This is a genomic window from Micromonospora sp. WMMA1976 (genome assembly GCF_027497335.1).
GTDB lineage: Bacteria > Actinomycetota > Actinomycetes > Mycobacteriales > Micromonosporaceae > Micromonospora > Micromonospora aurantiaca.
The window spans coordinates 6,565,195-6,610,348 of sequence record NZ_CP114912.1; the positions used below are offsets into that span (position 1 = coordinate 6,565,195).

The window sequence follows — 45,154 nt, forward strand, 5'->3', positions numbered from 1 at the left end:
CACGCTCTCCGGTAACCCGCTGGCCTGCGCGGCCGGGCTCGCCACGCTGCGGCTGGCCGACGACGCGCTCTACCGGCGGCTCGACGAGACCGCCGCCGCGCTCGGCAAGCTCACCACCGAGGCGCTGTCCGCGGCCGGCGTGCCGCACCGCCTCTCCACCGCGGGCAACATGTTCTCGGTCTTCTTCACCGACGCGGACGTGCACGACTACGACAGCGCCCGCACCCAGGTGGTGCCGGCGTTCAAGGCGTTCTTCCACGCGATGCTCGCCGGCGGCGTCTACCTGCCGCCGAGCGCGTTCGAGTCGTGGTTCGTCTCGACCGCGATCGACGACGCCGCGTGGGAGCAGATCGCCGCCGCCCTGCCGGTGGCGGCGCGGGCGGCAGCGGCGGCGGGAAGCGGGGGATAACAATGGCGGAGACCGTGGTGCACGTGCTGCGGCACGGTGAGGTGCACAACCCGGACGGCATCCTCTACGGCCGCCTGCCCGGGTTCCGCCTCTCCGAGCTGGGCGTGCAGATGGCCAAGGCGGCGGCGCAGGCGCTCGCCGACCGGACCGTCGTGCACGTGGTGGCCAGCCCGCTGGAGCGCGCCCAGCAGACCGCCGAGCCGATCGCGGCGCAGTTCGGCCTCTCCGTCGGCGTCGACGAGCGCCTGATCGAGAGCGCGAACTGGTTCGAGGGCAAGAAGGTCTCGCCCGGTGACGGTTCGTTCCGCGACCCGCGTAACTGGTGGGTGCTGCGCGACCCGGTGACCCCGTCGTGGGGCGAGGCGTACCGGGCCATCGCCGAGCGTATGTTCGCCGCGCTGCACGCCGCCCGGGTCGCCGCCGAGGGGCGGGAGGCGGTGCTCGTGTCGCACCAGCTCCCGATCTGGACGCTGCGCCGGCACGTCGAGCGCAAGCGCCTCTGGCACGACCCGCGCCGCCGCCAGTGCGGCCTGGCCAGCCTCACCTCGTTCCACTTCGACGGCGCCAAGATCGTCGGCATCGGGTACTCCGAGCCGGCCGCCCACCTCGTGTCGATCTCGCCGACCGCCCGGACGGCCAAGGGGGCCTGATGCTCACCCGGAGGCTCGCCGCCGCCCTGCTCGCCGCCGTCACCGCCGGTACGGCGCTGGTCGGCTGCTCCTCCGGCAGCCAGGAGAGCCGGTGCGCGGCCGACGGCTCGACCGTCACCTGCGCCCCCGACCAGCGCTCCAAGACGCCGAAGGTGAGCGGTGAGCTGCTCACCGGCGGCAGCTACGACATCTCCCGCGACCGCGGCCAGGTCGTCGTGGTCAACTTCTGGGGCTCCTGGTGCGCGCCCTGCCGCGCCGAGGCGGACGACCTGGAGGCCACGTACCAGGCCACAAAGGGCTCCGGCGTGACGTTCCTCGGCATCAACGTGCAGGACAGCAAGGACAAGGCGATCGCCTTCGAGGAGGGCCGGGTCACGTACCCGAGCATCTTCGACCCGGCCAGCCGGCAGGCGTTGAACTTCGACATCCCGCCGAACACCACCCCGGCCACCGTCGTGCTCGACCGCGAGGGCCGGATCGCCGTGGTGATCCGCCGGGCCGTCACCCGTGACGAACTGCGGCCGATCGTCGAGGACATCGCGGCCGAGTCGCCGCCGCCGAACGGCGCCCGCTGATGGGCGAGACGTTCCGGCAGCTCGCCGAGTCCGGCCCGCTGCTGCTCGCGGTCGGCGCGGCGGCGCTGGCCGGCCTGGTCAGTTTCCTGTCGCCGTGCGTGCTCCCGCTGATGCCCGGCTACCTGTCGTACGTGACGGGTCTGGCCGGCTCCGACCTGGAGGGCCGCCGCCCGGGCGCGCCGCAGCCACCGGACCCACCGTCGACCGGGGGCGGCGTCGCGGTGGCGGAACGGACGCAGGCCCGGACCACCGCCGCCGTCAAGGGCCGGGTGCTCGCCGGCACGCTGCTGTTCATCGCGGGCTTCACCGTCGTGTTCGTCGCTACCGCGATCCTCTTCTCCGGCGTCGGCAAGCTCTTCTTCCGGTACGAGCGCACGCTGGAGATCGTCATCGGCGCGCTCGTGGTGGTGCTCGGCCTCGGCTACCTCGGGGTGATCCCCGGCATGCAGCGGGAGTTCCGCATCCGCTGGCTGCCCTCCGCCGGGCTGCTCGGCGCACCGGTGCTCGGCGCGGTCTTCGCGCTCAGCTGGCTGCCCTGCACCGGCCCGACGCTCGGAGCGGTGCTCGGCATGGCGGCCACCGAGGGCGGGACCGACCGGGCCGTGGTGCTCGCCGTGGCGTACTGCCTCGGGTTGGGGATACCGTTCGTCGTCTTCGGGCTGGGCTTCCAGCGCCTGCTCGGGGTCTTCCGCGCCGTCCGGCGCAACAGCCGCTGGGTCACCCGGATCGGTGGCGCGCTGCTGATCGCTATCGGCCTGGCGCTGATCACCGGTGGCTGGGTGAACGTGGTGATCTGGTTGCAGACGAACGTGGGCGTGGGCGAGGTGAGCATCTGATGACGACCGTCGACGACAGGCCGTCGACCCCACCCGCGCAGGCGCCCCGGCGGCGGGTCAACCCGGTGCTGGCCCTGCTGCGCAACTCGTGGCGGCAGCTCACCAGCATGCGTACGGCGCTGATCCTGCTGTTCCTGCTCGCCATCGCGGCCATCCCCGGCTCGGTGCTGCCCCAGCGCGGCGTCAACCCGGAACGCGTCAACCAGTGGTTCGTCGACCACCCCGACCTCGCGCCCCGGCTGAACCAGATCGGCGCGTTCGAGGTCTTCGGCTCGGTCTGGTTCTCCGCGATCTACCTGCTGCTGTTCACCTCGCTGATCGGCTGCATCCTGCCCCGCGCCCGCGACCACGTCCGCGCGCTGCGGATGAGGCCACCGGCCGCGCCGAGACGGTTCGACCGGCTGCCGCAGCACGCGGTGCTGGAGGCCCCGGCCGCCGCCGATCCCGAGGCGATCGCGGCGGTGCTGCGCCGCCGCCGGTGGCGGGTCACCGTGCGCGGCAACGAGGTCTCCGCCGAGAAGGGCTACCTCAAGGAGACCGGCAACCTGCTCTTCCACGTGTCGCTGGTCGCCGTCCTGCTCGGGGTGGCGCTCGGTTCCTGGTACGGATGGCACGGCAACCGCATCCTGGTGGCCGGCGAGGACAACGCGTTCTGCAACACCCGCCAGCAGTACGCCGAGGCGTCGCTCGGCCCGCGCGTGGACAGCTCCGACCTGCCGCCGTTCTGCCTGACGCTGGAGAAGTTCGAGGCCGACTACCTGCCGTCCGGGCTGGCGTCCCGCTACTGGGCCACGGTGACAGTGGACGAGCCGGGCGGCACGGAACGGACCGCCGGGTTCTCGGTCAACTCGCCGCTGCGGCTCGGCTCGGCGAACGTCTACCTGCTCGGCAACGGCTACGCGCCGCTGCTGAAGTACACCGACAAGTACGGCCGCAGCCAGACCAGCGAGGCGCCGTTCCTGCGCACCGGCGACTCCAACGCGACCGAGGAGGGCGTGGCGATCTTCCCGGACGCCAACGTCGACCCGAAGACCGGCGCGCGTGCCCCGGACCAGCAGATCGCCTTCGACGGGCTCTACCTGCCGACCGCGCCGGAGAGCGCGCCGTACGTCTCGTCGCAGTACCCGGCCGAGCGGAACCCGGCGGTGAACCTGACCGCGTACCGGGGCAACCTCGGGCTGGACGCGGGCATCCCCGGCTCGGTGTACGCGCTGGACCGGCGGCAGATCGACGACGGCAAGCTCAAGGAGATCGGCACCAAGCTGCTGCGGCCGGGGGAGAAGTGGACCCTCGACGACGGCAGCACGCTGGAGTTCGTCGGCACCAAGCCGTACATCACGCTCGCGGTCCGGCACGCGCCCGGGCAGGCGTTGCTGCTGGTGGCGAGCGGCACGCTGCTGCTGGGCCTGATGGGCTCGCTGTTCGCCCGGCGGCGCCGGGTCTGGTTCCGGGTTTCGCCCCCCGAGGGTGGATCTCCGACGAGCGGTAGTAGTTTGGTGGAGGCCGGTGGGCTGCCGCGCACCGAACACCCTGGGTTCGCCGACGAGTTCGCGCAGCTCGTCGCCGCGGTGAGCGGTGACGCGCCGGACGTACGGCGGGCGCGAGAAGGAGACGACTGATGTCCGCACTCTCCGACCAGCTGGTCGCGTTCGCGATCCTGGCGTACCTGATCGCGATGATCAGCCACGCCGTGGAGTTCGCGCTGGGCAACGCGCGGAAGGTGCCCGCGGCCGCGCCGGCGCGGGAGCTGGTCGGCGCGGGCGTCGGCGGCGCCGGCGGCACGATCGACGAGCCGGCCGTCGCGGCGACGCCGCCGCGCCCGGACCGCACCGGCGCGCGGGCCGTGCTCGCCGGCCGGATCGCCGCCTGGCTCACCGTGCTGGCTGCCGCCGTGCACCTGGGCGCCGTGGTCACCCGGGGCCTCGCCGCCGACCGGATGCCCTGGGGCAACATGTACGAGTTCGTGCTGACCGGCACCTGGATCGGGGTGGCGGCCTGGCTCGTGGTGCTCTGGAAGCAGCCGTGGCTGCGCCGGCTCGGGCTGTTCCTGACGCTGGTCATGGTGCTGCTGCTGGCGTTCGCCGAGCTGAAGCTCTACGTGCCGATCGAGCCGCTGATGCCGGCGCTTCAGTCGTGGTGGTTCATCATCCACGTCTCGACGATCATCTTCGCCTCGGGCATCTTCCTGCTGGGCGTGGTGCCCGCCGCCGCGTACCTGATGCGGTCCGGCTGGGAGCAGGGGCGGCGCAGCTTCCCGTACACCCTGGCCCGCCGCCTCCCGGAGGCGGCCGGGCTGGAGCGGCTGACCTTCATGCTGCACGCCTTCTCGTTCCCGATCTTCACCTTCGCGGTGATCGCTGGGGCGATCTGGGCCGAGGCGGCCTGGGGTCGCGCCTGGGGCTGGGACCCCAAGGAGACCTGGGCGTTCATCTCCTGGGTGGTGTACGCGGGCTACCTGCACGCCCGGGCCACGCCGAGCGTGAAGCGCAACGTGGCGACCTGGATCTCCATCGTGGGCTTCCTGACCGTGATGATGAACCTGTTCGGCGTGAACTTCTTCTTCACCGGTCTGCACTCGTACGCCGGGGTGTAGTGCCGCTCAGCACCTCGTCCACCCGGCGCGTGACCTGGTAGGCCACCTCCGGCAGGTCGGCCAGTTCGAGGCGGTCCGCCCGCAGCGCGAACTGGGCGTGCAGCTCGCGGGCCACCGCGTCGCGGATCTCGGCCTGGAGCGGGCTGAGGCCGTCGGGGTCACCCACCACGTATGCGTCGTCCATCCGTCGATGATGAACCGCCGACGGCGAAGCTGTCAGTGACGCAGAATGTAGGACTTCACTTCTTAGAACTGTAGTTATAAGAAGTGTGGTGTAGGTATGCCGCTGCTCGGAAAGCCCGCGGAGATCTTCGACCGGGACGTCGAGTGGGCCGAACTGGCCCGGTTCGTGGCCGACGACCGGCCCGGCGCGACGCTCGGGGTGGTCAGCGGCCGCCGGAGGCAGGGCAAGACCCTGCTGCTGTACCAACTGGCGCAGGCGAGCGGCGGCTTCTACTTCGGCGCGACCGAGGCGACGTCGACGGAATCGCTGCGCCGGTTGGGTGAGGCGCTGGACGCGTACTCCGGGTCACCAGGCCCCGTCCACCTGCCGGACTGGGGTGCTGCGGCTACATCGGGCGGAAGGCCACCGACCTCCAGCACCCGCTGACCGTGCTGGAGGACGCCGGACTGCTGGTGCGTGAGCCCGACCCGCTGCGCAGCGGTCGCAGCAGCTACCGGATCACCGAACCGCTGATCACCTTCTACCAGGCAGTGATGCGCCCGGCGTGGACGGCTCTGGAGCAGCGGCACGGAGCCGACGTCTGGCGTCGTTCACAGCGCCGCTACGCAAGCGCGGTTCTCGGGCCCCGGTTCGAGGAGATCGTGCGGCAGTGGTCGCTGCGCTTCGCCGAACCCGAGCTCCTCGGCGGGCACGTCGCCGAGGTGAGCGCGGCGACGCTGACCGACCCGGACACCCGGACGCGTCACGAACTCGACCTGGTCGCGGTGGGCGAGCCGCCACCGGGCGACGGCCCCCGCCCTCTGCTGGCGATCGGTGAGGTCAAGTGGGGTCGCCGGCTGGGCCGGGCCGACCTCCAGCGGCTGGAACGGATCCGGGCCCTGCTGGTGCGGCAGCGACCCGGCTTCGACGCGGGCGGAGCGCGGCTGCTGCTGGCGGGCGGCCACGGCTTCGAGGACGACCTCGTCGACGCCGCGGCCGGTCGGGCGGATGTGGTCCTGGTCGACCCGGCACTTCTCTACGGGCGCTGAGCGGGCGCCTCACGCGCCGAACCAGCCGGGTACGTCGAGGCGGAACACGTCGGCGGGGACCATCCGGCGCAGGTCGTCCTCGATGGCGGCGACCCGGTCCGCGCCGAGCGTGGCCGCCCAGCGGTCGCGTAACTCGTCGAAGATCACAGCCGAGCGGTGCAGCCCGTCGCGGCCCTTCGCTGTCATCCGGACCAGCTTGCGGCGGGCGTCGGCGGGGTCGTCCACGCGTTCCAGGTAGCCGAGCGCGACCAGCCGGTCCACCGTCTTGCCCGCGGCCTGCTTGGAGACGCCGAGGCGTTGCCCGAGGTCGGAGGCGGTAGTGCCGGCCGGGCCGACGGCCTGGAGGACGAAGCCGTGTGCCGGGCGCAGCTCGGGGTGCCCCTGGCGGGCCAGTTCGGCGTGCAGGTCGTCGACGAGCGTGCGGAAACCGGCGAGCAGGAGCAGCGGCAGCGCGAAGCCGGGGCGGTCAGGCGTTGCCATGTTCGTCAACCACGTTTACTATTTCGTCAACCACGTTGACTATCTTACGAGAGGGGCCCTGTCATGTCCCGCTTCACCGCGTACGAGCCGGACACCGCGCCCGCCGCCGCCCGCCCGGTCATGGCCGGAGTACGTCGCTCGCTGGGGCACCTACCGGCCGCCGTGAGCCTGATGGCCGGCTCGCCCGAACTGCTGAAGGGCTTCCTCGCCGCCAACGCCGCGTTCGAGGCCACCGACCTGGACCCGGCCGCCCGGGAGGTGGTCGTGCTGACCGTCGCCACCCGCAACGGCTGCCACCTCTGCGTGGCCATGCACACCGCGACGCTGGTCCGGCACGGCGCCACGCCCGAGCTGATCGAGGCGCTGCGGACCGGCGCGACGCTGCCCGACCCCCGGCTGGAGGCGCTGCGTCGGTTCACCGTCGCCGTGCTCGACCACCGGGGCGCGGTCCCCGACGCCGATCTGGACGCGCTGCTCGCCTCCGGATGGCAGCGCCGGCACGCGCTGGACGTGGTGCTCGGCGTCGGCACGTACACGATCTCCACGTTCGCCAACCGGCTCACCGAGGCGCCGCTCGACGAGCCGCTGGCCGCGTACGCCTGGCAGCCCGCCCCCTGTTGACCGGGGGCGCGCCCGGCCCGAGGAAGCGAGTGCGGGAGGATGGGGGCATGGCGGCTCGCTTCCCGTACACCGATCTGAAGGACTTCCTCGCGGCGCTGGAGCGTGCGGGCGAGCTGCGGCGGGTGAGCGCGCCGGTCGACCCCACGCTGGAGATCAGCGAGATCGTCACCCGTACCGTCCGGGCCGGCGGGCCCGCGCTGCTGTTCGAGCGCCCCACCCGGGGCGAGATGCCGGTGGCGATCAACCTGTTCGGCACCGAGAAGCGGATGGCGATGGCGCTCGGGGTGGAGCACCTCGACGAGATCGGCGAGCGGATCGGCGACATGCTCAAGCCGGAACTGCCGCAGGGCTTCTCCGGGATGATGGGCGGCCTGGGCAAGGTCATGCAGCTCAAGTCGATGCCGCCGAAGAAGGTCAAGACCGCCCCCTGCCAGCAGGTGGTCTACCGGGGCGACGACGTCGACCTGAACCGGCTGCCCGGGTTGCAGGTGTGGCCCGGCGACGGCGGGATCTTCCACAACTTCGGGCTGACCCACACCAAGCACCCGGAGACCGGCAAGCGCAACCTCGGGCTCTACCGGCTCCAGCAGCACTCGCACAACACCATCGGCATGCACTGGCAGATCCACAAGAACTCGACCGCCCACCACGCGGTCGCCGAGCGGCTCGGCCAGCGGCTGCCGGTGGCGATCGCGATCGGCGCGGACCCGGTGGTGGCGTACTCGGCCAGCGCGCCGCTGCCCGCCGACATCGACGAGTACCTGTTCGCCGGGTTCCTCGCCGGTGAGCGGGTCGAGATGGTGGACTGCCTGACCGTCCCGTTGCAGGTTCCGGCGCACGCGCAGATCGTGCTGGAGGGCTACATCGAGCCGGGCGAGCGCCTGCCCGAGGGGCCGTTCGGCGACCACACCGGCTTCTACACGCCGGTCGAGCCGTTCCCGGTCATGCACATCGAGTGCATGACCATGCAGCGCGACCCGGTCTACCACTCGATCGTCACGTCCCAGCCGCCGCAGGAGGACCACGGCCTGGGTAAGGCCACCGAGCGGATCTTCGCGCCGTTGCTGCGCTTCCTGATCCCGGACATCGTCGACTACGACCTGCCCGCCGCCGGTGTCTTCCACAACTGCGCGATCGTGTCGATCCGCAAGCGCTACCCGAAGCACGCGCAGAAGGTCATGAACGCGATCTGGGGCGCGCACATGATGTCGCTGACCAAGCTGATCGTGATCGTGGACGAGGACTGCGACGTGCACGACTACAACGAGGTCGCGTTCCGCGCCTTCGGCAACGTCGACTACGCCCGCGACCTGATGGTCACCGAGGGGCCGGTGGACCACCTCGACCATGCGTCGTACCAGCAGTTCTGGGGTGGCAAGGCGGGCATCGACGCGACCCGCAAACTGCCCGAGGAGGGCTACAGCCGGGGCTGGCCGGAGGAGATGCGCATGTCGCCCGAGGTGGTCTCGCTCGTCGACAAGCGCTGGAAGGAATACGGGATCCGATGACGGCGGCAGTACAGGAACGACCCGGCCGGGTCTCGTCCTTCCTCAAGCTCGTCGCCATCGAGCACTCGGTCTTCGCGCTTCCGTTCGCGTACCTGTCGGCGCTGACCGCCATGCAGCTCAACGGCGGGCGGGTGCGCTGGGGAGACCTGCTGCTGATCACCGTGGCGATGGTCGGCGCGCGGACGTTCGCGATGGCCGCGAACCGCATCCTGGACCGGCGCATCGACGCGCGGAACCCGCGTACGGCGAACCGGGAACTGGTCACCGGCGCGGTGAGCGTGCGGACGGCCTGGACCGGCGCGGCGGTCGCGCTCGTGGTGTTCCTGGCCGCAGCCGCCCTGCTCAACCCGCTCTGCCTGGTGCTCGCGCCGCTCGCCGTGGTGCCGCTCGTGGTCTACCCGTACGGCAAGCGGTTCACCAACTGGCCGCACGCCATCCTCGGGGTGGCGCAGGCGGTCGGCCCGGTCGGCGCCTGGCTGGCGGTCACCGGCACGCTCGACGGCTCCGGCCCGGCCTGGCTGCTCGGCGCCGCCGTCGGCCTGTGGATCGGCGGCTTCGACCTGATCTACGCCTGCCAGGACTCGGAGATCGACCGGGAGATCGGCGTGCACAGCGTCCCCGCCCGGTACGGCCGGCGCTTCGCGCTGCACGCCTCCACCGTCGCGCACGTGGTGACGTTCGCGCTGTTCATCTGGTTCGGCGCCTGGGTCGGCTTCGGCTGGCTGTGGTGGATCGGGCTGGCGCTCACCGCTGTCGCCTTCGCCTACCAGCACATGGTGGTCAGCCCCACCGACCTGAGCAAGGTCAACCGGGCGTTCTTCACCGCGAACGGCTTCGTCGGCATCGCGTTGTTCCTCCTCGCGCTGCTCGACCTGGTGATCCGGCTCGGCCTGCGGCCGTAACGGCGACGCCGGGCGCCGGGTCAGGACGCCGCGGCGAGCGGGTAGCGGGCGCTCTCCAGCGTCCAGTCGACGGTGCCGCGCACGGCGGCGGCCAGCCCGTCGAGGTGGATCGCGACGGCCTCGTCGAGCGTCGGGCCGAACGACGGCGCCGCCGCCAGGAGCGCCGCGAACCGGTCCATCTCGGCCCGCCAGTGCCCGGCCACCAGGTCGACCGCCGCCGGCAGCGGCACGCCCCGCTCGGCGGCCGTCGCCAGCACCAGGTTGTGCCCGCCGCCGGTGGCCCGGTCGCGCTCCAGCGAGGCGATGTCGTTGAACCAGGAGAGCAGGTCGTTGGCGAGGTCGGCGAGCCGCCGCAGCGCCGGATGGTGGTAGACCGCGTCGGGCAGCGGACGCCCGGATGCGAACTCGATCAGCGGGTACGACACGTACGCCGCCGACGTGGCCCGGCGCAGCCGCACGTACTCGGCGACGCCCGGTGGACGGCCGGACGTGGTGGCGGTGGCCTCCCGGTGGACCCCGTCGAGGTGGTCGGCGACCGCGTCGGCGAAGCGCAGCCGCCACCGGGCCGGCATCCGGCGGCGGGGTTCCCGCCACGCCTGCACCAGCAGCCGCCGCAGTGGGCCGGAGAAGCCCGGGTGGCGGGCGCGCGGACCCTCGCGCAGCAGGGCGAGTGCGCCGTCGCGCAGCGCGCGGATCTGCGGCGGGGTCAGGCCGTCCCGCCCGTCGCAGGCGTCGTCGACGAGGAAGAACCAGGTGAACAACGCGGTCAGCACCCGCAGGTCGGGCTCGGTGGCGTCCGGGTAGAGGCGGCCCGCGTACCGGGCGAAGCCGGCCCGCACCAGCCGTCGCCGGGTCACCGGGTCAGCCGGCAGGCCGAGCCGGTCGACCTGCTCCACCAGCCAGCCCTGCACGTCGTCGGCGTACGGGGAGAGGCGGGGCGGGATGGGGCAGTCGGAGCGCAGAGCCCGCAGCACCGCAGCCGTCATCACCGGCCCTTCCCACGGAAGTGGACTTGCCGATCGAAGAATTCCACGTCGCGGGAACTTCCGTGAACCCTCTGGACATCCCGGACGGGCCGACCGAACGGGGGTCGCCGCCCGCCGTCGGCGGCGACCAGGCACGCTTGAGGGCATGCGCGAATCATGGGTGGTGGGTGTCTCCGGCGCGTCCGGGACGCCGTACGCGGCGGCTGTCGTCCGGGGACTGCTCGACGCCGGTCAGGCGGTGGACCTGATCGTCTCCCGGGCGGCCCGGCTGACGGTGCTGGACGAGACCGGCCGGCCCTTCCGGGACGCGCACTGGACCGAAGACCTGGCCGCCTGGCTCGACCGCGACCTCACCGGCGCGGACCTGCGGCACTGGCCCGCCGGCGACCTGGCCGCCGGCCCGAGCAGCGGCTCCTACCCGGTACGCGGCATGGCGGTGGTGCCGGCCAGCACCGCCGCGTGCGCGGGTATCGCGATCGGGTTGTCGAAGGATCTGCTCCAGCGCGCCGCCGAGGTCAACCTCAAGGAGCGCCGCCCGGTCGTCGTGGTGCCCCGGGAGACGCCGGTGACCCGCAGTCACCTGGAACATCTCATCGCGCTGCACGACGCGGGCGCGGTGGTGCTGCCGGCCAGTCCGGGCTTCTACGGCGCCGGGGCGTCGGCGTCCGCCGGGCAGCTCGTGGACTTCGTGGCCGGGAAGGTGCTCGACGCGCTCGGTGTCGAGCACACGCTGTTCCGGCGGTGGTCCGGCGAGCTGGCCGCCGGTCGCCGGGAGGCGGATCCGCACTGACGGAACCGGTGGGCGACGTTCGGGGCGCGGCCCTCGGCCGGACCGCGCCCCGCACGTTCAGTACATGCCGGCGTTCGCCGGTCCGGGGCCGGTGGAAGCGGTCGGGCCCATGTTGCGGGCCTTGCCCATGTCCTCCGCCTCGTCCAGCATGCCCTCCCCCTCGAGCAGGGCCCGCACCTCGGATTCCCGAAACCGGCGGTGCCCTCCTGGAGTCCGGATACTGCCGATCCGGCCGGCCGCTGCCCATCTGGTCACGGTCTTCGGGTCCACCCGAAACAGCGCAGCGACCTCACCCGGTGTCAGCAGGCGATCTCCAGTGTCCACAGCCCCCTCCTCGCGTCGACGAAGCCCCCGGCTGAACACACTGCCCCCGGCCGGTGCGAGCCCAGAGCCGTCATGAGGGACGTATGGCAATTACAGCACCGGCTACCGGACGTGTCCGCCAAACGCGAAAAACGCACACACTGGGAAGGATAGGAAATGGTACCGGTGGAGAACCCCCTCATCGTACGTTTGTGAAGGGTTGATCCACCGGTACCGAGAGTGTTCCGTGGTCGCCGAACGGATAGGGTCACTCTCCGTGGACACGATCGACCTGAGCCTCGTGGAGTTGTTGCGGGGCAACGCCCGTCTGTCGTACGCCGAGCTGGCCCGTCAGGTCGGCCTCTCCGCCCCGGCCGTGCACGAGCGGGTCGGCAAGCTGGAGTCCAGCGGCGTGATCCGGGCGTACCGGGCCGAGGTCGAGCCGGAGTCGATCGGGCTCGGCGTGACAGCGCTCATCGGCATCATCGAGGACTCCGACGCGGACACCGACGACGTGCTGGAGTCGTTCCGCCGCATCCCCGAGATCGAGTCCTGCTACTTCATGGCCGGCGTCGAGTCCTTCCTGCTCAAGGCGCGCGTCGGCACGATCGCCGAGCTGGAGCAGCTGATCGTCCGGCTGAACCGGACGGCCGGGGTGGCGTCCACCCGTACCAGCATCGCCCTGTCGACCAAGTGGGAGAACCGCCCGCAGCCGCTGGAACCCCCCACCGCCTGACGCCTCTGGCCCCGGGGCGGGGGTTGCGGTTACCGTGCGCCGATGACGAGCTCGGAGCGCGGCGCCGCAGTGGTGACAGGAGCGGCCGGCGGGCTGGGGCGGGCGATCGCCGCCGCGCTGCACGCCGACGGGTGGAACGTGCTGCTCACCGACGTCGACGCCGGGGCCGCGTCGGCCGCCGCCGCGCCGCTGGGTGGCTGGTCCCGCCCGCTCGACGTACGCGACGAATCCGCCTGCACGGACGTGGCCGCCGAGGCGGCGGCCGCGCCCGGCGGCCTCGGGCTCTGGGTGAACAACGCGGGCATCCTGGTCACCGGGCCGTCGTGGGCGCACGACGCCCCGGCCCGGAGCGCGGTGGTCGAGGTCAACGCGCTCGGCGCGATGAACGGCACGCTCGCCGCCGTCGCGGTGATGCGCGAGCAGGGTCGCGGCCACGTGCTGAACGTCGTCTCGCTGGCCGGGCTGATCGCCGCGCCGGGCGAGACGGTGTACGCGGCCAGCAAGCACGCCCTGCTCGCGTTCAGCCTCGGCACCCTGAGCGACCTGCGGATGGCCGGCGTCCGGGGCGTACACGTGTCGTGCCTGTGCCCGGACGGGATCTGGACGCCGATGCTGCACGACAAGCTGGACGACCCGGGAGCGCTGGCGTCCTTCACCGGCTCGCTGCTCACGCCGGAGCGGGTGGCCGCGCGGGCCGTCCGGCTGGCCCGGCGGCCCCGGCCGGTGGTCAGCCTGCCGCGCTGGCGCGGCGCCCAGGTACGGCTGTTGGACGCCTTCCCCCGGCTCGCCCTGGCCCTCACGCCGGTGATCCGGGCCACCGGACGAGCCGGTCAGCGGCGGCAGGCCCGCCGGGTCCGGGAGAACCCGAGCTGACCTCGCTTGTAACGTTGCCGGCGTGACTCACTTCGACAGGTGCGACGAGGCCAGCCGGCGCTGGGTGACCGAGGCGATCGCCACTGTCGAGGCGGACGCCAACCGCTCCGCCGACACCCACCTGCTGCCGTTCCCGCTGCCCCGCGAGTGGGGGATCGACCTCTACCTCAAGGACGAGTCGGTGCACCCCACCGGCTCGCTGAAGCACCGGCTCGCCCGGTCGCTGTTCCTCTACGGCCTCTGCAACGGCTGGATCGGCCCGGACACCACGATCGTCGAGGCGTCGTCCGGCTCGACGGCGGTCTCCGAGGCGTACTTCGCCCGGATGCTCGGGCTGCCGTTCATCGCCGTCATGCCCGCCTCCACGTCGCCGGAGAAGATCGCCCAGATCGAGTTCCAGGGCGGACGCTGCCACCTGGTGGACGACCCGTCGAAGGTCGTGGTGGAGGCGCGCTGGCTCGCCGAGGACAGCGGTGGCCGGTTCATGGACCAGTTCACCTACGCCGAGCGGGCCACCGACTGGCGGGGCAACAACAACATCGCCGAGTCGATCTACGCCCAGCTCGCGCTGGAACGGCACCCGGTGCCCGCCTGGATCGTGGTCGGCGCCGGCACCGGCGGCACCAGCGCCACCATCGGCCGGTACGCCCGGTATCGGCGGCTGCCCACCAAGCTCTGCGTGGTGGACCCGGAGAACTCCGCCTTCTACCCCGCCTGGCAGGCCGGCGACTGGTCGGTGCGCACCGACCGCGGCTCCCGGATCGAGGGCATCGGGCGGCCCACCGTCGAGGCGTCGTTCCTGCCCAGCGTGGTGGACCGGATGGTGCAGGTGCCGGACGCCGCGTCGCTCGCCGCCATGCGGGCCGGTTCGGCGGTGCTCGGCCGCCGCGTGGGCGGCTCCACCGGCACCAACCTGTGGGGCGCGTTCGGGCTGATCGCGCAGATGCGCGCGGCCGGGCGTACCGGCTCGGTGGTCACGCTGATCTGCGATCCGGGCGACAGGTACGGCGACACCTACTACTCCGACGAGTGGGTGGCCGCCCAGGGCCTCGACCTCGCCCCGCACCTCGCCATCATCGACCGGTTCCTGACCGACGGCACCTGGCCGGCGGCCTGAGCCGGACCGCGGACGGTCAGCGCGGGTCGACCCGCTCGGCAAGCCCCGGATAGCGCACCACGAAACCGTCCGGGTCGACCTCCAGGTCGGCGGCGAACGTGTCACTGGAATACCGGACCCGGCCCGGGCCCAGCGAGGTGTAGACCTGCTCGGCGGGCACCACGGCCAGGCCGGGCAGCAGCACCCAGGCCACAGTCACGGCGGTGGCCAGGTCGGCGGGCAGCCGGCCCAGCCCGATCCGGCGGATCGGCAGCGTGTTCGTCAGCGGGGAACCGCCCAGGTCCACGTCGAGCGCCTCGACCAGCCGGCCCGGGTCGTCGGTACCAGGCAGGCCCGCCGGTGGGTGGCCCGCCGCGCTCAGCGCCGCGTCCAGGTCACCCTCCTCGCCGGTACGCACGCGCCACCCGTCCCGGCCCCGCTCCAGGCGTACGCTCCGCGACCAGCCGGCGCCCTCGGACTCGACCTCCAGCCGGTTCGTCGACCAGTCCGGCCCGACGGTCAGGCGATACCGGCACGTGTACGGGATCGGATCCACGGCGAGCGCCACACCCTGCGCGGTCAGCCCCTGACCGTCGTCGAGCACGACGTGCTCGGAGCCGGCGGTGTCGGTCCGGGCCCAGAAGAGCGACTTCGGCATGGTCCGGACGTTACGCGACCCGGCCGTCCGCGGCAGCGGATGCGCGAACGCCGCCGCGAGCCGGGGCGTTACCGACTACCCCTGCTCGTCGCCCTCGGTGGGGCGGGGCGGCCGGTTGTGGCGGGCCCACTCGTCGACCTCATCGGCGTCCCAGACGTTCATGCCGATCAGTCGGGCGAGCGGCTCGGGAAACCCGGGGCGACGGGTGATCTGGAGGACCCGCTGACGCGACACGCCGAACAGGGCGGCCAGCTCGCCGGGCCCGTACAGCCGCGGTGTGTTCATACGTTGCCGGGCTACTCGTCGTCGTCCGCCGGCCGGGGCGGCCGGTGCTCTCGGATGTACCGCTCGACGTCCCGCTTCAACCAGACCGCGCCGACCGACAGCTCTTGATACGGCGCGGGGAATGCGGGATGCCGCCGGATCTCGCGGAATCTCGATCTGCCCACGCCGAGCATCTTCAAGATCTCACCGGCCGCGACAAGTTCGCCCGGTCCCGTCTCCTTGGTCACGACTTCAAAGGTAGGAGCGGGCGCAAGTGAGCGATCTGATGGATCAGGCCCTCCGCCCGGTGGCGAGTTCACGACGCCACCGCGCAGCTAGAACGGGAGCCGACATCGCCCCAGACGCACCGCCGCCGCCGAGCGGATGCTCGGCGGCGGCAGTGGGTGCGCTCAGATCAGTGGGTACGTGCCGGCGGGCGCCCGCCGAAGCCGCGCCTGTCGTCCCGGCCCCGCCCTTCGGCCCGGAAACCGCCGGCCCGGCGCTCGGCCGGACGCGCGTCGCCCCGGTCACCGAAACGCCGCTCGGCGTGCGGGCGGTCGTCCTGGCGCCGGTCACCGAAGCCGCGCGAGCCGCCCGGCCGGTCGTCGTACCGCCGCTCGTCCCGGTCGTACCCGCGTCCGGCCGCCGGCTGCTGCCGGTCGCCGTACGGCCGGTCGGCCCGCTCGCCGAAGCGCCGGTCGTCGCCGCGCTGGCCGCCGAAGCGCTGGCCGCGGTCGTCGGACCGCTGCTCGCCGAAGCTCCGGCCGTCGGACCGCCGGTCGCCGAAGCGCTCGCCCCGGTCTCCGAAGCCCCGGTCGTCGCGACGCTCCGGCCGCCCGAAGCGGCGCTCGCCGCCGCCGGACCGCTCGCCCGAGTAGCGCTCACCGGCCGGCCGGTCGCCGAACCGGCGGTCACCGCCACGATCAGCGAACCGGTCACCGGACCGCTCGCCCGCGGGCCGGTCGCCGAAGCGGCGCTCGCCCCGGCCGTCACGGTCGCCGAACCGGCGCTCGCCACGGTCGGAGAAGCCGCCCCGCCCGCCCCGGTCGAAGCCCCGGCCGTCGCGGTCGCCGAAGCGGCGCGAGCCGCCGCCGCGTCGCGGCTCCGGCTCGTCCCGCACCGGCACGCCGCTGGGCTCGCGCGCGCCGGTCAGCTCGGCCAGCGCCTCGTCGCCCGCCCGGACCCGGGTCTCGGCCGGCTCGACGCCCGCCTTCTCCATCATGGCCAGCGTGGTGCGGCGCTGCTTGGGCAGCACCAGCGTCGCCACCGCGCCCGACTCGCCGGCCCGAGCGGTACGGCCGGCCCGGTGCAGGTAGTCCTTGGGGTCCTTCGGCGGGTCCACGTGCAGCACCAGCGAGACGCCGTCGACGTGGATGCCCCGGGCCGCCACGTCGGTCGCGACCAGCACGGGCGTCCGGCCCTCGCGGAACTCGGCGAGCGTCTTGGTGCGCATGCGCTGGGTCTTGCCGCCGTGCAGCCCACCGGCCCGTACGCCGACGGCCGCGAGCTGCTCGACGAGCCGGTCCACGCCGAGCTGCGTACGGGCGAACAGCATGGTGCGGCCCTCGCGGGCGGCGATGGACGCGGCGACCGCGAACTTGTCGTGCGGCGGGATCAGCAGCAGGTGGTGATCCATCGTGGACACGGCGGCGGTGGCCGGCGCGGTCGAGTGGGTGACCGGGTCGGTCATGAACCGCTTGACGAGCGTGTCGACGTCGTTGTCCAGAGTGGCCGAGAACAGCAGCCGCTGCGCGTCCGCCGGAGTCTTCGCCAGCAGCCGGGTGACCTCGGGCAGGAAGCCCATGTCGGCCATCTGGTCGGCCTCGTCCAGCACGGTGATCTCGACGTCGTCGAGCCGGCACACGCCGCGCTCGATCAGGTCGCCGAGCCGTCCCGGGGTGGCCACGACGATCTCCACGCCGCGGCGCAGCGCGTCGATCTGCCTGTCGTACGGCACGCCGCCGACGGCGGTCTTCAGGAACACGCCCACCGCCTTGCCGAGCGGCACGAGGGCGTCGTTGACCTGCATGGCAAGTTCACGGGTGGGGACCAGGACCAGGGCGCGCGGGTGCAGCGGCCGGGCCCGGTTGCGGTCGGCGACCCGGGCGATCACCGGCAGGCCGAAGGCGAGCGTCTTGCCGGAGCCGGTCTGGCCCCGGCCGAGGACGTCGCGGCCCGCCAGCGAGTCGGGCAGCGTGGCCCGCTGGATCTCGAACGGGGTGGTGATGCCCTGCCGGGCGAGCGTCTCGACGACCTGCCGGGGCAGGCCGAGCGAGGCGAAATCGACGGTGTCGGGCGTCGGGTCGACGGACGGGGACGTGCTGGGTTCAGCGAACGTGGTCAAGAAATACCTCTCGAGCGGGGCGCATCTTCGCGATGGCCCGCCGCGGCCTGTCACGCCGCCGAATCGCCCGCAAGATCGCCCATGGGCGCGCGCAGTCGGGCGCGCCAGGTCAGTGATCGCAGACAAGTGTACGGCGCATCGCCCGCTCCGCCACGGCGACGCGAGAACGTAGTGGGCGGGCTCACCCCCGTCACTCGATGAGCATGGTCCCGGTCAGCCCGCTCAACGCGTCGTTGGCCAGGAAGACCACGAGCAGACTGATCGCGATCAACATGGTCAGCGCGACGGCCAGCACGATGAACACCTTCGTGTTGCCGCCCCGGGCCGCCGGGCCCTCCTCGGACCAGCCCTGGGCCAGGATGTGCCCGGTCAGCGATCCGGAGTTCTCCAGCGGGTTGCCCTGCGGGAACGACACGGTGGCGAACCCGGGCCCGTCGGTTCCGCCGTACGCGGTGGTGGCGAGATCCGGCTCGGCGGGCTGTGGGCGTACCGGGCGGGTGGTGTCGGCGTCGCGGGCGGGCGTGGCCGGCGGCGGCCAGGTCGGCAGCGCCGGGGCCGGCACCACGGGCGGCGGCGGGTCCGACACGGGTGCGGCGGCCCACGACGGCGGCGCGGCGGCCGGCGGCGCGACGAGCGGCGCCGGCGGGGTCGGGACGGCGGCCCGCGCGGGCGGGAACGCCGGCGTGGCGGGAGGCGCCGGGAACAGCGGCGCGGGCAGCGGGTCCGCCGCGCCGGTCATCGCCGGTGGCGGCGGGAACGGCGGCGCGGGCATCGGACCCGGTGGCGGCGGGGGCGGGGGTACGGGCGGACCCGGCGGCGGTACCGGCGGCCCGGGGACCGGCGGCACCGGGCCGGGCGTCGGCGTCGGCGGGGTGGGCGCGGGCGGCACGGGCAGGGGCGGCGTGGGCCGTAGCGGCGGCTCCGGCTCGGGTACCGGCGGCGCCGGTGACGGCGGCGTCGGACCGGGCACCGGGGTCGGCGCCGGCTCGGGCTCCGGTCCGTTCGGCGCCGGGGGTTGCGCGGGCTCCGGCGGCTGGACCGGCTCCGGCGGTTCCGGGTTCACCGGCCCGGCCCGGTAGACGGTGGCGGCGGCGGGCGGCGCGGCCACCACGGAGGCGGCGACCTCCTCGGCCGAGACGCGGCTCAGGCCGGGCACCGATGCGCTGGCCCGGGCGGGCGCGGATCCGGCCTGCTCGGCGGCCGTGGACGCGCCGGTGAGCGGGGCCGGGCGGTCGGCGGCGGAGGCCGGTGCCGCGTTCGGCGGCGGGTCGACCGAACCGGCTGCCGGGGACGGGGAGTCGTCGGTCCCGTCCGCCTGCTCGGCCGGTGCGCTGTCGCGCTCCGGTGCGGCGTCGGCCGGCGCTGCCGCGTCCGCGGTTGCGGCGGCCGGAGCGGGCACGCGTGCAGACCCGGAGACGCGGGGTGCCGGGATGGCGGCCGGAGCACTGCCGGGCGTACCCGGGGAGGCGTCGCCGTCGGCCTCCGCGGCGGCGGGCGTGGGCGCCGTGCCGGCGGCGGGCTGGGGTGTCGCCTGGCGTTCGCCCACGGCGAAGGCGGACCAACTGGACGGCGGCACGGTGGCGCCGGGCAGACGCCGGTCCAGCGGTGGTGGGGTCTCCGCCTGGGTGCCTGCCCGGTACGTCGTCGGGCCGGCCTGCGGAATCGGCTGCGCGTCACCGGCGGGCGGCGGTACGGCCGCGCCGGCGACGGACACCCGCGCCCGCGCGACGGCCACCGGTGGACCCGAACCGCTGTCGTCGTCGCCGGCCGGGTCGGCGGGGCCGGGCGTCGGTCCCGGGTGGACCTTCTCCGCCGGAACGTCCTGCTCGCCCATCTCGCCCCTCCGCACCCACGCTCGCCTCCGGCCGTGGCGCCGACCGGAAGTGCCTGGATCTCACCGTGCCACATTCCGGCCCGGGAGCACAGCCGGAGTGGCGGTTGGGTCAGTCGGCGCTGCTGCTGGGGCTGGCGGAGCCGCTGCCGGACGTGCTGCTCGACGGGGCGACGCTGCTTCTCGACGGGGCGACACTGCTGCTGCTCGGCGCGGCGCTGGTGGTGTCCGGCTCCGCGCTCTCGCTCTGGCTCGGCGTCGGGTCGGGCGAGTCGGTCGGGCTCGGCGGCGGCGTGGTCGGCGCCGGGCTGGACGTCGTCGGCTTCGGCGTCGGCGTGGTGGGCTTCGGCGTGGTCGGCGTCGGCTTGGGTGTGGTCGACGGCTTCGGGGTGGTGGGCGTCGGCTTGGGCGTGGTCGACGGCTTCGGCGTGGCCGGCACGGTGGGCGGCGGGACGGGCGTGGCCGGGGCGGGAACCGCTCCGATCACCCGGGTGGCGGCGTAGAGGCGGGACCAGCGGACCACCGAGATCTTGACGACGTCGCCGGTCCGCGGCGCCTCCACCATCTTGCCGTTGCCGATGTACATGGCGACGTGGTGGACGCTGGTCCAGCTGCTGCTGGAGGCGAAGAACAGCAGGTCACCGGGGAGCAGGGCGGTCGGCGAGACGGTGCGGGACCGGGTGGCGAAGTACTGGTCCTTGGCGACGCGGGGCAGGCCCCGGTAGCCGGCCGCCTGGTAGGAGGCGAGCATCAGGCCGGAACAGTCGAACCGGTCCGGGCCCTCCGCAGCCCACAGGTAGGGGTCGCCGAGCTGGGCGAGGGCGTAGCGCACGGCGGCGAGCGCCTTCGGGTCCGCCACCAGGCCGTCGATGCTCTGGTCGACCACGTACGAGGTGCCGAGCCGTTGCTCGGCGGCGTCCGCAAGGCGCTCGATCTCCAGCAGCTTGGCCGCGTTCTCCTTGCGCAACGCGACGAGCGCGGTCTCCTGCTTGCGCAGGTCGGTCTCGGCGCGGGTGAACTCGGCGGCCTTCTCGCCGGCCCGGCGCTGGGCCGACTCGTGTGCCTTTCGGGCGGCCTCCTCGGCGCTTGTGGCACGCAGGAGTTCGCCGGTCACCGACGTGGTGGCGCCCTCGGCCTTGTCGCCGCGGGTGATGCGCTGGAGGTTGGCGAAGTCGCGCAGGCTGGCGCCGAACTCGCCGGGCGGCAGCGCCGCGTCGGCCTTCACGGCGTCGGCGGCGGCGCTCTTGGCGTTGTCCTGGGCGCGGCGGAGCGCTTCCTGGGCCTCCTTGAGCCGGGTGGCGGACTGGGCCAGCTCGGTCTGCGCGGCGTCCCGCTCGGTCTTGATCCCGAGCAGCGCCTCGCCGAGCTGGGTCACCCGGGCGTCGAGCTGGTTGATCTGCGCGATCAGCGGGCCGTCGGCCGGGTTGGTGACGCCGGGCAGACCCGGGACGGTGCCGGGGAGGCCGGGAACGGTGCCCGGCACGCCGGGAACGGTGCCGGGTACGCCGCGGACGGTGCCGGACGCGCCGGGCAGCTGCAGCGGGCCGGTGACCTGGGGCCGGGAACCGGTGTCGGGCACGACGTCGGGCAGCGGGTCGGCCCAGGCGGGTGTGGCGAGCGCCGCGGCCGCGACCGCCCCCAGGAGGGCGGACCAGAGCGCCGGGCGCAGGATCGGTGAGATCACCGGCTGCCGTCCTCGTCGCCGTCGGGCCTTGGTGCTGTGAGCCATACCGCTCCCCGTCCGGTCTGGGGTCCGTCACGCGTGGTTGGGGCGTGTCGGGACAGGACGGCCCTGGTGTGTGTTCCGCCCCACCCTGTCTTACCTCACGGTTGCGACGATGTCGATGTGCGGAGCGTGACCACGGGTGAACCGGCACGCCCAGGTCGGCGGCCGGTCGGACCCGCGACGTACGCTCGATCGGGAACCCAGGTGGAAGGACGTGGCTTTCGGATGGACGCCGGACTCAAGCGCGAACTCGAGGCGAAGGTGTACGCGGGGGAGCGGCTGACCCGCGAGGACGGCATCGCCCTCTACGACAGCGACGACCTGACCTGGCTGGGCCGGCTGGCTCACCACAGGCGTACCGAGCTCAACGGCGACCGGGTGATGTTCAACGTCAACCGGCACCTGAACCTGACGAACGTCTGCTCCGCGTCGTGCGCGTACTGCTCGTTCCAGCGCAAGCCGGGCGAGAAGGACGCCTACACGATGCGCATCGACGAGGCGGTCCGCAAGGCCAAGGAGATGGAGGACGAGCAGCTCACCGAGCTGCACATCGTCAACGGCCTGCACCCGACGCTGCCCTGGCGCTACTACCCGAAGGTGCTGCGCGAGCTGAAGGCCGCGCTGCCGAAGGTCAACCTCAAGGCGTTCACCGCGACCGAGGTGCAGTGGTTCGAGAAGATCAGCGGGCTCACCGCCGACGCGATCCTCGACGAGCTGATGGACGCCGGCCTGGAGTCGCTCACCGGCGGTGGCGCGGAGATCTTCGACTGGGAGGTCCGGCAGCACATCGTCGACCACAACTGCCACTGGGAGGACTGGTCGCGCATCCACCGGCTGGCCCACTCGAAGGGCATGAAGACGCCGTCGACGATGCTCTACGGCCACATCGAGGAGCCCCGGCACCGGGTCGACCACGTGCTGCGGCTGCGTGAGCTGCAGGACGAGACCGGCGGTTTCCAGGTCTTCATCCCGCTGCGCTACCAGCACGACTTCGTCGACTCGGCGGACGGCAAGATCCGTAACCGGATCCAGGCCCGGACCACGATGGCCTCGCCGGCCGAGTCGCTCAAGACGTTCGCGGTCTCCCGGCTGCTGTTCGACAACGTGCCGCACGTGAAGTGCTTCTGGGTCATGCACGGGCTGTCTGTCGCGCAGCTCTCGCTGAACTTCGGCGTCGACGACCTGGACGGCTCGGTCGTGGAATACAAGATCACCCACGACGCCGACTCGTACGGCACGCCGAACACCATGCACCGCGACGACCTGCTGCACATGATCTGGGACGCGGGCTTCCGTCCCGTCGAGCGGAACACCCGCTACGAGATCGTCCGCGAGTACGACGGGCCGCCGTCGCTGGCGGAGCGCCGGTCCGAGCCGCAGCAGGTCTGGGCCTGACCTGGCGATGAGCGACGAGGAACAGCAGCGCGGCTTCCCCCGGCGCGACGCCGAGGGCCGCATCCTCACCCTCGGTGACCTGCTCGGGGTGAGCCTGGCCGGCCTGGTCATCGGGGTGCTGGCGCTGCTGGTCTTCGAGTGGGCGTTCGCCACAGTGGGCGACAGCGGCTTCGGGGGTACGAACGGCTGGCTCGCGGTGATCCTGCCGCTCTGGTTGTTCTGGGACGAGTTCCGGGCCTGGGAGTTCGGCGCCGCCCGGGTGGTGGCCGCGCTGGCCGGTCTCGGGCTCGGCATCGTCGCCGGTCTGCTGGCCGCGGGCCTGGCCTCCGGGCTGCCCGCGCTGTTCACCGGCGCGCTGGCCGCGGCGGTGTTCACCGTGGTCTACGCCGTCATCTGGTTTCATGGCGTGCACTGGCTGGCCCGGCGTACGGGCTGAGGCACGGAGAGAGTGGGAATGCGGGAATGAGCGCGGCGGTCAAGTACACGCTGGGCCGGGTCGGGCTGTTCGTCGCCGTGCTGGCAGCCCTCTGGTTCGTCGAGATGAACATGTTCCTGCGGCTGATGGTGGCGCTGATCTCCTCCGCCGCGCTGTCGTTCTTCCTGCTGCGCAACTGGCGGGACGAGATGGCCGGCGAGATGGCGGAGGCGTCGGAGCGGCGTCGCGCGGAGAAGGACCGGCTGCGCTCGGCGCTCGCCGGTGACGACGAGCCGGGCACCGCGCCGGCCACCGAGCCGGACGCCGAACGCCGCGACGGCTGAGCGGACGAACGAGGGGCCCGGCGCCGGACACGGCACCGGGCCCCTCGTCGTCATCGGCCGGCCGAACCGTTCACCGGCCGGCCGGGCGATTCACCAGTTGGTCGAGCCCGGGACGACCGGCCACGGCCGGTCGGCCGGCTTGATCAGGTACGCGATGCCGCCGGAGCCGGAGGCCACGGTGCCGTTGGCCCGGTAGCGCTTGGTGCGCAGCCAGATCTGCTCGAACTGCTCCCGCTTGTAGACGTTGCGGACCGCGTCGTTGGACGAGGACGCCGGGTCGTTGACGATCACGTCGCCGTCGGCGGTGAAGCCGACGATCACGAACAGGTGCCCGGAGGTGCCGTAGTTGGCCCCGTCCAGTTCGCTGGCGAGGAACGACTGCGAGGTGACCACCGGGATGCCCGCCTTGATGAACCGTTCCGCCTCGTCCAGCGAGTGCAGCCGGGTGACCCGCGCCTCCAGGCCGGGGAAGCTCGCCGCGTACGCGGTGTTGAACGGCCAGTTGCCGGCGCCCTCGTATTCGTAGTCGTAGGTCATCCGGGCGGCGTGGTCGACGGTCGGGTCGGGGTAGGAGGGGTCGACCCAGGAGGTGTCCTCGGCCGAGGGCTTGCGACCCCAGTACTCGACCACCATCTCCGTCGAGGTGGGTGAGCACCACGCCTCACCGCCGCCGTCGTACTCGGGGTACTCGCCGATGTGGATGTTCTGCGAGTAGCGCGGCACGGCCAGTTCGGTGCCCCAGGCGATACCGCCCCGGCTCGGCGTGACGGTGAACCGGTCCGGCACGTTCGACGCCATCGCGCCGAGCATCCGGACCTGCGGCGCGGCTGCCTGGCCGGGCGCGCGGTAGAGCGTCAGCCGCAACTGGTACGAGCGCAGCAGCACCCCGGCGTCGGCGTCGTCGACCGAGAACGTGTCGGTCCAGATGCTCGACCACGGGTCGCCCTGGCCGTCCAGCGTGGAGCGCTTGATGTCCTGGTCGCCGGAGGCCCAGCGGCCCATGACGTACCAGGGGGTCTGTGCCCCGGTGTTGTACGTGCCGTGCAGTTCGACCTGGATCCAGGTGCCGGCCGGGGTGGCGGCGTTCCACGACGCGACCATCTCGGTGGCGTCGAAGCCGATCCGCCGCTCCGGCGAGGTCCAGGTGGCGTACTCCCAGGTGCGTGTCGTGCCGGTGTGCTCGTCGGTGAACTCGGTGGTGCCCGCCGGGCGGTCGATGGTCAGCGCCGGGTGGCGCCCCGGTACGGCGCGGGTGCCCTGGTGGGTGCCGGTACGCCAGTCGGGGAAGCGGGAGAACTCCTGGAAGGTGATCTGTTCGTCGTGCGTGACGCCCGGTCGCGGCGCTTGTGCCTGGACCGGAGTGCTGGTGCCGAGGAGGGTGAGCGCGGTGAGGCCGGCGAGGGCGGCCGCGCGCATGGGTCGTCCGAACATGGCAGCTCCACAGGGAGACGGCATCGTTGCCGTTCACTGTCGCGCTTGGCGGGAAGTTTCGCCAGATGTTCAGGCATAGAAAATCATTGCCGAAGTGACGATCAGGTCGGGATGGCCGAAGGCAAAGACAGATATTGATATGACCATGTGTCTCCTGGTGGAGTGTGCGGACAACGGGATCTCCCGTACCCCCAGGAGGTTGTCCATGGCCTTCCGCGCCTCTCCGCTCCGCCGCCGGCTGGCGCTCGCCGCCGCCGTCGGCCTCACCATCGTCGCCGCGGCCGCAGCCCCCGCCGTCGCCCGACCCGCACCGGAAGGCTCCGGCGAGCCGACCACAGTCGCCTACCGGGTCCTCGGCCCGCGTACGGCGGCCGACCGCACCGCGGTCGCCTCCACCGGTGCCGCGATCGACTACTCCGAGCACGGCGTGCTGCACGTCACGGCGACCAAGGCCGAGGCCAACGCGATCACCCGGCTCGGATTCCGGCTCGAGAAGGACGCCGTGCCGGAGCACGACCACGCCGACGGGGGCATGACCGCCAACGCGTTCCCGCCCGCCGACTCGAACTACCACGACTACGCCGAGTTGACAGCGGTGGTGAACAAGGTGGTCGCCGACCACCCGACCATCGCCCGCAAGCTGAGCATCGGCACGTCGTACCAGGGCCGGGACCTGATGGCGGTGAAGATCTCCGACAACGTCGCCACCGACGAGGCCGAGCCGGAGATCCTGTTCAACGCCCAGCAGCACGCCCGGGAGCACCTGACCGTCGAGATGGCGATCTACCTGCTCAACCTCTTCACCGACAACTACGGCAGCGACTCCCGGATCACAAGCATCGTCAACTCCCGGGAGATCTGGATCGTCCCCACCGTCAACCCGGACGGCAGCGAGTACGACATCGCCACCGGCTCGTACCGCTCCTGGCGCAAGAACCGGCAGCCCAACAGCGGTTCCACAGCCATCGGCACCGACCTGAACCGCAACTGGGCCTACCAGTGGGGCTGCTGCGGCGGCTCGTCCGGCACCAAGTCGTCGGACACCTACCGGGGCCCGTCCGCCTTCTCCGCCCCGGAGACCGCGGCGCTGCGCAACTTCGTCAACAGCCGGGTCGTCGGCGGCGTGCAGCAGATCAAGGCGAACATCGACTTCCACACCTATTCGCAGCTGGTGCTCTGGCCGTACGGATACACGTACAACAACACCGCCACCGGGATGAACACCGACCAGTACAACACCTTCGCCACCATCGGACGGCAGATGGCGGCGACGAACAACTACACCCCGGAACAGTCGAGTGACCTCTACATCGCCGACGGCACCAGCATCGACTGGATGTGGGGCGCTCACAAGATCTGGGCGTACACCTTCGAGATGTACCCCGGCTCGGCCTCCGGCGGCGGCTTCTACCCGCCGGACGAGGTGATCCCGGCGCAGACCTCACGCAACCGGGAGGCCGTGCTGATCCTGTCCGAGTACGCCGACTGCCCGTACCGGGCGATCGGCAAGCAGAGCCAGTACTGCTGACCTCACCACCGGGCGGGAACCCCGGTTCCACCCCCGCCGGGGTTCCCGCCCACCCCGCCCGTCCGGACGATCTCCGCTGGTCGTGCGCTACCGTGGCACCGACCGTGCCACAGCGAAGCCGGTGCGAAACCGGCGCTGTCCCGCAACTGTGATGCCCCGTACGCGCGGCGCCGGCCTTCCGCCGGCGCCGACGGACGTGGGACGAGCCAGGTCGCCTGCGGCCCGGTCGCGACACGCGCTCTCGAGGAAGGGCGCCTCGCGGACGGGCCTTTCTTCCTGTCGGCGAAGCACCACACTCCTCGACCGACAGGAGGTTCCATGTCCAGACGTACCCCCCGGCTCTTCGCCACCGCGCTCGCGGCCGGCGTGCTGCTCCTCGGCGGCTGCGCCGAGAAGACCTCGACCGACACCCCCGCCGCCGGCGGCTCCGGCGGCGCGTTCCCGGCCACCGTCGGCAAGCTGACGCTGGAGAAGCGGCCCGAGAAGATCGTCTCGCTCTCGCCGACCTCCACCGAGATGCTCTTCGCCATCGGCGCCGGGAAGCAGGTCACCGCCGTCGACGACCAGTCGAACTACCCGGCCGAGGCGCCCCGCACCGACCTGTCCGGCTACCAGCCGAACGCCGAGGCGGTCGCCTCCCGCAACCCCGACCTCGTGGTGATCTCGGACAACCTCAACAAGATCGCCGACCAGCTCGTCGCTCTGAAGATCCCGGTCCTGCAGATCCCCGCCGCGGCCACGCTCGACGACACGTACCGGCAGCTCACCGACCTGGGCACGCTCACCGGCCACCGGGCCGAGGCGGACGCCGTGGTGCAGAAGATGAAGGACGACATCACCGCGCTGACCAAGGACCTGCCGAAGCGTACGGAGAAGCCGACCTACTTCCACGAGCTGGGCCCGGAGCTGTACAGCGCGACCAGCAAGACCTTCATCGGCACCATCTACGCGCTCGCCGGCCTGGAGAACATCGCCGACGCGTCCGACGCCGACGGGAAGAACGGCGGCTACCCGCAGCTCTCCCAGGAGGTCATCGTCAAGGCGAACCCCGACTTCGTCTTCCTCTCCGACACCAAGTGCTGCAAGCAGAACGCCGACACGGTGAAGGCGCGCAGCGGCTGGTCCGGCATCACCGCCGTGAAGAACAACCAGATCGTGGAGCTGGACGACGACATCGCCTCGCGCTGGGGCCCGCGCGTGGTCGACCTGCTCAGGGTGATCGTCGACGCCACCGCCAAGGTCCCGGCCTGACCGTGGCCCTTCGACAGGCGGACTCCGCCCCGAACCCGGCCGGGACGCCTCGGGCGCCCCGGCCGGGTGACCGGCTACCCCGGCCCCTGCGGCGCGGCGCGGCCGGCACCCCGATCCGCCCGGCCGGGCTGCGTAAGCGCTGGCTGTTCGCCGGAGTCGTGGCGGTGCTCGTCGCGCTGGTGGCGGGCGTCTCCCTCGGCCCGGTCAGCCTGCCGCCCGGCAGCGTCGCGGCCGAACTGCTCAACCTGCTGCCCGGCGTGCACCTGGACAGCGGGCTCACCGAGCGGGAAGTCGCGATCATCACCGAGCTGCGGCTGCCCCGGGTCGTGCTCGGCCTGCTCGTCGGCGCGCTCCTCGCCCTGGCCGGCGGCTGCTACCAGGGCGTCTTCCGTAACCCGCTGGCCGACCCGTACCTGCTCGGCGTGGCGGCCGGCGCCGGATTCGCGGTCACCGCGGCGATCGTGCTCGGCGCCGGTGCGGGCGGCGCGCTGACCGGGCTGCCGATCACCATTCCGCTCGCCGCGTTCGTCGGATCGCTCGGCGCGGTCGTGCTGACGTACCTCCTCGGCGCGGCCGGCGGCCGGGACCGGTCCCCGGCCACGCTGATCCTGGCCGGCGTGGCGGTGTCCGCGTTCTTCGCCGCCGGGCAGACGTACCTGCTGCAACAGCACTCCGACAACATCCAGCAGGTCTACTCCTGGCTGCTCGGGCGGCTCGCCACCGCCGGCTGGCACGACGTGTGGCTGGTCCTGCCGTACTTCGTGCTCACCTCCGTGGTGGTGCTGCTGCACCGGCGTGAGCTGGACGTGCTCTCCGTCGGCGACGACGAGGCCGCCGGTCTCGGCCTGCACCCGCAGCGCTCCCGCTACCTGCTGATCGCCGCCGCGTCGCTCGGCACCGCCGCCGCCGTCTCCGCGTCCGGGCTGATCGGCTTCGTCGGCATCATCGTGCCGCACACCATGCGGCTGCTCGCCGGTTCCAGCCACCGGGTGATCCTGCCGCTGTCGATGCTGTTCGGCGGCGCGTTCCTCGCGCTCACCGACGTGGTCGCCCGTACCGCCGCCGCACCCGCCGAGATCCCGATCGGCGTGGTCACCGCGCTGCTCGGCGGCCCGTTCTTCGTCCTCGTCCTGCGTACCGCCCGCCGGGTGGCGATGTGAACGCCCCCGCCGTGCGCGTCCACGACCTGCGGGTCGACCTCGGCGGCAACCCGATCCTGACCGGCGTCGACCTGACCGTCGCCGCGGGCGAGTGGGTCACCGTGATCGGCCCCAACGGCGCCGGCAAGTCGACCCTGTTGCGCGCCGTCGGCGGCCTGCTGACCGGCCCGGGCGAGGTCGCACTCTTCGGTACGCCGATCGGCGCGCTCCGGCGCCGCGAACGAGCCCGGGTGGTGGCCACCGTGGCCCAGTCCCCGGTGGTGCCGGCCGGCATGTCGGTCTTCGACTACGCGCTGCTCGGGCGCACCCCGTACATCCCGGCGCTGGGCCGCGAGTCGGCCGCCGACCTGGCCGCCGTGCACGAGGTGCTGGACCGGCTCGACCTGGGCCCGTTCGCCCACCGCGAGCTGGCCACGCTCTCCGGCGGCGAGCGGCAGCGCGTCTTCCTGGCCCGGGCGCTGGCCCAGGGCGCCACCCTGCTGCTGCTCGACGAGCCGACCAGCGCGCTGGACATCGGGCACCAGCAGGAGGTGCTGGAACTGGTCGACCAGCTCCGCCGCGAGCACGGCCTGACCGTGCTCGCCACCATGCACGACCTCTCCATCGCCGGCGAGTACGCCGACCGCCTGGTCCTGCTCGCCGACGGCCGGGTGGCAGCCGCCGGCCCGCCGGAGGAGGTGCTCACCGAGGACCTGTTGGCCCGCCACTACCGAGCCCACATTCGGGTGATCCCCGGCGACCACGGCCCCTTGGTGGTCCCCGTCCGCCCCACCTGACCCCCTGCTGCCCTTCCCACGCCGTTGATCTGTGAGTGGGGTTGTCAAGTGGTGCGGTGGTGGTTGGTGATGGTGCGGTAGATCTGTCGGGCGATGTAGCGCTTGAGGCAGCGGGTGATTTCTTTGGTGGTGCGGCCTTCGGTGCGGCGGCGGGTGATGTAGTCGCGGGTTTCGGGGTGGATGCGGCGGCGGGTGAGGGCGATGGTGTGTAGGGCGCTGTTGAGGGTTCTGTCGCCGCCGCGGTTGAGGCGGTGTCGGTTGGTGCGGCCGCTGGCCACGGGGATGGGGGCGGTGCCGGCGAGGGTGGCGTAGGCGGCTTCTGATCGGACGCGGCCGGGGTGGGACCAGGCGGTGAGGGCGATCGCGGCGGTGACGGGTCCGATGCCGGGTTGGTCGAGCAGGGGTGGGCACAGTTCGGTGACGAGGGTGCGTAGGCGTTGGTGGTTGTCGGCGAGGGTGGCGTCGAGGGTCTGGATGTGCCGGGCGAGGGTGGTCAGTTCGCGGCGGCGGGTGTGTTCCTCGCAGGGCAGGTCGGTGTGCTCGGGTAGGTCGAGGGCGGCCAGGCGGGCGATCTGGGTGGTGGTGGATAGTCCGCGTAGCGCCTCGCGCAGGGTGTCGTCGGCGGTCAGGATCAACGCTTTGACCAGGTTGACTGCTGCGGTGCGGGCATCGGTGTGGTGTCGGCGGCAGATCAGCAGCAGACGCAGTGCCTCGCGTGGTCCGTCGCTTCGGGGCACGGCGATGCGCTCAGCGGGCAGGGCAAGCACCGTATGGGCGGCGGCGACCGCATCCAGGTGGTCGGACTTGCCGCCCCGACGACGGGACGCGGCGGGGGGTTTGGGTGCCTCGCAGACCGCTTCACCGGCAGCGTCCAGCACCCGGCACAGCCCTTGCCCGTGCGATCGGGTGCCTTCCACCGCCCACAACCGGCGCCCCTGCGGTGGGGTGTGCGCGACGGCGAAGGTCAGCAACCGGGCCAACCCGTCCGGGTCGGTGGGCACGGTGACCTGCGCCAACACGGCGCCGAGACGGTCGACCACGGCGGCGGTGTGCGTGTCGGTGTGGGTGTCGACCCCTACCACCACGTCGTAGCGATCCGCGACTCGCTCTACGATCCTTGTCATCTCGGATTGTTGCTCCTTTGCCAGCGACGACCGGGACAGTCGGCGTCGGCTCGGGAAGCAGTCACCTCGGCGGCAGATCTGTGATGGGCCACGTGTGCTCGCACGGGCAGGCTTCTGATCAGGCCAGCAGGGTGGGCCGGGCCGGCGCCGACGATCACCCGGGGACAGGTCTTGCACAAGGCACACCCACACCACGGGCAGCCGGATCAACGGAGAGTCACCCGAGTGATCACCAACGCCGAACCCTAACGGCAACCAGCCGAACCGATCACCACACACATAGAAGCGTCTTGCACTTTCCGCCCCGGCGAAAGGTGCATATATCGCAAGGGGAGGGCCGCAACTGCAAGATCTGTGAAGGTTGCTGTCAAGTGGTGGCTTCGAGGGTGCGCCAGATTTGGCGGGCTATGTAGCGTTTGAGGCTGCGGGTGATCTCGGCTGGGGTGCGGCCTTCGGTGGTGCGGCGGTTGATGTAGTCCTTGGTGGGCTGGTGGCATCGTTGGCGGGTTTTGGCGATGGTGTGCAGGGCGGCGTTGAGGGTTGAGTTCCCCCCGCTTTGATGGAGCGGTGGTTACCTGCTGCCGGCTGGCGCAGGGGTGGCGATAGGTGGCTCGGCTGGTTGCGGCTGGCGGGTGTGCCAGGCGGTCTCGTACTCGTTCGGGCTGAGGTAGCCCAGTTCCTTCTGTATGCGGCGGGTGTTGTACCAGCCGTCGATGTAGGCGAAGATCGCGTTCTCGGCCTCGTCGCGGGTCCGCCAGGACGTGCGGTAGACGAGTTCGATCTTCAGCGTGGACCAGAAGTTCTCCATCAGGGCGTTGTCGTACGAGTCGCCGACGGAGCCCATCGACGGCAGGATCCCGTTGTCCTGCAAGCGTTCCGCGAAGCGGAACGACGTGTAGTTCGACCCGCGGTCGCTGTGGTGGATCAACTGGCCGTCGCGGACGTCGCGCGACCAGATGCCGTATTCGAGGGCGGCGAGGATCAGGTCGGTGTCGCAGCGGTCAGACGTCTTCCACCCGACGATCCGGCGGGAAAACGCGTCGCGGACCGCAGCCAACAGAACACACCCTCACCGCACGGGATGCGGGTGGCGTCGGCAACCCAGAGCCGGTTCGGCCCGTCGGCGGTGAACTGCCGATTGACCAGATCCGGCGCCGGCGTGTGCCGGGGATCCTGCTTCGTGGAGCCACCACGCCAGCCTCGACGCAGGAACGCCCCCTGCCAGCCCTGCTCGGCCATCAGCCGCTCGACGCGCTTGCGGCCCACGCGGATGCCGTCACGGCGCAGCTGCCGGTGGACCCGGTCAGCGCCGTAGGTGCGCCCGGAGGTCTCCCAGATCTCGTGGATGTTGGAGATCAGCCCCAGGTCGACGACGTCCCGGTCGCAGGGCTGCTCGGCCTGCTTGACCCACGCGTAGTAGGTTGAAGCGCCGATGTTGAGGACCCGTAGCAGGAGCGCGACCGCGAACTGGTCACGGTGTTCGTGAATGAACCTCATGACCGTCGCCGGGTCGGGTCGAGCTCCGCCGCGAAATACGCACTCGCGGCCTTCAGAATCTCGTTCGCCCGCCGCAACTCGGCAACTTCCTTGCGCAGCCGCCGGTTCTCGTCCGCCATCTCGCTGGTCGGCCGGTCGTGACGCTCACCCGTGTCGGCCTCGGCCTGGCGGATCCAGTTCCGCAACGCCTCGTGATGCACGCCGAGTTGCTCGGCCAGGCGCCGGATCACCGGCTTCGGGTCCGACTCGCGATACAGGCGCACGGCGCGCTGACGTAGCTCGTCGGGGTACTTCTTCGGTGCTGCCACGGACGACTTCCTCCCCACGGCCATAAGACCATGATCAAGAAGCTCCATGAAAGCGGGGGTGGCTCAGGTGCGGTCGCCGCCTCGGTTGAGGCGGTGGCGGGTGATGCGCCCTGAGCTGGCGGGGACGGGGCTGACGCCGGCGAGTGAGGCGAAGGCGGCTTCGTTGCGGAACCGGCCGGGGTGTGACCAGGCGGTCAGCGCGATCGCGGCGGTGACGGGGCCGATGCCGGGTTGGTCGAGCAGGGTGGGGCAGAGTTTGTCGACCAGGGTGCGGATTTCGGTGAGGTTGGCTTTCAGGAGCCGGTCGAGGGTCTGGATCTGCTCGGCGAGGGTTGCCAGGTGAGTGCGGCGCAGCCGGTCGAGACCGCTGCCGCTGGTGGTGGTGAGGGTGGTGGCGTGCTGGACCTGTCGCAGGGTGCTCAGTCCTCGCATCTGTGTGCGGAGGTCGTCGTCGGCGGTGAGGATCACCGATTTGAACAGGTTGATGGTGGCGGTGCGGGTGTCGCTGTAGTGGCGGCGGCAGACGTGCAGCAGGCGCAGGGCTTCCCGGTCGCCGTCGGTGCGGGGTGAGGCGACGTGGTCGGCGGCCAGGACGCCACGAGCGGCGTGCGCGGCGTCCAGCGCGTCGGACTTGCCGCCTCGACGGCAGCGCCCGGCAGCGGGTTTGGGTGCTTCCAGGACGTACTCACCCGCGGCGCGCAGGACGCGCAGCAGACCGACACCGTGACAACGAGCGCCGTCCAGGGCCCAGGCCCGCCGGCCCGTTCCCAGCACGGCCGTCTGCCGGCCGGCCCAGGCCAGCAGGACAGCGGCGCCGTCGTCGGTGGCCGGCACGGTGATCTCCGCCAGCACGGTGCCGACCGCGGTGAGCACCGCGGCGGTGTGCGTATCGGTATGGGTGTCCACACCGACGACCGCGTCGACACGCTCGGCCAGACGTTCTGCCAGGATGGGAAACACGGACGGTTCTCCCTTGCACGGGACGACGTTCGGACGGCGTCGGCCCGGGAGCGATCACCCAGCGGCACATCTGTGATGAGTCACGCGACACGGGCTGCACACCCCTTCGCGGACAGGCTTCTGATCAGGCCAACAAGGTGGGCCGGGCCGACGCCGGCAACCCACGAGGACAAGTCGACGCCACGGCACACCAACTGACAGCGGCCAGATCTTGCATGAGTCACCCATAGATCACCAACGTCGAACCCTACCGATACCAACCTCCCGGAACCGGCCCACCTATAGAAGCGTCGACGGAGGAACCGGGCGGGGCAGGGGCGGTGCGGGCGCGGAGGGGGTCAGCGGAGGGTGGAGATGGAGAAGAGGGCGCCGGCCGGGTCTCGTAGGGCGGCGCTGCGGCCGGCCGGGTTGTCGCGCGGCGGGACCAGGATCGTGCCGCCCAGCTCGGCGGCCCGGGCAGCGGTCGCGTCGGCGTCCTCCACCGCGAAGTACACCGCCCAGTACGCGGGCAGGTCCCCCGGCATCGGCTCGGCCCGCGGGAGCATGCCGGCGACGATCCGGGCGCCGCAGCGCCACCCGGTGTACGCGACCGGCCCGGCCGGGCGTTCCTCCGGATGCCAGCCGAAGACAAGCGCGTAGAACTCCTTCGCGCCCTCCGGGTCGGGGGTGACCAGCTCGTTCCAGCACATCGCGCCGGGCGCGTTGTACAGCTCGGCCCCGCGCATCGCCATCGGCTGCCACACGCTGAACACCGCGCCGGCCGGGTCGGCGAGGACCGCCATCCGGCCCTGCTGGGCGACGTCGAACGGGGAGACGACGACCTGCCCGCCGGCCGCCTCGGCCCTTGTGGCGACCAGGTCGGCGTCGTCGGTCGCCACGTACGTGGACCAGACCGGCACCTGGTCCGGCGTACCGGGTGGGCCGGCCCCGGCGACCGCCTTGCCGTCCCTGCGGAAGACGGTGTAGCCGCCGGCTTCCGGTTCGGGGGAGATCTCTCCGGTCCAGCCGAACAGCTCGGGGTAGAACCGTCGTGCGTCGTCCAGACCGGGCGTGGCCAGGTCGGTCCAGCAGGGCGTGCCGGGCTCGACGCCGTTCACGGTGACCCCTCTCGCCGGGGGCGGCTCCGCTCGCCCGCCCTGTCGGCATCGTGGCACCGCCGGGTCGGCCACCGGGCCGGAACCGGACAAAAGGTCAGCTGAAGCGGCGTCCCTCGTCCCGCCGGTACGCCCAGCCGGCGAGCGCGGCGAGCACCAGCACCCAGACCACGAGCATCACCAGCGCCCGGGTGTCCGGCCGGAAGTCGGTGACCGCCGCCCAGATCAGTTCCACGGCGCCCCGGGTCGGGAGGTAGGGCGCGATCGCCTTGATGAAGCCGGGCGCGTCGTCCGGCCCGGAGAGCAGGCCACCGCCGAACGCGAGCGGGAAGAAGATCACCTGCGCCACCACGATCGCGGCCTTGCTCGGCAGCGAGTAGCCGATCGCCAGGCCGAGCAGCGTGAACGGAACCGAGACCACGGCCACCGCGCCCAGGCCGAGCAGGAACTGCACCGCGCTGACCCGGGCGTCCGTGGCGACCGCCGCGATCACCACCACCGGAATCATCGAGACGTAGGTCAGGACCACCCCGGCCAGGATCCGCCCGGCCAGCCGCGGCGCCGGCCCGGTCGGCAGGGTCCGGGTGTACGGGTTCCAGGGCTGGTCGCGGTCCTCGGAGACGCCCACTCCGTACTGGAAGATGTTGGCGGTCATCACCGCGAAGGTCACCATGGCGGCGGTGGCGTAGGTGGCGCCGACCGGATCGTCGCCGGCGAACGGCACCACGAAGAAGAGCATCGAGGCGGCGGGGAAGAACGCGCTGCCCACCACCGCCACCGGCACCCGGACGATCTCCAACAGGTGGTAGCGGGCGTGGACCAGGGCGAGCGGCACGGCGGTCTCCTAGGCGGGGGTGGGCGCGGGCCGGTCGTCGGCCGTGATGGCGAGGAACGCCTCCTCCAGCGAGGTGGGCCGGACCTCCAGATCGTGGAACGGCACCCCGGAGGTGACCAGGTCGCGGACGAGCTGGTCGGCGTCGGTGGTGAGCAGGTGCACCCGCCCGTCGGCGCGTTCGGTGGTGACCACGCCCGGCAGCGCCGGCAGGTCGTCGGCGACCAGGCTGACCCGGCGTACGCCGACGATGCCGCGGATCGCGGCCACCGAGTCGTCGGCCAGCACCCGCCCGTGGCCGATCACCACCACCCGCTGCGCGAGCGCCTCCACCTCCTCCAGGTAGTGGCTGCTCAGCAGCACGGTGCCGCCGCCGGCGTGGAAGCCGCGGATCGCGTCCCAGAGCGCGTGCCGCGCCTCCACGTCGAGGCCGGTGGTCGGCTCGTCGAGCACCACCAGCCGGGGACGGCCGACGAACGCCAGAGCCACGGCGAGCCGGCGACGCTGGCCGCCGGAGAGGCCGCCGGTCTGCCGGCGTACCTGGTCGGCGAGGCCGAACCGGTCGAGCAGTTCGCCCCGCGGCACCGGGTCGGGGAAGTGCGCGGAGACGAAGTCGACCACCTCGCCGACCCGCAGCGTGCCGGGCAGGCCGGTCTCCTGCGGGGTGACACCGAGTTGCCGCCGGCTCGCCGGGTCGCGCGGGTCGCCGCCGCACAGCTCGACCCGGCCGGTGGTCGGGCGGCGCAGCCCGACCAGCAGGTTGATCAGCGTGCTCTTGCCGGCGCCGTTCGGGCCGAGCAGGCCGACCAGCTCCCCGGACCGGACGGTCAGGTCGACCCGGTCCAGCGCCAGCACGTCGCCGTAGCGGCGGCTGACCTGTTCGGCGCGGGCCAGGATCATCGGCGATCTCCTCGCAGGTAAGTGCTGTGCCTCCCCTGTCTACCGTGCGTGCGCCAGCCCCGCTGTCCCCTGACCGGGTGCTCACATCCCCTAGTCTGGTGGCGCCGTCGACGACGGTGGAAGTTCCGACCGGACACTGGGGAGGGTCCGTGACCAGTCCGAGCAGGAATCTCGACGTCCAGCCGGAGGCGCTGAGGGCGTTCGCCGCCGCCTCCCGGGACCGGGCCGGCCGGTTCCGCGAGCTGGAACGGGTGTTCCGCGACGGCCACGTGGCCCGGCACTCCTTCGGTGTGATGCCCGCGTCGTTCAGCCTCGCCGCCGCGTACGAGCAGCAGTTCGAGGCGTGCCTGCAGGGGCTGGCGGACGGTGCCGAGACCATGCTGACCGTCGCCACGGGGCTCGCCGAGACCGCCGCCGCCTACGACGACACGGACTCGGCGAACGACACGATGTTCACCGCCGGCGGCTGAGGGGGAACGGCATGAGCACCGAGGCGCTCCAGCGCAACAAGACCTACTTCGAGCAGATCGTGTCGGGCACGCCCGACCCGTTCAAGCCGCTGTCGAACGCGGTGCTGTGGCCGTTCGAGCAGCTCCTGGAACTGGTCGCCGGTGAGCCGGACGACCTGATGCGGGCGGCCCAGCTCGCGATGACCACCGGGGAGGCGGTCCGGCAGATCGCCGGTGACCAGATCGCCGACCGGGCGCGGCTGCGCGGCGCCTGGGACGGCGACGCGGCGGAGAAGTTCCACGCCTCGATGCAGTCCATCGAGGAGGCGATGGACGATCTGGCAAAGGGGCTGGACGGCACCAAGGAGGTGCTCGTCGACTCCGCGAACGCGTCGGTGGACGCGTTCAACCTGCTGGTCGAGCTGATCCTGGAGTTCCTGCTCTGGTTCCTGACCGAGATCATCATCGCCGCGGTGGCGGCGGCGCTGAGCGCCGGCGTGAGCCTGGCCGCCACTGTGGTGCGGGTGCTGGCCCGGCTCGCCACCACCGTCGGCCGTATGGTCAAGATCGTGGCGCGGTTCGCGGAGATCCTCACGAAGCTCGCCACCAAGCTCCAGAAGGTCGCCAACCTGCTCGACCACTACGCCAAGGTGGTGATGGAGCTGCGCCGGGCCAAGAAGGCGTACAGCGCGTTCAACAAGTCCGGCTACACGAAGGCGGCGCTCGCCTTCAAGGTCGAACGCGCCGCCGTGCTCTTCCCGGGCAAGTTCGCCATCAACCAGGCGTCCCCGGTGAACATCCCCGGCATCGGCGGCGCCCTGCTCGACACCGGGATGGGCCTGCACGACGTCTCCGACGGGCGCAAGGACCGCAACTACCTGGTGGACGGCACGTACCGCGACGACCTCGGCCCGTACACAAAGGGCGTGCAGAACGTGTTCGACTCGATCGTGAACTGAGAGGCAGCAATGACGTTCCCGGCCCTGGACCGGATCGAGGCGCTGGCCCGCAACCTGGACGGGTGGCAGCGCGAACTCGGCGCGCGGATGGCCGAGCTGGAGCAGAGCAGCGCCGAGGGGGTCAGCGACTCCGGTCTGGTCACCGTCGTGGCCGCCGCCGACGGCAAGATCCTCTCCACCGACATCAACGCGCGGGCCATGCGCTTCGACTCCTACACGCTCGCCGAGGAGATCACCTCGGCGGCGAACCGGGCGCAGGAGGCCGCCGCCGCCCGGGTACGCGAGATCGTCGGCGAGGTGATGGGCAACGCGCCGGGCGGGGAGCGCCCCGCCGACGACGGCTACGGCCACGGCCACGACCGATACTGATTCGATGGACGAGACCAGATACCGCGACCGGATCGGCCTGCTCGTCGAGCCGGGCGAGCGCGTCCTGGCCCACGCCAAGGCCGACGTCGGCCAGGGGCTCGCTCCGGCACCGCCGCCCGAGCCGGAGTCCACCGCCGAGCCGAGCCGGCGGACTGTCGGCTCGGTGCTGCTCAACATCCTGCTGCCCCTGGCCACCTGGGACCGCGGCGACCGCCTGGTCGACGCGATCGGTTGGGGGATCGCCGGACGCGGCGCCCCCGGTTCGGCCGCCTCCCGGCTGCACCGCGCGCTCCGCCCGCCCCGGCCCGACCTCCAGGTCCGGGAGACGCTGCTCGCAGTCACCGACCGGCGGCTGGTGGTCTGCCGTACCGGCGGGGTCAAGCTGCTGGCCGGGCGCGAGGCCGAGGAACGCGCGCTGGCCGAGACCGCCGTGGCCTGGTCGGCCGCGCGCGGCGAGGTCGCCTCCGCGCGGGTGGGCTGGCACCGGCTCAACCCGAAGCGGCTGCGGATCGACTTCACCGACGGCTCCTGGCTGTCGTTCACCGTGCCGATCGCCGAGTCCGGCCGCCCGCTGCGCGAGGTCGCCGCCGCACTGTCCGCCTGACCGGACCGCCCTGCCGGGCCCGCGACGGGCCGTCCGGGACCGCTGTCGGCCGGCCACGTCAGCGCGGCCGGGCCCCGCGTCAGGCGGTCAGCGGCCCGGGCAGCGGCTCGCGGTGCAGCACGGCCAGGCGGGAGACCGCCCGGGTCAGCACCACGTAGAGGCGGTGCAGCCCGCGCGGCTCGGCGGCCACGATCGCGGCCGGCTCGACGACCACCACGTGGTCGTACTCCAGGCCCTTGACCAGCGTCGCCGGGACCACCGTGACCCGCGTCGCGGCCTCGACGTCGTCGGCCGTAGCGGTCTCGACGCCCGCGTCGGCGAGCGCCGCGCGGAGCCGGTCCACCGCGTCGTCGGCGGCGATCACACCGACCGAGCCGTCGTGCGCGAGCGCCGCCCGCACCTCGGCCACCGTCGCGGCCGTCAGGTCCTCGGCGGTACGCACATCGAGCGCGCCGTCGTTGCGGAGCGACCGGGCCGGGGGTACGTCGACGGCGAGCGCCGGCAGCAGCCGGTTCGCGAACGCCACCACCGCGGCGGGCACCCGGAAGCCTACGCTCAGCGGCACCACAGCGGCGTCCGGCTTGCCCAGGTGGGCCAGGGACTCGCGCCAGTCGGTCGCCGCCCAGGGCGCGGTGCCCTGGGCCAGGTCGCCGAGCAGCGTGATCGAGCCGTGCTCGCTGCGCCGGGCGATGGCGCGGCACTGCATCGGGGAGAGGTCCTGCGCCTCGTCGACCACCACGTGCCCGAAGCCGGCGGGCCGTTCCAGCAGCCCGGCCACCTCGTCGATGAGTACCGCGTCGGCGGCGGTCCACCGGGTCGCCTTCGCGGTGCGTGCGACCTTGCCGGACCGGAACAGCTCCTGCTCCTCGGGCGTGAGCAGGCCGTCCGCGGCGGCGGCCAGCGCGTCCGCGTCGGTACGCAGCCGGTGCAGCAGTCCGTCCGGCGTGAGTGCCGGCCAGACCGTGTCGAGCAGGTCGGTGACCGGCTTGATCCGGCTCATCCGGCGTAGCCAGGCGTCGTTCGGTGACTCCGCCCGGCGCGCCTCGGCCTGGCGTTGCAGCAGCCCCACCACCCGGGCCCGGACCCGCTCCCGGCCGGTGGCGTAGGGCAGACCCTCCTGCCGCGTCTCGGTGACCAGCCGGTGCAGCGGGTCCAGCCCGATCCGCCACCGGTACGAGCCGTCCGACACCATGATCGGCTCGGTCGGCGTACCGATGTGGGCGTCGACGGCCCGGCGCAGCACCTCGGCCATCCGGACGTCGTGCTTGAGCGCGGCGGCGGCCGGGTCGTCGACCGCGCGGACCGGCACCCGCGCGACCAGGTCCTCCACTGTGGCCTGCTCGACCTCGACCTCACCGAGCGCCGGCAGCACCGCCGCGATGTACGACAGGAACGCCCGGTTCGGCCCGACGATCAGCACGCCCGAGCGGCGCAGCCGTTCCCGGTGCAGGTAGAGCAGGTACGCGGCGCGGTGCAGCCCGACCGCCGTCTTCCCGGTGCCGGGCGCGCCCTGGACGCAGATCGAGTCGGCCAGGTCGGCCCGGACCAGCTCGTCCTGCTCCGGCTGGATGGTGGCGACGATGTCGCGCATCGGGCCGACGCGGGGACGCTCGATCTCGGCGGTGAGGATGCGGCTGGCGGTGCCGAGTTCCTCGCCCCGGTCCAGGTGCTCGTCCTCGAAACTGGTCAGCGTCCCGGCGCTGAACCCGAACCGGCGGCGTACGGCGACACCCTGCGGGTCACGTGCGCTGGCCCGGTAGAACGACCGGGAGACCGGGGCACGCCAGTCCAGCACCAGCGGCTCGCCCAGCTCGTCGGTGACGTGCCGGCGCCCGACGTGGTACTCCCGTCCGGCGTGGTCCGGGTCGTCGCCGCCGAAGTCCAGGCGGCCGAAGAACAGCGGGGTGGTCGGGTCGTCGGCCAGTTCCTTGACCCGCCGGGCCATGTGCCGGCCGAGCTGCTCGGCGGTGTACGAGTCACCGGCCACCTTGTCACCGGTGGCGAAGAGCGCCTCGGCGCGTTCCCGCATCCGTTTAAGCGCGGCGCGGGAGGCGCCGAGGTGGGCACGTTCGGCGGTCAGTTCGGCGTCGAGACCGGGTGTGGCGTCAAGATCGGTTGCGGGCACTGTGAACTCCGATGGCTCAACTGAGGCTCGCTCGCGTGTCCGGGGCGGTTGGCCTGCTCCCGGCGCGGGGACGTCCGCTGCGGTGCATGCTCACCGCGGCCGTCGGGCGGCCATCGACTTTACGGGAGCACCGGCAGGTCGCGCCAACGATTTTCGGGTGTCGGCCGCGGGGTGTGTGTCGGCCGGTCCGGCCTGGCGGCAATCATTGAGGCATGACCGAGGCGCTTCCCGGCCGGAGCCGGGTGACGATCAGTGATCCGCAGGTGATGCGGGCGCTCGCTCACCCGGCCCGCATGGCGATCATGGAACATCTCGGCACGCTGGAGGGCGGTGCGACGGCCACCGAGTGCGCCGAGATCGCCGGCCTGTCGCCGAGCGCCACCAGCTACCACCTGCGCGAGCTGGCGAAGTTCGGGCTGGTCCGGCAGGCGCCGGGCCGGGGTGACGCCCGGGAGCGGGTCTGGCAGGCGGTGAATCCGTCGTTCCATGTCGAGGTGGGGCCGGACGCCGACCCGGAGGCGCGTGCCGCCGAGGCGGCCCTGGTCGAGGCGCACATGGTCCGTGACGCCCAGCGGGTCCGGGACTGGTTGCGCCGCGCGCCGGACGAGTCGCCGGAGTGGTACGCGGCCACCTGGTTCAGCGACAGCATGCTGCTCATGACCGCCGAGGAGCTGACCGAGCTGAACCAGGCGGTCCAGGCGCTGATGGAGCCGTACCGGCGGCGGACCCGGACCGATCCGCCGGCAGGCGCTCGGCCGGTGGCGACGCAGTACCGGGCGATGCCCGTCGACTGAGGGGTTGCGCGCGTCAGTTGTGAAGGATTACTTTCGAAGTATGTCCTTCACAACTGACGAGTCGCGCTGGCCGGACGTCTGGCTCGCGGCCACCGCGCGCGGCATCTCCAGTTGCGGGGACTTCCTCGCCGCCGCCACGCTCACGCTCGCCCTCCAGTCCGCCGGTGCCGGCGGACTCGCCGTCTCCGGGCTGCTGCTCGCCGCGACGCTGCCGCTCGTGGTGCTCGCGCCGCTGACCGGCCGGCTCGCCGACCGCGTGGACAGCCGGGTGCTGCTCGTCGCCGCCGGTCTCGCGCAGGCCGCGGTCTGCCTGGCCCTCGCGTACGCGCGGGATCCGGTGCTGGTGATCGCGCTGGTGGCGCTGCTGGCGACCGGGCTCGCGGTCACCCAGCCGGCGATCGCCGCGCTGGTTCCGGTGATGGTGCGGCCCGAGGACCTGCCCCGGGCGGGCGCGCTCAACCAGACCGCCGGGACGCTCGGCGCGCTCGCCGGTCCGGCGCTGGCCGGGCTGCTCGTCGGGCAGTTCGGCACCCGGGTGCCGCTGCTCGTCGACGCGTTCAGCTACCTCGCGCTGGTGGCGGCCGGGCTGCTCATCCGTACCCGCCGGGGAGGGCGCCGGACGCCGGCCGCAGTCGCCGCGGCGGTCGCGCCCGCCTGGCGGCTGCGCCGTGACCCGCTGCTGACGGTGATGGTCGGCAGCGTGGCCGCGGTGATCGGCGCGGTCGGCGCGGTGAACGTGATCGAGGTCTTCTTCATCCGGGAGACGCTCGGCAGCAGCACCACCGTGTACGGCCTGGTCACCGGCTCCTGGACGCTCGGCATCGTGCTCGGCGCGTGGCTGTTCGCCCGGGTCGCCCGCCGGCTCGCCGACGACGGCGCGCTGCTCGGCGCCGGGCTGGTGCTGCTCGGCGGCTGCTGCCTGGCGGTGCTCGTCTCGGCCGCGGTGCCCTCGGCCTGGCTGCTCGTGCCCATCTGGCTGGCCGGCGGCGTGGCAAACGGCGGCAACAACGTCTTCGACCAGTTGCTGCTGGCCCGGCGGGTGCCCGAGGCCTCCCGGGGCCGGGCGTTCGCCGTCTTCGGAGCGGCCGCGCAGGGCGCGGCGATGGGCGGCTACCTGGTCGGCGGCCTGCTGCTGGAGGTGGCCGGCCCGCGCGTCCTGATCGCCGGCTGCGGCGCGGCCGGCCTGCTGGTCGTGGTGGCGCTGCTCGGGCCGGTCCGACGCGCGGCACGCGCCGAGCGAGCCGGCGTCGCCCGCGCGGCCACGCCTGCCGCCGCCGTGGCAGGCGGTTAGGCGCGGAGGTGCGGAGTTCACCACTCGATCGGATCCCCCGGCGGCGAGGTCGGAGCCACGGCGATACGGTCGGGTCATGGCCGACCGCATCGCCCGCCCCCGCGTGGGGCACATCCAGTTCCTCAACTGCCTGCCGATCTACTGGGGGCTGATGCGGTCCGGCGCGCTGATCGACGTCGACCTGCACAAGGACTCGCCGGATCGGTTGAGCGCCGACCTGGTCGCCGGTGACCTGGACATCGGCCCGATCACGCTGGTTGAGTTCCTCAAGCACGCCGACGACCTGCTGCTCCTGCCGGACCTGGCGGTCGGCAGCGACGGGCCGGTGCTCTCGGTGAACGTGGTGTCCACCCGCCCGCTGGGCGAGCTGGACGGCGCCCGGGTGGCGCTCGGCTCCACGTCGCGTACCGGGGTGCTGCTGGCCCAGCTGCTGCTCGCCGAGCGGCACGGGGTGCGCCCGGAGTACTTCCGCTGCCCGCCGGACCTGACCCAGATGCTGCTGGAGGCCGACGCCGGGGTGCTGATCGGTGACGTGGCGCTGCGCGCCCTCTACGAGGCGCCGGCCAAGGGCCTCGAGGTGACCGACCTGGGACAGGCGTGGCACGACTGGACCGGCCTGCCGATGGTGTTCGCCGTCTGGGCGGTACGCCGCGAGTTCGCCGCAGCCCACCCGGGCCTGGTCAAGGAGGTGCACGAGGCGTTCCTGCGCTCGCGTGACCTGTGCCTGGCCGAGCTGGACCAGGTAGCGGAGGCGGCGGCCCGCTGGGAGACGTTCGACGCGGCGACGCTCGCCACGTACTTCCGGGCGCTCGACTTCTCGCTCGGTGAGCGGCAGGTGGCCGGGCTGCGTGAGTTCGCCCGCCGGGCGGCCGCGTACGGGGAGGTGCCGGCGCTGCCGGCCGGCGGCCCGGAGTTCTTTCAGGGCTGACCGCGCCGCCGCCCGGGGCTCAGGTCGCGGGGCGCAGCAGCGCCTTGGTGATCCGTTCGCAGGCGTCCATGCCGTACTCCCAGCCGCCCTCGACGCCGAACGGGGTGCGCAGCATCACGCCCATCGTCCAGGTGTCGCCGATGGCCAGGCAGTTGACGTGGTACTCCTCTTCCTTGTCCCGGTCGATCCACCCGTTCTTGATGGCGATCTTCTTCTGCTGGGCCGCCGGGAACGCCTTGCGGATGCCGAAGTCGCCGGGAGCGCGGACCTGGCGCATCTCGTTGAGCAGCCACTTGGTCCACTTCGGCCCGGCCGCGCGGCCGTCGTCGATGCAGAGACCGAGCCGGGCGGTGTCCCGAGGGGACAGTTCGGTGCGGCTCCAGCCGCCGTCGGAGGCGACCTCGCTGTCGGTCAGCTTGCAGATCGAGATCAGCCGCTCGATCGAGTCCGAGCCGCCGACGTTCTCGTAGAACTCCTGGGCGCGGGTGTTGTCGCTGTCCCGGATGATCTTCGTGGCATCGGCGAGCTTTGCATCGCTCGGCGTCTTGCCGTCCTCGGCGCTCAGGCGCAGGTAGTCGGCCACCACCCAGGACTTGATCAGCGACGCGGTCGTGCTGGTCTCGCCCATGTTCGCCGAGCCGATGATCTTCCCGGTGCGCTTGTCCAGCACGGACCAGGCGTACCAGCCCTTGATCTTGAGGCTGTCCAGGTTCTTCGCCTGGAACGGCAGCGGGGCGATCGACGGTGAGGGGGCGACGCGTGGCGCGTTGCGGTCGACGGACTGCTGAGTGGACCGCTCGTTCGTCGGTTCGGGACGTGAGTTCGCGGTCGCCTCCAGCGGCGAGCCGGGGATCACGCGCAGGGAGAGGCCGAGCAGGCCGACGAGGACCGCAGCCAGGGCGCTGAAGGCGAGTGGACGCCGATAGCTGCCGGGCCGACGCCGGGCACCGGCCATCAGAGCTTCCCGACCGGCTGCTGCGGCACCTTGAGTGCGGCGCCGGGCTGCGGCGTCACGAGCTGGGTGGCGACGGCGGCGCACATCTTCGCACCGTACGGCAGGCCGGCGCGGCCCGGGTACCGCATCATCACGGAGAGACTCCACTTGTCGGTGAACGCCAGGCAGCTGACGTGCCAGTTGCCGTCGTAGGCGAGCTGGGTCCAGCCGTTCTTCATGTGCACCGGGCCCTGCGCCTTGATCGTCGCGGGCAGGCCGTCGATGATGCCCCC

49 protein-coding genes, 2 pseudogenes and 1 riboswitch (1 of these 52 cut by a window edge) are annotated in these 45,154 nt (G+C 72.5%); of the genes and pseudogenes, 29 read left to right on the top strand and 22 right to left on the bottom strand.

The genetic code is table 11. The features are described 5' to 3' along the window. The 6 genes in view from hemL to ccsB are tightly spaced (at most 2 nt apart) and all read left to right on the top strand, a layout consistent with a single transcriptional unit that may run on beyond the window. Positions 1-409, top strand: partial view of a glutamate-1-semialdehyde 2,1-aminomutase gene (gene hemL / locus O7546_RS30455; RefSeq protein WP_194802081.1) — the end only. The gene continues 929 nt to the left of window position 1, outside the view; 409 of the gene's 1,338 nt are visible here — the last part of the coding sequence; its start codon lies off the left edge, out of view; its stop codon occupies positions 407-409. Between the two features lie 2 nt (positions 410-411). Further along, complete coding sequence (locus O7546_RS30460; RefSeq protein WP_013283542.1) at positions 412-1,059, top strand: histidine phosphatase family protein; 648 nt, start codon at positions 412-414, stop codon at positions 1,057-1,059. Then, positions 1,059-1,634, top strand: a complete 576-nt coding sequence (locus O7546_RS30465; protein ID WP_091330408.1) for a TlpA disulfide reductase family protein — start codon at positions 1,059-1,061, stop codon at positions 1,632-1,634. Before O7546_RS30460 ends, O7546_RS30465 begins: the two co-directional genes overlap by 1 nt. Next, the gene (locus tag O7546_RS30470; RefSeq protein ID WP_194802080.1) at positions 1,634-2,470 is read left to right on the top strand and encodes a cytochrome c biogenesis protein CcdA; all 837 of its coding nucleotides are present in this window, start codon (positions 1,634-1,636) and stop codon (positions 2,468-2,470) included. The genes O7546_RS30465 and O7546_RS30470 overlap by 1 nt, the downstream gene beginning before the upstream one ends. Next, positions 2,470-4,089 (top strand): cytochrome c biogenesis protein ResB, encoded by a 1,620-nt coding sequence (locus O7546_RS30475; protein WP_281600324.1) that lies wholly within the window; start codon positions 2,470-2,472, stop codon positions 4,087-4,089. Before O7546_RS30470 ends, O7546_RS30475 begins: the two co-directional genes overlap by 1 nt. Beyond that, complete coding sequence (gene ccsB / locus O7546_RS30480; protein ID WP_013283546.1) at positions 4,089-5,063, top strand: c-type cytochrome biogenesis protein CcsB; 975 nt, start codon at positions 4,089-4,091, stop codon at positions 5,061-5,063. Before O7546_RS30475 ends, ccsB begins: the two co-directional genes overlap by 1 nt. Here the strand turns inward: ccsB and O7546_RS30485 are convergent. Continuing rightward, positions 5,032-5,247, bottom strand: coding sequence for a hypothetical protein (locus O7546_RS30485; RefSeq protein WP_030500721.1), 216 nt, complete (start codon positions 5,245-5,247; stop codon positions 5,032-5,034). The two genes, ccsB and O7546_RS30485, sit on opposite strands and share 32 nt — an antisense overlap. A gap of 96 nt (positions 5,248-5,343) precedes the next feature. Between O7546_RS30485 and O7546_RS30490 the strand changes: the two genes are divergently transcribed. Then, positions 5,344-5,673, top strand: a complete 330-nt coding sequence (locus O7546_RS30490) for a hypothetical protein (protein ID WP_281600325.1) — start codon at positions 5,344-5,346, stop codon at positions 5,671-5,673. Between the two features lie 2 nt (positions 5,674-5,675). Then, a complete protein-coding gene (locus O7546_RS30495) occupies positions 5,676-6,275 on the top strand; it encodes a hypothetical protein (RefSeq protein ID WP_281600326.1) in 600 nt (199 codons plus the stop codon). Positions 6,276-6,284: 9 nt separating this feature from the next. On the opposite strand, the gene O7546_RS30500 is transcribed toward O7546_RS30495, so the two are convergent. Continuing rightward, positions 6,285-6,755 (bottom strand): MarR family winged helix-turn-helix transcriptional regulator, encoded by a 471-nt coding sequence (locus tag O7546_RS30500; protein ID WP_194802078.1) that lies wholly within the window; start codon positions 6,753-6,755, stop codon positions 6,285-6,287. 63 nt (positions 6,756-6,818) lie between these two features. Here O7546_RS30500 and O7546_RS30505 point away from each other — a divergent pair, with 63 nt between their 5' ends. From O7546_RS30505 to mqnP, 3 genes are read left to right on the top strand one after another with little or no spacing between them, the layout of a single operon-like run. Further along, complete coding sequence (locus tag O7546_RS30505; RefSeq protein WP_194802077.1) at positions 6,819-7,376, top strand: carboxymuconolactone decarboxylase family protein; 558 nt, start codon at positions 6,819-6,821, stop codon at positions 7,374-7,376. A 47-nt stretch (positions 7,377-7,423) separates the two neighbouring features. Beyond that, positions 7,424-8,884, top strand: coding sequence for a menaquinone biosynthesis decarboxylase (locus O7546_RS30510; protein ID WP_194802076.1), 1,461 nt, complete (start codon positions 7,424-7,426; stop codon positions 8,882-8,884). Next, positions 8,881-9,786, top strand: a complete 906-nt coding sequence (gene mqnP / locus O7546_RS30515; protein ID WP_281600327.1) for a menaquinone biosynthesis prenyltransferase MqnP — start codon at positions 8,881-8,883, stop codon at positions 9,784-9,786. Before O7546_RS30510 ends, mqnP begins: the two co-directional genes overlap by 4 nt. Positions 9,787-9,806: 20 nt before the next feature. On the opposite strand, the gene O7546_RS30520 is transcribed toward mqnP, so the two are convergent. Continuing rightward, positions 9,807-10,772 (bottom strand): terpene synthase, encoded by a 966-nt coding sequence (locus O7546_RS30520; protein ID WP_281600328.1) that lies wholly within the window; start codon positions 10,770-10,772, stop codon positions 9,807-9,809. A 145-nt stretch (positions 10,773-10,917) separates the two neighbouring features. On the opposite strand from O7546_RS30520, the gene O7546_RS30525 reads away from it, so the two are divergent. Beyond that, positions 10,918-11,562: a UbiX family flavin prenyltransferase gene (locus tag O7546_RS30525; RefSeq protein ID WP_194802073.1), complete on the top strand. Its 645-nt coding sequence runs from the start codon at positions 10,918-10,920 to the stop codon at positions 11,560-11,562. 57 nt (positions 11,563-11,619) lie between these two features. Here the strand turns inward: O7546_RS30525 and O7546_RS30530 are convergent, their stop codons facing one another. Then, positions 11,620-11,886: a BldC family transcriptional regulator gene (locus tag O7546_RS30530; RefSeq protein WP_013473529.1), complete on the bottom strand. Its 267-nt coding sequence runs from the start codon at positions 11,884-11,886 to the stop codon at positions 11,620-11,622. 256 nt (positions 11,887-12,142) lie between these two features. Between O7546_RS30530 and O7546_RS30535 the strand changes: the two genes are divergently transcribed. Genes O7546_RS30535 through O7546_RS30545 form a run of 3 tightly spaced genes read left to right on the top strand, consistent with a single transcriptional unit; the run spans position 12,143 to position 14,591 of the window. Next, entirely contained in the window at positions 12,143-12,601 is a 459-nt protein-coding gene (locus tag O7546_RS30535; RefSeq protein WP_018787850.1) for an Lrp/AsnC family transcriptional regulator, read from the top strand. A 42-nt stretch (positions 12,602-12,643) separates the two neighbouring features. Continuing rightward, on the top strand, positions 12,644-13,474 hold the full coding sequence (locus tag O7546_RS30540) for an SDR family oxidoreductase (protein ID WP_269698005.1): 831 nt from the start codon (positions 12,644-12,646) through the stop codon (positions 13,472-13,474). 22 nt (positions 13,475-13,496) lie between these two features. Continuing rightward, the gene (locus O7546_RS30545) at positions 13,497-14,591 is read left to right on the top strand and encodes a PLP-dependent cysteine synthase family protein (RefSeq protein ID WP_194802071.1); all 1,095 of its coding nucleotides are present in this window, start codon (positions 13,497-13,499) and stop codon (positions 14,589-14,591) included. Positions 14,592-14,607: 16 nt separating this feature from the next. Here O7546_RS30545 and O7546_RS30550 read toward each other — a convergent pair whose 3' ends face one another. From O7546_RS30550 to O7546_RS30575, 6 genes are all read right to left on the bottom strand, one after another. Continuing rightward, positions 14,608-15,228 (bottom strand): putative glycolipid-binding domain-containing protein, encoded by a 621-nt coding sequence (locus tag O7546_RS30550; RefSeq protein ID WP_269698008.1) that lies wholly within the window; start codon positions 15,226-15,228, stop codon positions 14,608-14,610. 75 nt (positions 15,229-15,303) lie between these two features. Continuing rightward, positions 15,304-15,513 (bottom strand): DNA-binding protein, encoded by a 210-nt coding sequence (locus O7546_RS30555; protein WP_194802069.1) that lies wholly within the window; start codon positions 15,511-15,513, stop codon positions 15,304-15,306. A gap of 11 nt (positions 15,514-15,524) precedes the next feature. Continuing rightward, positions 15,525-15,740 carry a hypothetical protein gene (locus O7546_RS30560; protein WP_036311366.1) on the bottom strand — a complete coding sequence of 72 codons (216 nt, stop codon included), beginning with the start codon at positions 15,738-15,740 and terminating at the stop codon, positions 15,525-15,527. Positions 15,741-15,907: 167 nt separating this feature from the next. After that, complete coding sequence (locus tag O7546_RS30565) at positions 15,908-17,836, bottom strand: DEAD/DEAH box helicase (protein WP_194802068.1); 1,929 nt, start codon at positions 17,834-17,836, stop codon at positions 15,908-15,910. A 190-nt stretch (positions 17,837-18,026) separates the two neighbouring features. Continuing rightward, complete coding sequence (locus O7546_RS30570; RefSeq protein WP_194802067.1) at positions 18,027-19,670, bottom strand: hypothetical protein; 1,644 nt, start codon at positions 19,668-19,670, stop codon at positions 18,027-18,029. Positions 19,671-19,779: 109 nt separating this feature from the next. Then, entirely contained in the window at positions 19,780-21,396 is a 1,617-nt protein-coding gene (locus O7546_RS30575) for a C40 family peptidase (RefSeq protein WP_281600329.1), read from the bottom strand. Positions 21,397-21,618: 222 nt separating this feature from the next. Here O7546_RS30575 and mqnE point away from each other — a divergent pair, with 222 nt between their 5' ends. From mqnE to O7546_RS30590, 3 genes are read left to right on the top strand one after another with little or no spacing between them, the layout of a single operon-like run. Next, entirely contained in the window at positions 21,619-22,788 is a 1,170-nt protein-coding gene (gene mqnE, locus O7546_RS30580) for an aminofutalosine synthase MqnE (protein WP_194802065.1), read from the top strand. A gap of 7 nt (positions 22,789-22,795) precedes the next feature. After that, positions 22,796-23,224, top strand: a complete 429-nt coding sequence (locus O7546_RS30585; RefSeq protein ID WP_194802064.1) for a hypothetical protein — start codon at positions 22,796-22,798, stop codon at positions 23,222-23,224. A 26-nt stretch (positions 23,225-23,250) separates the two neighbouring features. Then, positions 23,251-23,547: a DUF4229 domain-containing protein gene (locus O7546_RS30590; protein WP_194802063.1), complete on the top strand. Its 297-nt coding sequence runs from the start codon at positions 23,251-23,253 to the stop codon at positions 23,545-23,547. A 90-nt stretch (positions 23,548-23,637) separates the two neighbouring features. Here the strand turns inward: O7546_RS30590 and O7546_RS30595 are convergent, their stop codons facing one another. Next, positions 23,638-24,978: a C39 family peptidase gene (locus O7546_RS30595; RefSeq protein WP_194802062.1), complete on the bottom strand. Its 1,341-nt coding sequence runs from the start codon at positions 24,976-24,978 to the stop codon at positions 23,638-23,640. A gap of 205 nt (positions 24,979-25,183) precedes the next feature. Between O7546_RS30595 and O7546_RS30600 the strand changes: the two are divergent. From O7546_RS30600 to O7546_RS30615, 4 genes and pseudogenes are all read left to right on the top strand, one after another. Then, positions 25,184-26,503 (top strand): annotated as a pseudogene (locus O7546_RS30600) (M14 family metallopeptidase); the annotation flags it as partial. A gap of 120 nt (positions 26,504-26,623) precedes the next feature. Next, positions 26,624-26,717: riboswitch (cobalamin riboswitch) on the top strand. A 107-nt stretch (positions 26,718-26,824) separates the two neighbouring features. Next, a complete protein-coding gene (locus tag O7546_RS30605) occupies positions 26,825-27,757 on the top strand; it encodes an ABC transporter substrate-binding protein (protein ID WP_194802060.1) in 933 nt (310 codons plus the stop codon). An 86-nt stretch (positions 27,758-27,843) separates the two neighbouring features. Then, entirely contained in the window at positions 27,844-28,917 is a 1,074-nt protein-coding gene (locus O7546_RS30610) for an iron ABC transporter permease (protein ID WP_281601129.1), read from the top strand. Further along, entirely contained in the window at positions 28,914-29,693 is a 780-nt protein-coding gene (locus tag O7546_RS30615; RefSeq protein ID WP_269698014.1) for an ABC transporter ATP-binding protein, read from the top strand. The genes O7546_RS30610 and O7546_RS30615 overlap by 4 nt, the downstream gene beginning before the upstream one ends. Positions 29,694-29,737: 44 nt before the next feature. Here O7546_RS30615 and O7546_RS30620 read toward each other — a convergent pair whose 3' ends face one another. From O7546_RS30620 to O7546_RS30655, 8 genes are all read right to left on the bottom strand, one after another. Then, positions 29,738-30,817 carry an IS110 family transposase gene (locus tag O7546_RS30620; protein WP_194802082.1) on the bottom strand — a complete coding sequence of 360 codons (1,080 nt, stop codon included), beginning with the start codon at positions 30,815-30,817 and terminating at the stop codon, positions 29,738-29,740. 571 nt (positions 30,818-31,388) lie between these two features. Then, entirely contained in the window at positions 31,389-31,874 is a 486-nt protein-coding gene (locus O7546_RS30625; protein WP_281599703.1) for an IS3 family transposase, read from the bottom strand. After that, positions 31,799-32,314, bottom strand: a complete 516-nt coding sequence (locus tag O7546_RS30630; RefSeq protein WP_281599701.1) for an IS3 family transposase — start codon at positions 32,312-32,314, stop codon at positions 31,799-31,801. The genes O7546_RS30625 and O7546_RS30630 overlap by 76 nt, the downstream gene beginning before the upstream one ends. Continuing rightward, positions 32,311-32,622, bottom strand: a complete 312-nt coding sequence (locus O7546_RS30635) for a transposase (RefSeq protein ID WP_194803493.1) — start codon at positions 32,620-32,622, stop codon at positions 32,311-32,313. Before O7546_RS30635 ends, O7546_RS30630 begins: the two co-directional genes overlap by 4 nt. 63 nt (positions 32,623-32,685) lie before the next feature. Continuing rightward, a complete protein-coding gene (locus O7546_RS30640; RefSeq protein ID WP_281600330.1) occupies positions 32,686-33,582 on the bottom strand; it encodes a transposase in 897 nt (298 codons plus the stop codon). Between the two features lie 338 nt (positions 33,583-33,920). Then, the gene (locus O7546_RS30645) at positions 33,921-34,679 is read right to left on the bottom strand and encodes a VOC family protein (protein ID WP_281600331.1); all 759 of its coding nucleotides are present in this window, start codon (positions 34,677-34,679) and stop codon (positions 33,921-33,923) included. A 94-nt stretch (positions 34,680-34,773) separates the two neighbouring features. Beyond that, entirely contained in the window at positions 34,774-35,511 is a 738-nt protein-coding gene (locus tag O7546_RS30650; protein WP_281600332.1) for an ABC transporter permease, read from the bottom strand. Between the two features lie 9 nt (positions 35,512-35,520). Further along, on the bottom strand, positions 35,521-36,408 hold the full coding sequence (locus O7546_RS30655) for an ABC transporter ATP-binding protein (protein ID WP_194802056.1): 888 nt from the start codon (positions 36,406-36,408) through the stop codon (positions 35,521-35,523). A gap of 149 nt (positions 36,409-36,557) precedes the next feature. On the opposite strand from O7546_RS30655, the gene O7546_RS30660 reads away from it, so the two are divergent. Genes O7546_RS30660 through O7546_RS30675 form a run of 4 tightly spaced genes read left to right on the top strand, consistent with a single transcriptional unit; the run spans position 36,558 to position 38,789 of the window. Next, on the top strand, positions 36,558-36,878 hold the full coding sequence (locus O7546_RS30660; RefSeq protein WP_194802055.1) for a type VII secretion target: 321 nt from the start codon (positions 36,558-36,560) through the stop codon (positions 36,876-36,878). Between the two features lie 11 nt (positions 36,879-36,889). After that, entirely contained in the window at positions 36,890-37,816 is a 927-nt protein-coding gene (locus O7546_RS30665; protein WP_194802054.1) for a WXG100 family type VII secretion target, read from the top strand. A gap of 9 nt (positions 37,817-37,825) precedes the next feature. Then, complete coding sequence (locus O7546_RS30670; RefSeq protein ID WP_269698016.1) at positions 37,826-38,185, top strand: YbaB/EbfC family nucleoid-associated protein; 360 nt, start codon at positions 37,826-37,828, stop codon at positions 38,183-38,185. A gap of 4 nt (positions 38,186-38,189) precedes the next feature. Continuing rightward, on the top strand, positions 38,190-38,789 hold the full coding sequence (locus O7546_RS30675; protein ID WP_194802053.1) for a hypothetical protein: 600 nt from the start codon (positions 38,190-38,192) through the stop codon (positions 38,787-38,789). Positions 38,790-38,868: 79 nt separating this feature from the next. On the opposite strand, the gene O7546_RS30680 is transcribed toward O7546_RS30675, so the two are convergent. Further along, a complete protein-coding gene (locus O7546_RS30680; RefSeq protein ID WP_269698017.1) occupies positions 38,869-40,914 on the bottom strand; it encodes an AAA family ATPase in 2,046 nt (681 codons plus the stop codon). Positions 40,915-41,126: 212 nt separating this feature from the next. Between O7546_RS30680 and O7546_RS30685 the strand changes: the two genes are divergently transcribed. The 3 genes from O7546_RS30685 to O7546_RS30695 all read left to right on the top strand — a co-directional run bounded on the left by O7546_RS30685 (position 41,127) and on the right by O7546_RS30695 (position 43,927). Then, entirely contained in the window at positions 41,127-41,708 is a 582-nt protein-coding gene (locus O7546_RS30685; RefSeq protein WP_194802051.1) for a winged helix-turn-helix domain-containing protein, read from the top strand. A gap of 40 nt (positions 41,709-41,748) precedes the next feature. Further along, positions 41,749-42,999 carry an MFS transporter gene (locus O7546_RS30690; RefSeq protein ID WP_281600333.1) on the top strand — a complete coding sequence of 417 codons (1,251 nt, stop codon included), beginning with the start codon at positions 41,749-41,751 and terminating at the stop codon, positions 42,997-42,999. A gap of 76 nt (positions 43,000-43,075) precedes the next feature. Then, positions 43,076-43,927 carry a menaquinone biosynthesis protein gene (locus tag O7546_RS30695; RefSeq protein WP_194802049.1) on the top strand — a complete coding sequence of 284 codons (852 nt, stop codon included), beginning with the start codon at positions 43,076-43,078 and terminating at the stop codon, positions 43,925-43,927. 19 nt (positions 43,928-43,946) lie between these two features. On the opposite strand, the gene O7546_RS30700 is transcribed toward O7546_RS30695, so the two are convergent. Further along, the gene (locus tag O7546_RS30700) at positions 43,947-44,882 is read right to left on the bottom strand and encodes a hypothetical protein (protein WP_194802048.1); all 936 of its coding nucleotides are present in this window, start codon (positions 44,880-44,882) and stop codon (positions 43,947-43,949) included. Then, a pseudogene (locus O7546_RS30705) lies at positions 44,882-45,154 on the bottom strand (hypothetical protein); the annotation flags it as partial. The pseudogene O7546_RS30705 and the gene O7546_RS30700, both read right to left, overlap by 1 nt.

Excerpts from the sequence above, each read along its gene's own strand:
- O7546_RS30460 (WP_013283542.1), top strand. The coding sequence starts at position 412 with ATGGCGGAGACCGTGGTGCACGTGCTGCGGCACGGTGAGGTGCACAAC.
- O7546_RS30465 (WP_091330408.1), top strand. The coding sequence starts at position 1,059 with ATGCTCACCCGGAGGCTCGCCGCCGCCCTGCTCGCCGCCGTCACCGCC.
- O7546_RS30470 (WP_194802080.1), top strand. The coding sequence starts at position 1,634 with ATGGGCGAGACGTTCCGGCAGCTCGCCGAGTCCGGCCCGCTGCTGCTC.
- O7546_RS30475 (WP_281600324.1), top strand. The coding sequence starts at position 2,470 with ATGACGACCGTCGACGACAGGCCGTCGACCCCACCCGCGCAGGCGCCC.
- ccsB (WP_013283546.1), top strand. The coding sequence starts at position 4,089 with ATGTCCGCACTCTCCGACCAGCTGGTCGCGTTCGCGATCCTGGCGTAC.
- O7546_RS30485 (WP_030500721.1), bottom strand. The coding sequence starts at position 5,247 with ATGGACGACGCATACGTGGTGGGTGACCCCGACGGCCTCAGCCCGCTC.
- O7546_RS30490 (WP_281600325.1), top strand. The coding sequence starts at position 5,344 with ATGCCGCTGCTCGGAAAGCCCGCGGAGATCTTCGACCGGGACGTCGAG.
- O7546_RS30500 (WP_194802078.1), bottom strand. The coding sequence starts at position 6,755 with ATGGCAACGCCTGACCGCCCCGGCTTCGCGCTGCCGCTGCTCCTGCTC.
- O7546_RS30505 (WP_194802077.1), top strand. The coding sequence starts at position 6,819 with ATGTCCCGCTTCACCGCGTACGAGCCGGACACCGCGCCCGCCGCCGCC.
- O7546_RS30510 (WP_194802076.1), top strand. The coding sequence starts at position 7,424 with ATGGCGGCTCGCTTCCCGTACACCGATCTGAAGGACTTCCTCGCGGCG.
- mqnP (WP_281600327.1), top strand. The coding sequence starts at position 8,881 with ATGACGGCGGCAGTACAGGAACGACCCGGCCGGGTCTCGTCCTTCCTC.
- O7546_RS30520 (WP_281600328.1), bottom strand. The coding sequence starts at position 10,772 with ATGACGGCTGCGGTGCTGCGGGCTCTGCGCTCCGACTGCCCCATCCCG.
- O7546_RS30525 (WP_194802073.1), top strand. The coding sequence starts at position 10,918 with ATGCGCGAATCATGGGTGGTGGGTGTCTCCGGCGCGTCCGGGACGCCG.
- O7546_RS30540 (WP_269698005.1), top strand. The coding sequence starts at position 12,644 with ATGACGAGCTCGGAGCGCGGCGCCGCAGTGGTGACAGGAGCGGCCGGC.
- O7546_RS30550 (WP_269698008.1), bottom strand. The coding sequence starts at position 15,228 with ATGCCGAAGTCGCTCTTCTGGGCCCGGACCGACACCGCCGGCTCCGAG.
- O7546_RS30555 (WP_194802069.1), bottom strand. The coding sequence starts at position 15,513 with ATGAACACACCGCGGCTGTACGGGCCCGGCGAGCTGGCCGCCCTGTTC.
- O7546_RS30570 (WP_194802067.1), bottom strand. The coding sequence starts at position 19,670 with ATGGGCGAGCAGGACGTTCCGGCGGAGAAGGTCCACCCGGGACCGACG.
- O7546_RS30575 (WP_281600329.1), bottom strand. The coding sequence starts at position 21,396 with ATGGCTCACAGCACCAAGGCCCGACGGCGACGAGGACGGCAGCCGGTG.
- mqnE (WP_194802065.1), top strand. The coding sequence starts at position 21,619 with ATGGACGCCGGACTCAAGCGCGAACTCGAGGCGAAGGTGTACGCGGGG.
- O7546_RS30585 (WP_194802064.1), top strand. The coding sequence starts at position 22,796 with ATGAGCGACGAGGAACAGCAGCGCGGCTTCCCCCGGCGCGACGCCGAG.
- O7546_RS30590 (WP_194802063.1), top strand. The coding sequence starts at position 23,251 with ATGAGCGCGGCGGTCAAGTACACGCTGGGCCGGGTCGGGCTGTTCGTC.
- O7546_RS30595 (WP_194802062.1), bottom strand. The coding sequence starts at position 24,978 with ATGTTCGGACGACCCATGCGCGCGGCCGCCCTCGCCGGCCTCACCGCG.
- O7546_RS30605 (WP_194802060.1), top strand. The coding sequence starts at position 26,825 with ATGTCCAGACGTACCCCCCGGCTCTTCGCCACCGCGCTCGCGGCCGGC.
- O7546_RS30620 (WP_194802082.1), bottom strand. The coding sequence starts at position 30,817 with ATGACAAGGATCGTAGAGCGAGTCGCGGATCGCTACGACGTGGTGGTA.
- O7546_RS30630 (WP_281599701.1), bottom strand. The coding sequence starts at position 32,314 with ATGAGGTTCATTCACGAACACCGTGACCAGTTCGCGGTCGCGCTCCTG.
- O7546_RS30655 (WP_194802056.1), bottom strand. The coding sequence starts at position 36,408 with ATGATCCTGGCCCGCGCCGAACAGGTCAGCCGCCGCTACGGCGACGTG.
- O7546_RS30665 (WP_194802054.1), top strand. The coding sequence starts at position 36,890 with ATGAGCACCGAGGCGCTCCAGCGCAACAAGACCTACTTCGAGCAGATC.
- O7546_RS30670 (WP_269698016.1), top strand. The coding sequence starts at position 37,826 with ATGACGTTCCCGGCCCTGGACCGGATCGAGGCGCTGGCCCGCAACCTG.
- O7546_RS30675 (WP_194802053.1), top strand. The coding sequence starts at position 38,190 with ATGGACGAGACCAGATACCGCGACCGGATCGGCCTGCTCGTCGAGCCG.
- O7546_RS30685 (WP_194802051.1), top strand. The coding sequence starts at position 41,127 with ATGACCGAGGCGCTTCCCGGCCGGAGCCGGGTGACGATCAGTGATCCG.
- O7546_RS30690 (WP_281600333.1), top strand. The coding sequence starts at position 41,749 with ATGTCCTTCACAACTGACGAGTCGCGCTGGCCGGACGTCTGGCTCGCG.
- O7546_RS30695 (WP_194802049.1), top strand. The coding sequence starts at position 43,076 with ATGGCCGACCGCATCGCCCGCCCCCGCGTGGGGCACATCCAGTTCCTC.
- O7546_RS30700 (WP_194802048.1), bottom strand. The coding sequence starts at position 44,882 with ATGGCCGGTGCCCGGCGTCGGCCCGGCAGCTATCGGCGTCCACTCGCC.